Source organism: Caulobacter sp. SRI_014 (assembly GCF_057586315.1).
This window is the reverse complement of sequence record NZ_JBYCZQ010000010.1, coordinates 1-54,197: the sequence shown is the minus strand read 5'-3', so window position 1 is coordinate 54,197 and position 54,197 is coordinate 1. Positions and strand designations below refer to the sequence as shown.

Here is a 54,197-nt window from a genome sequence, read left to right as displayed (position 1 = left end):
CCGGCCTGCTCAACGCCTCGGCGGCCCGCCTGGTGCTCAACCCGTCGGACACCCGGGGCTTCGGCTATGTGCAGCTGGGGGGCGACGAGCTGCGCCAGGTCCTGCTGGCCGTGGTGTTGAACGTGATCTTCCTGGGCATCTGGATCGCCGTCGGCGCGCTGGTCGGTCTTGGCTATGTCGTCGGCGGGGCGGCGCTGTCGGCGCTTCTCGGCTTGCTGGCCTTCCTGGTCGCCATTTTCGCCAGCATCTTCCTGGCCGTCCGCCTGTCGCTGTCCAGCGCGGCCACCTACGCCGAGCGGCGCCTCGCGATCCGCGACTCCTGGCGGCTGACCAAGGGCCGGTTCTGGCCGCTGCTGGGGACCTACCTGCTGGCCGGCGTGCTCGGCATTCTGGTCGTCATCCTGGTGCTGGCGATCACCATGGTCGTCATCATGCTGGCCTTCGGCATGGCGGCGGCGGGCGGGGCGATGAACCCGACCTTCGAGAGCATCGGCATGCTGTTCAGCCCGGCCAGCCTGATCTATTTCGCCCTGCTGTCGTTCGGCTCGGCGCTCGGCTACCTGATCTTCCTGACCCCCGCGCCCGCCATCTACAGGCAGCTGACCGACCAGCCGAACGCCTTCGACTGATCGGGGGTCTGATCGGGCTCAGGCCCGCTTCTTGCGCCGCTCGGCCGCCCGGTCGCGGTGGCGCTTCAGCAGGACGTCGAGGTAGCGGCCGGTCCAGCTTTCCGGGATCGCCGCGACCTGTTCGGGGGTGCCGACGCCGACGATCTCGCCGCCGCCGTCGCCGCCCTCGGGGCCGAAGTCGACCAGCCAGTCGGCGGTCTTCACGACGTCCAGGTTGTGCTCGATGACGACCACGGTGTTGCCCTGGTCGACCAGCTCGTGGAGCACCTCCAGCAGCTTGCGCGTGTCCTCGAAATGCAGGCCCGTGGTCGGCTCGTCGAGGATATACAGCGTCCGCCCCGTCGCCCGCTTGCTGAGCTCCTTGGACAGCTTCACCCGCTGCGCCTCGCCGCCTGACAGCGTCGTCGCCGACTGGCCGACCTGCACATAGGTCAGGCCGACGCGCTTCAGCGTCTCCATCTTGTCGCGGACCGGCGGCACGGCCTTGAAGAACTCGGCCGCCTCCTCGACGGTCATGTCCAGGACGTCGCTGATCGACTTGCCCTTGAACAGGATCTCCAGGGTCTCGCGGTTGTAGCGTTTGCCCTTGCAGACATCGCAGGTGACATAGACGTCGGGCAGGAAGTGCATCTCGATCTTGATCAGCCCGTCGCCCTGACAGGCCTCGCAGCGGCCGCCCTTGACGTTGAAGCTGAACCGCCCCGGCCCATAGCCGCGCGCTTTGCTCTCGGGCAGGTTGGCGAACCAGTCGCGGATCGGCTGGAAGGCGCCGGTGTAGGTGGCCGGGTTCGACCGGGGCGTGCGGCCGATCGGGCTCTGGTCGATGTCGATGACCTTGTCGAAGTTCTCCAGCCCCTCGATCCGCTCGTGCGGCGCGGGCGCGTCCGAGGCGTTGTTCAGCCGCCGGGCGGCCGCCTTGTAGAGGGTCTCGATCGTGAAGGTCGACTTGCCGCCGCCCGACACCCCGGTGATGCAGGTGAAGGTGCCGACCGGGATCTCCGCCGTCACGCCCTTGAGGTTGTTGCCGGTCGCCCCGACGACGCGCAGCACCTTCTTCTTGCTGATCGGCCGGCGCTGTTCGGGAACCTCGATCTCGCGCGTGCCGACCAGATATTGCCCCGTAATGCTCCTGGGGCTGTTCATGATGTCCTGCGGCGTGCCCTCGGCGCAGATCTCGCCGCCGTGGATGCCGGCCGCCGGGCCCATGTCGATGACGTAGTCGGCGGTCATGATCGCCTCCTCGTCGTGCTCGACCACGAGGACCGAGTTGCCGAGGTCGCGCAGGCCCTGCAGCGACTGCAGCAGGCGGGTGTTGTCGCGCTGGTGCAGGCCGATGGACGGCTCGTCGAGCACGTACAGCACGCCCGTGAGCCCCGAGCCGATCTGGCTGGCCAGCCGGATACGCTGGCTCTCGCCGCCCGACAGGGTGCCGCTGGCGCGGGACATGTTGAGGTAGTCGAGCCCGACATCGACCAGGAACCGCAGGCGGTCGTTGATCTCCTTCAGGATCCGCCGGGCGATCTCCATCTGCTTTTCGGTCAGCTGGCCCTCGAGGCCGGCGAACCACTCCTTGGCCGGCCGGATGGCCAGGCCGGAGACTTCAGAGATGTTCTTGCCGGCGATCTTCACGGCCAGGGCTTCGGGCCGCAGACGGGCGCCGCCACAGGCCTCGCAGGGGGTGTCGGACTGGTAGCGGCCCAACTCCTCGCGCACCCAGCTCGAGTCGGTCTCGCGCCAGCGGCGCTCGAGGTTGGGCAGCACGCCTTCGAACGGCTTCACCACCTCGTACTTGCGGGCGTTGTCGTCGTAGACGAACTTGATCTTCTCCGTGCCCGTTCCGTAGAGCACGACCTCATGGGCCTTCTCCGGCAGGTCGTGCCAGGGCTTGTCCATCGAGAAGCCGTAGTGCAGCGCCAGGGCCTGCAGCGTCTGGGTGTAGAGCGGCGAGGGCCCCTTGGCCCAGGGCGACACCGCCCCCTTGTGCAGGCTCTTGTCCTTGTCCGGAATGATCATGTCGGCGTCGAACGCCAGCTTGGCCCCCAGGCCGTCACAGACCGGGCAGGCGCCCGCCGGATTGTTGAACGAGAACAGCCGCGGCTCGATCTCGGCGATGGTGAAGCCGCTGACCGGACAGGCGAACTTCTCGGAGAACAGCAGCCGCTGCGGCTCCTTCTCGCCCTCCTTGGCCTCCGCCCATTCGGCCACGGCCAGGCCGTCGGCCAGGCGCAGGGCCTGCTCCAGGCTGTCGGCGTAGCGCTGCTCCAGGCCTTCCTTGGTGACCAGCCGGTCCACAACGACGTCGATGTCGTGCTTGAACTTCTTGTCGAGCTCGGGCGCGTCCTCGATCGGATACAGCGTCCCGTCGATCTTCAGCCGCTGATAGCCCTGCTTGCGCCACTCGGCGATCTCCTTGCGGAACTCGCCCTTGCGGTCGCGGACCACGGGGGCCAGCAGGTAGATACGCTCGCCCTCGGGCAGGGCGGTCAGCTTGTCGACCATCTGGCTGACGGTCTGGCTCTCGATGGGCAGGCCGGTGGCCGGCGAATAGGGAATGCCGACCCGCGCCCACAGCAGGCGCATGTAGTCGTGGATCTCGGTCACCGTGCCGACGGTGGAGCGCGGATTGCGGCTGGTGGTCTTCTGCTCGATGGAGATGGCCGGCGAAAGGCCCTCGATCAGGTCGACGTCCGGCTTGCTCATCAGCTCCAGGAACTGGCGGGCATAGGCCGACAGGCTCTCGACATAGCGGCGCTGGCCCTCGGCATAGATCGTATCGAACGCCAGCGAGCTCTTGCCCGACCCGGACAGGCCGGTGATGACCACCAGCTCGCCGCGCGGGATATCGACGCTGACGTCTTTCAGATTGTGCTCCCGCGCGCCGCGCACGCGGATGAAGTTCAGCTGTTCGGCCATGATGTCCCGAGAACGCAGAAGCCGGCCCGAAGGTCGCGGCGCAACGGCAATATGTAGTGCTCAGGACCGGCATTAACACAAGAACAAGATGCGAACAAACGTCGCGGACGGGACTTGTTGCCAACCTGTGGCAACAAGGGTCGCCCGGATCAGGCGGCGCGGACCACCGAGAAGGTGGCATTGGCCCGCGCGCAGGGCTTGCCGTCGGCGGTGACGAAGCACTGGGCGAAGCAGATCGACTTGCCGACCTTCACGAAGCTGGTCGTGAACTCCAGCCACTGGCCCTGCCTGGCCACCCCGACATAGTCGGTGGTCATGCTGGCGGTCAGCAGGCCCGACAGGGCCTCGCGCCCGGCCTGTTCGACGCAGGACAGGCCCATGGCGTTGTCGGCCAGGGCCGCGATCAGGCCGCCGTGCGCCAGGCCGCGGCTGTTCACATGCGCCTCGCTGACCCTAAGGCCCAGGATCACCGCCTCGCCCGGGACGACCTTGCTGAAGATCGGCTCCCAGGGATCGGTCAGGCCGCTCTTGCGGAAATGGGGTTCAAAGCCTTCGGGCGTTTGCATCGGTTCAGCTTTCATTTAGACCGGTCTATATAGTTTCTGAGAACGCCCGGGACCGCAAGTCATGTCCGCCAAGCCCAAGCATCGCCAGGCCATCGTCTCCGCCGCCGTGCGCCTGTTCCGGCGGCAGGGCTACGCCGCCACGGGCCTGGCCCAGATCGTCGAGGCCAGCGGGGCGCCGAAGGGGTCGGTCTACCACTACTTCCCGGCCGGCAAGTCGGCCATCGGGGCGGCCGCCGTGACGGCGGCCGGGGAGACGGTGCGGGCGACCATCGCCGCCCTGCCGGCGGGGACGCGGCCCGGCGACTTCCTGCGCGAGTACGCCCGGCTGATGGGCGGCTGGCTGCGGGCCTCGGGCTTCCGGGACGGCTCGCCCATCGCCTCGGTGGTGCTGGAACAGGCGGCGCAGGACGACGAGATCGCCGCCGCCGCGCGGCAGGTCTACGCCGCCTGGCGGGGAGCGATGGCCGCACGGCTGCTGGCCAGCGGGCTTGGTGAAGCGGCGGCGGACCGGGTCGCCCTGCTGGCGATCACCAATCTGGAAGGCTCGCTGATCCTGGCCCGCGCCGAGCGCTCGGAGGCGCCGATCCTGGCCGCCGCCGAGGCGCTGGCGGACCTGGCCGACGTCAGCTGAGCAACAGCCGCCGGATCTCGTTGAACATCATGTGGTTGAGCCCGATGGCCCGGCCGTCGATGGCGTCGTGCAGCGACGAGACCTTGGCCACGACGATGTCGTTGGCGCGGTCGAGGAACAGGTTCTGCCCGTGGATGCCCATGGCGAACAGCACCTGCGGCGCGTCGTCGATGACGTACCAGCCGCTGCGGTAGCGCATGGTCATGCCGCCGAAGGCCCTGGCGAACTCGCCCTTGCGCCAGGCCTCGGCGTCGCCGCCCGTGGCGATGTCGAGGATCCAGGCGGTGGGGATCATCGGGTCGTCCTCGACGATGCGCTGGCCCAGCCGGGCGAAGTCCCGCACCGTCGCGCAGACGCCGCCGGTCGTGCGCGGCGAGCCGGCGACGTCCAGGGTGACGGCCGCGTCGTCCTCGGCCCCGGCCGGCGTCCACAACAGCTCGCTGGCCAGCTCCGAAAAGGCCCGCCCCGACGCCCGCTCGATGACCCAGCCCATCAGGTCGGTATTGGCCGAGACATAGGCGAACGGCCCGCCATGCACGGCCGGCGGACCCTCCAGCCCGGCCAGGAAGGCATGCAGCCCGCCGGTCGTCTCGCCCGGCCCCAGCGGCTCCCAGCCGCTCGCCAGGCCGTAGGCGTGCTGCTGCCCGACGGTCAGCTGCACCCCGGCCCGCATGTCGAGAAGCTGGCGCAGGGTCGCCCCGGCATAGGGCCCATTGGCCATCTCCGGCACATAGGTGGTGACCGGCGCCGCCGCATCCAGCACCCCCTGGTCCGCCAGCACCCCGACCAGCAGCCCGACCACCGACTTGGTCGCCGACATCAGGATATGCCGGTCATGCGGGCCCAGGCCGTTGGCGTAGGTCTCGAACACCACCCGGCCGCCCTTCAGCACCACCATCCCGTCGGTCGCCGTCGCCGCCAGCACCGCCTCCAGCGACAGGCTCTGCCCACCGGCCCTCAGCGCAAAGCCGTCCAAGGCCCCGGCCGGGCCCTGCGGCAGCGCCCAGGCCGACCCGGCCCAGATCGGCGCCGTCGGCATCAGCGCGTCGATGTTGCGGAATGCCCAGCGATTGAACGGGCTGCTGCGCCAGTTGGAGAGATCGGCGCCGATGTCGGAGGGCGAGGTCATCGGGCGCTCCATACGCCTCGCCACCGCCCCTGTCAGCGCCGGGCCCGAAAAACCCCGGCCGGCCGGGGCCTGCATGAATATGTCTAGACATATTCATCGGCCGCACGAGCCTCCGGACCCCGGAGCCGCGCCTTCGGATGGAAACGCACGCCCGTCCGGCTGTTCGCAGGGTGGTTCCCGGCCGCGCCCAGGGTGGTCGCTCAGCGGTCGCAATGACCTCTTGGGCCGCCGACCGGACGGGTCCAGGTTGGTCTTTTCGCACTGATTTATTTACACTTTTCGCCAGGCCGAGATGCTGACAATCGGCATTCGAGGTATAATGGTCGCCGCTTCGATAGGTCAGAGTTCGGCTGGTCGCCTGTCGATCCGCGCCGCGAAGCAACCCCGCCTCGCGTAGTGGGCGTGCAGGTAGGCGACCCGGTGGTCTGCCAGCCAGGCCTCGATAAGTGGCGCTGCCTCGCGGCCCTCGATCACCTCGGCCTCGACCATCATGTCGTTGCGGTCGAAGGCGCGCAGGGCGAGCAGCCGGCGCTCCATGGCCAGGGGCAGGGCGTCCATGATCACCGCCGTCTGTTCGGCGGCCTCGCGGACGTAGATGGCGTGGCGGCTGCGGTAGGGGCTGTCGACAGGGAGGTGCTCGTGGTTCAGCAACAGCACGGTTTCGCCGGGCTCGGCGTCCTCGAGGGTGATGCGGCAGGGGGCGCCGGCCGGGGCGTCGACGCGGACGCGGATCGCGCCCTGTTCGGCCAGGGCGGCATCGCTGAGGCCAAACAGCGGGCGGAAGGGTTCGGCCGGCAGGCCGGTGACGGTGAAGGGCATGGGGGTCTCCTTTTCGGCCCCGTTCTGGCGGACCGGCGCGTCAACCACACTCCGCTGCTTGCTCGACAATCGGCAGGGTCGTCCCTATATCGGCCGCCAAGCCGGCAATCGGGCCGCACAGCTAGGAGAGCGCTTTGATCATCGCGACGGACCCCCGTTTCGCCCTGAACGCCTCTCCCGCCGTGAGCTCCCATGTCCGCCCTGATCACCCTGGATTCCGTTTCCGCCGCCGCGCCTGACGGCCGCGTCCTCTTCGAAAACCTGACCCTGGCCATCGGCCGCGAGCGCACCGGGCTCGTCGGCCGCAATGGCGTCGGCAAGACCACCCTGCTTCGGATCCTCACCGGCGAGGCGCCCGCGCGCGCCGGCGCGGTGAGCGTAGAGGGCCGCGTGGCCGTGCTGCGCCAGGCGCTGCAGCCCGCGCCCGGCGCGACCCTCGCCGGGCTTCTCGGAGTCGAGGACGCCCTGGCCCGGCTGGCCCGCATCGAGGCGGGAGAGGGCAGCGACGATGATTTCGCCGACGCCGACTGGACTCTGCCCGCGCGCCTCGACCAGGCGCTGGCCGAAGTCGGGCTGGACGGGCTCGAACCCGGCCGTCCCGCCACCGCCCTGAGCGGCGGCCAGGCCACCCGCGCGGCGCTGGCCGCCGTGCTGCTGGCCGAACCGGACGTCATCCTGCTCGACGAGCCGACCAACAACCTCGACCGCGAGGCCCGCAAGCTGGTCGCCGACGTCTTGCGAAGCTGGCGCGGCGGGGCCCTGGTGGTCAGCCATGACCGCGCCCTGCTGGAAGGCATGGACCGCATCGTCGAGCTCTCGCCGCTCGGGGCCAGGGTCTACGGCGGCGGCTACAGCCTCTATCGGGCCCGCAAGGATGAGGAGGCCGCCGCCGCCGAGCGTGACCTGGAGGTCGCCGCCCGCGACGCCGCCCGGGTCAAACGCGAGGCCCAGGCCGCCCGGGAACGCCAGGACCAGCGCGACGCCGGCGGCCGCAAGTTCGCCGCCAGGGCCAGTGAACCCAAGATCCTGCTTGGGGCCCAGAAGCGCCGGGCCGAGGCCACCGCCGGCCGTGTCGACCGCCTGGCCGAACGCAAGCAGGACGAGGCCCGCGAAGCCCTGGACGCCGCCGGCGCCCGGGTCGAGCGGACCCGCGCCCTGACCTTCGACCTGCCGCCGAGCGGCTTGCCTGCCGGTCGGACGGTGCTCGCGCTCGAGGACGCCGCCTTTGCGTGGCCGGGCGGGGCGCCGCTGTTCGAATACCTCGACCTGACCATCACCGGTCCGGAGCGGATCGCTATCAGCGGCGCCAACGGCCGGGGTAAGACCACCCTGATCCGCATCGCCGCCGGCCAGCTCGAGCCGACGGCGGGGACGGTCCGCCGGCCGGTCCCGGCCCTGATGCTGGACCAGCGCACCGATCTGCTGGGCGAGACGGAGACCATTCTGGAAGCCTTCCGCCGCCTCAACCCCGGCGCCGACCGCAACGCCGCCCAGGCCGCCCTGGCCCGGTTCCTGTTCCGCAACACCGCCGCCGACCAGATCGTCGGCTCCCTGAGCGGCGGCGAGCGGCTGCGGGCGGCCCTGGCCTGTGTGCTGGCCGGCGAGGCCCCGCCTCAGTTGCTGATCCTCGACGAGCCGACCAACCACCTGGATCTCGACTCGATGCGGGCGGTCGAGCGGGCCCTGTCGGCGTTCGACGGCGCCCTGCTGGTCGTCAGCCACGACCCGGCCTTCCTGACGGCCGTCGGAATTGAGCGTGAACTCGATATCGGGGCGCTCATTCCCAGCGGCTGAACCCCAGGCCCAGATTGTGCCGCTGTTGCATGCTCGGATAGTCGTGTTACGGGAACGCCCCGGGGGTAGACCTTGTCCAAGAGAGTCGTCACGTCCGGCCTTGAAGCGGCGCGCGTCCTGAGCGCCGGCGCGGCGCGTCCTTGAGGACGCTCGCCGTCCTTTCCCGCAAGGGCGGCACCGGCAAGACCACGGTCTCGCTGCACCTGGCCATGGCCGCCTGGCTGTCGGGCAAGGGTGTGCTGCTGGCCGATTGTGACCGCCAGGGTTCGGCCCAGGAGTGGCGGCGCGAGCGCCAGATCGGCGGCCCGGTGGTCTTCTCGACCAAGACCCCGGCGCTGTTCGCCACCCAGCAGGCGGCCCAGCGGGCCGGCCGCGACCTGATGGTCATCGACACCAGCCCCTCCGCCAGCGAGGACCTGGCCGAGGCTGTACGCTGCGCCGATTTCTGCCTGATGGTCCTGCGCCCGAGCTTCCTGGACGTTCGGGCGGTGCGCGAGACGGCCGAACTGGTCAGCCGCTTCGGCAAGCCGGGCGGTTTCGTCATCAACCAGGCGCCGCCGCGCCGCAATGGCCGCGAGATGGCCTGCGTCGGCGACACCGTGGCCCAGCTGGCCGCCATGGGCCGGCCGGTCCTGCCCATCGGCTTGCGCGCCCGCATCGCCTATCAGTCGGCGGTGGCCGAGGGCCGCTCGGTGCAGGAAACCGCGCCGCAGAGCGCCGCCGCTCTCGAGATCGGCGGCCTGTGGCGCGAGGTCGAGGCCCAGCTGTGGCCGGCCGCCCTGCCGGCCGTAGCGGAGTAGGCCAGACTTAATTTCGGCGGCGGCCGGAACAACCGGCCGGGTCATCCACTTCCTCACCTGGCGCGTAACTATGCCGAGGGGTGGTCATGACCGATCTGAAATCGAACATCGCCAAGGGCCTGATCGCGGCGCTCTGCTCCGTTCTGGCCGTGGCCGCCGGCGCCGCTTCGGCGCGGCAGGAAGCCCAGACCGCGCACCAACACGCCGCCGTGGAGCGCTCGCTCTAGGCCGAGCGGTTCAGGGTTATGGCGCGCGCATCGGCGCCAACGGTGGTCGCGCCGGGGCCATAGCCCGGGCCGGCGCTGCGCTGGGCGACCACTTCATCGGCGATGGCCTTGACCAGCCCTTCGGTGACGGTGCGGGCGGCTTCCAGGGCGCGACCTTGGCGGGCCAAGACCGCGTCGAAGGCTTCGGTCGCCCGCATAAGAGCAATGCGCTGGTCCATCGGCGCCCCGGCGATCAGGGCGGGTTGGCTGCGAACCCTGGCCGACTCGTGACGGTAGAGGTTGGCCAGGCGCGAGGTCTCTTCCAGCTGGGCGGCGGCGGCCTGCGGCCGGCGCTGCTCGAAGGCAAGGGCCTGGTCGGCGATCAGGCCGGTCAGGCGCTCGGTCAGGATGATCAGCTGGCCAACGCGGTCGGTGGCGTCACGGGCATCAAGCGCCATGGGAAACCTCTACTTCCTGCAAACCTTGCATCTTCAGCATTTCGCGCTCGACGGTGGCCGCCAGGCCGATGCCGCCCGACCGCGAGACCTGCTTGGCCACCGCGTCGGAGAAGAACGACTTGAACATCTCTTCGCCCTGGCCGCCGCCGAACGGGGCCTCGGTTTCGACGCCCTTGAACATCTGGGCGAGCATCACGGAGAGAAAGCTGGACTCGAAATCCTGGGCCGACTGCTTGATCTTCGAGCGGGTCATGTCGAGCGCGGGCGTCTGACCCAGCAGCACGTCGACGGGGGCGGCGATGGGTCCGCTCATCAGATCACCTCGATGTCGGCTTGCAGGGCGCCCGCGGCCTTGATGGCCTGCAGGATGGAAATCATGTCGCGCGGCGTGACGCCCAGGGCGTTGAGGCCGGACACCAGGCTGGACAGCGAGGCGCCGCTCTTGAGGGTGAGCAACTGACGGCCCTTTTCCTCGTCCACTCCGACGGCTGACTGGGGAACGACGGTGGTCTGACCTCGGCTGAAGGGCGCCGGCTGGCTGACCGCCGGGCTTTCCTGGACCGTGATGGTGAGGTTGCCCTGGGCGATAGCGACCGTGCTGACCCGGACATTCTCGCCCATGACGATGACGCCGGCCACTTCGTCGATGATCACCTTGGCCCCGGTGTCGGGCTCGACGACCATGTTCTCGATGGCCGTCACGAACGGCACGATGCCGGCCCCCATCGGCGGGCGCAGGGTGACGGTGCCGGGGTTATCGGCGTTGGCCGTGCCCGGGTATTTGGCGTTGATGACGTCGGCGATGCGGCGGGCGGTGGTGAAGTCGGGATTGCGCAGGGTCAGGCGAACCTGACCCATGTTGGCCATCTGGAAGCCCAGCTCCCGTTCGACGACGGCCCCCCCGGCGATCCGGCCGGAGGTCGGCACGCCCTTGGTGATGGAAGAGCCCGAGGCCCCGCCGGCCGAGACCGAACCGGTCTGCACCGTACCCTGGGCCAGGGCATAGGCCTGGCCGTCGGCGCCGAGCAGGGTGGTGACCACCAGGGTGCCGCCCAGCAGGCTCTTGGCGTCGCCGATCGAGCTGACGGTTACGTCAATGGGGGTCCCCGGCGCGGCGAAGGCCGGCAGCTTGGCGGTGACCATGACGGCGGCGACGTTCTTGGAATTGAGGTTGGCGTCGCGGATGTTGACGCCCAGCCTCTCCAGCATCGCCTCCTGGCTCTGCTTGGCCTGGGGCGTGTTACGCAGGTTGTCGCCGGTGCCGTTGAGGCCGACGACCAGGCCGTAGCCGACCAGGGCGTTCTCGCGGACGCCCTCGACCTCGACGATGTCCTTGATCCGCGACGCGGCGAACGCCTCACCCGAAAAGGCGAGACTGAGGACCAGAAGGGCCGTGGAAAGAAGACGCTGCATGAAACTCCACCCCGTGCGCACGAGTGGGGAGGGGAGTGCCAGAACCGGGCCAGACGGTTTATTTAACAAATTCAATGAAAAGAGAGTCGGCAAGCTCGGCTGGCGGCAGAATTTGCCCGGCATTAACCATACCGCAAGCGGTCGGACCCAGATTCGCATCCATGCGTTGGGGAGTATCATGAAGGTCGGTCGAACCAGTGGACCAGCGGCAAGCGGCGGCCCGTCGGGCGCCAGGGCTCCTGCCGGCGGTTCTTCCTTTAATCTGCCGGCGACGGGCGGCGCCTCGGCGGCCGCGCCGACGGCCCGGGCGGCCGGTGTTACCGGCGTTGCTTCCCTCGATGCGCTGTTGGCCTTGCAGGAAATGGGCGGACCGCTGGAGCGCCGCCGCAAAGCCGTCGGCCGGGCCGGCCGCATCCTCGACGTGCTCGACGACCTGCGCATCGCGGTCATCGACGGCGAGGTGTCGGGCGCTCACCTCAATCACCTGATGCGCGCGGTCCGGGACCAGCGCGAAAACACCGAGGATCCGGCCCTGGAGGGGATTCTCGACGAGATCGAAATGCGGGCCGCGGTGGAGTTGGCTAAACTCCAACGCGCGAAAATTGCGGCATGAACGCACGCCCAACGTGACGTTCATTGTGCGCTGTAACCGTTTTGCTATAAGGCCCCGCTCGCTGTGAGCGGGGTAGTGGGGCGTGAGGCGTCAATGACGACGGCTACGGTTCTTAAAGTGCCAGATGACTATCGTCCTTCCGAGGACGAGGAGTTCATGAACGAGCGTCAGCTCGAGTATTTCCGAAACAAGTTGCTCGCCTGGAAAGAGGACATCCTTCGCGAATCTCGCGAAACGGTGGCCATTCTCCAGAAAGAAACCGAGAACCATCCTGACCTGGCCGATCGCGCCACGTCGGAGACGGATCGGGCTCTTGAGCTGCGGACCCGGGACCGCCAACGGAAACTGATTTCCAAGATCGACGAAGCTCTTCGTCGCATCGAGGAGCAGTCCTACGGCTACTGCGAGGAAACGGGGGAACCCATCGGTCTGGCGCGTCTCGACGCGCGGCCCGTGGCCACCCTCAGCCTCGAGGCCCAGGAGCGGCATGAACGCCGCGAACGGGTTCACCGGGACGACTGATCATCCTTACCCGCCGGGTCATTGACCCGGCGGTGTTGTTTTTCCACGTTCCCTGATGCGAAGGGGATCCTGGATGACTGACGAAGACCGCCGTCTGGCGAACATCTCCGTGCTTGAGCGCTATCGCGACGCCTGGACCGGTGGCGACATCGTCACGATGTTCGGCCTGTATGCCGACGACTTCATTCTGCACTGGAACGGGTCCAACCCGTTCGCCGGCACGCATCACGGCAAGGACGCCGCGATCAAGGCCCTGACGGTGTTCACGCAGAAGACCGGCCGAAAGCTGATCGCCGTCACCAACATCATGGCCGACGCCGACAAGGCCATCATGATCGCCCGCGAGAACCTGGCCGGCCGCGAAGTCGACCGCACGCTGGTCTACCGCACCGATGGCCAGAAAGTCGTGGAATGCTGGGTGCTTGACGCCGATCAAGCCTGGATCGACAGCCTGCTCAATACTTGACTTCGGGCCTGCGAAGGACGACCTACCCCGCCTTCGCAAGTCAACAGGTTTCAAATGACCGTCAAGGTCCGCTTCGCCCCGTCGCCGACGGGCCGCCTCCACGTCGGAAACATCCGCGCCGCCATCGTCAACTGGGTGTTCGCCCGGGGGCAGGGTGGTCAATTCGTGCTGCGCATCGACGATACGGACCTGGCCCGCTCGACGCAGGAATATGAGGACGGCATCGAAGCCGACCTGACCTGGCTCGGCCTGACCTGGGACGAGCGCTACAACCAGTCCAAGCGGTTCGACCTCTACCATCGCGCCATGGAGACGCTGAAGGCCGCGGGCCGCCTCTACCCCTGCTACGAAACCTCCGAAGAACTCGACCGCCGCCGCAAGGTGCAATTGTCGCGCGGCCAGCCGCCGATCTACGACCGCGCCGCCCTGAAGCTGACGCCCGAAGAGATCGCCGCCTACGAGGCCGAGGGCCGCAAGCCCCACTGGCGCTTCAAGCTCGATGGCCGCCGGGTGAAGTGGCACGACCTGGTGCGCGGCGAATGCGATGTCGACACCACCTCGATGTCGGACCCGGTGCTGATCCGCGAGGACGGCGCCTTCCTCTACACCCTGCCATCGGTCGCCGATGACATCGACATGGGCATCACCCACGTCATCCGGGGCGAGGACCACGTCGCCAACACCGGCACACAGATCGAACTGTTCGAGGCCCTGGGCGGCAAGGCCCCCATCTTCGGCCACTTCAGCCTGCTGGTCGGCGCCGACGGCAGCGCGCTCTCCAAGCGTCTTGGCTCCCTGTCGATCTTGCAACTGCGCGAGGCGGGCATCGAGCCGCTGGCCATCACCTCGCACATCGGCAAGCTGGGAACGTCCGACGCTCTCGAAGCGGCGCCCAGCCTCGACGACCTCGGCCGCAACTTCGACTTCGCCAAGATGGGTCGCGCCCCGGCCCGGTTCGACGAGGCGGACCTGCACCGCATCAACGCCGGCGTCCTGCACGCCATGGACTATGCCGCCGCCAAGCCGCGCCTGGCCGCGCTGAACGCTGACCTGGGCGAAGACTTCTGGCTGGCGGTCCGCCCGAACCTCAAGCTGTTCGGCGATGTCGTTGATCTGGCCCGGATCGTCGGCGGCGAGGTGACCCCGGTCGTCGAGGACCCCGCCTTCCTGGCCCAGGCCCTCGAGCTTCTGCCGGCCACGGTCGACGCCACCACCTGGAGCACCTGGTCTTCGGCCATCAAGGAAGCCACCGGCGCCAAGGGGCGAGCCCTGTTCATGCCCCTGCGCCAGGCCCTCACCGGCATGGACCACGGCCCGGAAATGGGCCCGTTGTTGGCGCTGATCGGGCGCGAGAAGGCGGCGAAGCGTCTGGCAGGCCAGACGGCCTGATCCAACAGGGCGATTGTCGCGCGAGCCCGCTTGCGGCCCATCCCCCCATCGCGCAAGCTGAGCGGCCAGTACGCGTCACTCCCCGGGGGATATCCATGCGGTCGTTGTTTGCCGGTCTTGTCGGCGCTGTCAGCCTGTTTGCGTGCGCCTTCGCAACCGGGGCTCTCGCCGCGCCCGAGCCGGTGCTCGACGCCGCCCCCGCCTGGGTGAAACCCCTGCCGCCCTTGAAGACCGACAGCCCGGTCACCGGCGCGCCCTATCGCCAGCTGCGCCTCGACGAACAGGTCCACTTCGGCCCTGAAGGCGACAGCATGTACATCGAGAGCGTCATCCGCATCCAGACGGCCCAGGGGCTGTCGGCGATGGGCACCATTGCCCTGCCGTGGAACCCGGACTCCACCACGCTCACCGTCCACAAGCTGGAGATCAAGCGCGGGACCCAGGTCATCGACGTCCTGGCCGACCAGACCTTCACCGTGCTGCGCCGTGAGAACCGCCTCGAGTACGCCATGCTCGACGGGGTGCTGACCGCCACCATGCAGCCTGAGGGCCTGGAGGTCGGCGACATCGTCACCCTGGCCTTCACCCTGACCCGCAAGGATTCGGTCGTCGGCGACTTCAGCGAAAACTACCTGCCCGTCCCGCCGTCCGAACAGGTGGACCAGATCCAGCTGCGCGTCCTCTGGGACCCCAAGACCAAGCCCATTCGCTATCGCCTCGACCAGGGCATGAACCCGCCCAAGGTCGGCCGCACGGCGTCGGGCGAGACCGAGCTGATCTTCGACCTCAAGGGCCAGAAGCCCTACAAGCCGCCGGCCGGCGCCCCGTCGCGATACCTGCGGGGCAGGGGGGTGGAGTTCACCCAGTTCAAGGATTGGGCCCAGGTCTCGACCCTGCTGTCGCCGCTCTACGACACTGCCGCCACCCTGAAGGACAATTCGCGCCTCAAGCCCGAGATCGAGAAGATCCGCGCCGCCTCCAGCGATCCCAAGGTCCAGGCCGGCCTGGCCCTGGCCCTGGTCCAGGAACGCACCCGTTACGTCTTCCTCGGCATGGACGCCGGCAACCTGACTCCGGCCCAGGCCGACATCACCTGGTCGCGGCGCTATGGCGACTGCAAGGGCAAGACCGCCCTGCTGCTGGCCATCCTGCGCGAGCTGGGCATCAAGGCCGAACCGGCGGTCGTCCATTCCACGCTTGGCGACGGGCTGGACGCGCGCCTGCCGATGGTCGGGCTGTTCGACCACGTCATCGTGCGGGCCGAGATCGGCGGCAAGGTCTACTGGCTGGACGGCACCCGCAACGGCGACCGCAAGCTCGACGAGGTGGCCACGCCGGAGTTCGGCTGGGCCCTGCCGCTGCGCGCCAAGGGCTCGGCTCTGGAGCCCCTGCGGGTCGAACCCAGCCCCCTGCCGACCACCTCCCTGACCCTCGACGTCGACGCCTCCGGCGGCCTCTACACCCTGGCCCCGATGAAGGCCGAGCAGCGGTTCCGCGGCGACTACGCCGTCTCCGCCAAGGCCGCCGCCGACGCCGCCCCGCCCGAGGAGCTGGAGAAGGCCTACAAGAAGTACTGGGGCACGATCTTCGACTTCGCCGACGTCGAGACGGTGACCAGCCGCTATGACGAGGCGACCGGCGAATACATCCTCGGCATGGAGGGCAAGGCCACCCTGTTCTGGATCGAGACTAACGAATCCTCGGCCCCCCGGCACCTGACGTACGGGCACAAGCTGGGCGGCCCTTCGAGCTGGAAGCGCGAGGATGAGGTCGACAACAAGGACGCGCCCTTCTCCGTCACCCATCCGCTGCATGTCTGGTACCGCGAGACCATCAAGCTGCCCGACGGCGGCAAGGGCTATGTCAGCGAAGGCAAGGACATCGACCAGGTCACCGCCGGCTACAGCTTCTGGCGCAAGGCCGGCATCAAGGACGGCGTCTTCACCCTGGAGACCCGGACCCGCAGCCTGCAGACCGAAATCCCCGCCAAGGATGCCGAGGCCAGCGAGAAGGCCCTCGAGGAGATGGGCAAGATCGAGGTCTATGTCGTCGGACCGCCCGGCTACCGCCGCTCGAAAGCCGACCGCGACAGCAGCATCACGCGGCTGGACAAGACCATCAAGGAAAACCCCAAGGCCAACCTGGCCCTGATGGTCCGCGCCAACCTGCACCGCGAGAACAAGGACTTCGCCAAGGCCGAGGCCGACTACAATGCCGCCATCCTGATCGATGACGACAACGCCTCGCTCTACACCGGCCGGGCCGGGACCCTGCTGCAGATGGGCAGGAAGGAGGCGGCGATGGCCGACTTCGCCACCGCCCGCAAGTACGGCTCCAAGGACGCCGGCGAGCTCAACAACCTCTGCTGGGAACAGGCAACGGGCGGGGTCGCGCTGGAAGCGGCGCTCAGCGATTGCGACAAGGCCTTGCAGATGGAGCCGCGCAACGCCGCCACCCTCGACTCGCGGGGCTTTGTGCTGATGCGCCTTGGCCGCTGGAGCGACTCCATCGCCGACTACAACAAGGCCTCCGGCATCCGCCCCGATAGCGCCGAGTCCCTGTTCGGCCGCGCCCTGGCCAAGGCCGGGGCCGGCGACAAGGCGGGCGCCGCGGCCGACCTGGCCGAAGCGCGCAAGCTCGATGCAGGTATCGACGAGGAGTTCGCCGGCTACGGCCTCAAGCCCCCGGCGCTCTGATACGAAAAAGGGCGGCGCGGCCAGTGGCCGTCGCCGCCCTCATCCAACCCCCGAAGGGGACGCCCTTCAGGCGTTGCAGGCCGCCAGTTCGTCGGTCGTGAACTTGGCGCCGCGGTAGCCGAAGCCGGTGACTTCACCCAGCTGACCCTTCAGCTTCTTGCACTGCTGGTCGGCCGGCAGGGCCTTGACCTTGGGGGCGCGGCAAACGTCGACCTTGCAGCTCCAGACGGCGCCGTCGACGATGACGTTGCCGCGGCTCGTCTTGGTCTTCAGGGTCAGCCAGCCATCGGTCCGTTGGGCGTCAGCGGCATTGGCGGCGCCGACACAGGCGGTCAGGGCCAGCGCCCCGATCAGGAACACACGCATAGAAGTTCTCCATATCCCCGCGGCCGGTAGGAGTCCGGTCGCTGAGACATGGGTACGTTTTCTTTGGATACGGTGTCAATCCTCAATTGGACGCCAGCGTCTAAACTTTGTCCTCGATGGCGGGGTCGGCCACCGCCAGCCCCTGCGCCATCTCGCCGATCAGCCGGGTAATCTCGTTGATGTCGTCGGTCGCCCGCCAGGCATGGGCGAACTCCGGCGGGCTCAGCCGCTCGGTGATGGTATGATAGAGCAGCTCGAACAGCGGCTTCCAGAAGTCGCGCGGGTTGTAGAAGACCAGCGGCTTCCTGTGCAGATCGAGGCGCTGCCAGCTGAGCAGTTCGACCACTTCTTCCAGAGTGCCGATGCCGCCGGGCAGCACGACGAAGGCGTCCGACCGCTCGAACATCATCATCTTGCGCTCATGCATGTTCTGCACGACCACGGTCTCGACGTCGTCGAACGGCTGCTCGCGGCCCATCAGGAAGGTCGGGATGATGCCCAGCACCCGGCCCCCGGCGTCGTGCGCCCCGCGCGCGCAGGCGCCCATAAGGCCAACGCCGCCGCCGCCGTAGACCAGCTTCAAGTCCTCGGCCGCCAGCACCCGGCCAAAGTCCTCGGCCGATTGCAGAAAGGCGGGGTCGGCGTCGTTGGACGAGCCGCAATAGACACAAACGCTGTCGATCGAGGCCCCGGCGGGGCCTGTGGTTTTGGACATGCCGTCCCCAGATAGAAAAGGCGCGCTTGCGGGCGCGCCGGAAAATCACGAAATGACATGTTCGACCTATCCGTCTGGGGTTTCAAGCATCGTGTCGCGACAACTGGTCTTCCTGAGCCTGCTGCTGCCGCTCCTCGTCGCCGCCTGCGGACCGAGCGAGCGGGACGCTTCCTGGCGCGGCGACGCCCCCAAGGCCCCGACCGACCCGGCCGCCGACGCCGGCTATCTGAAACCCCCGACCGTCACCGCCAGCCGGCCCGAGGCGGGCGGCGTCGTGCTGATCACGGGCCAGGCGGCCCCGGGAGCCGGCATCCTGCTGGGCGCGCCCAGGGAGGAGCCGCTGAGGGCCACGGCCAATGCAGCCGGGGTCTGGACGATCCGCCTGCCGGCCTCGCCGGAGGTGCGCCTCTACGGCCTGTCGATGTCGGCCGAAGCCAATCGCAAGGTGCAGTCCCAGGGCTATCTGGCCGTCCTGCCCGATGGCCGCGCCGCCCAGCTGCGCTCGGGCGCCAGCGCCTTTGTCTACGGCGGGGCCAGCGATGCGCCGAAGTTGCTGACGGTCGACTTCGACCGCGACGGGACGGCCTCGGTCTCGGGCCTGGCCCGGGCCGGCAGCGGCCTCAACCTGCGCATCGACCGCACCGCCCAGAGCGTCGGCAAGGCCGACAGCCAGGGCCGCTTCCATCTGGCGGTCGGACGGGCGCTCAACGCCGGGGCCCTGACTTTCGAAGTCGCCGGCGACAGCGGCGAGCAGAGCCGCGTCATCCAGGTCAGCGCCGCCCAGGACCTGGCCGCGCCGTTCCGCGCGACCCGCGCCGACGGCGCCTGGCGCATCGACTGGATGACCCCCGGCGGCGGGGTGCAGAGCACGCTGATCCTGGACCCGGCCAGTTGAGACCTGTCCCCGAACGCCAGCGACCCAAGGACGCCGCCGACCCCGCCCCCGTGAAGGTCTCGGCCTGGGCCGCCCTGGCCGACCTCTTCCGCCTGGTGCTGTCCAGCCGGGCCCCCGGCCTGACCTGGCGGCTGAGCGCGGCGCTGGTCTTCACCCTCGGCGGCAAGGTGCTGGGCGTTCTCGCGCCGCTGCTGCTGGGCGCCGCCGTCAACCGCCTGGCCGAGGGCCAGTCGCCGGCCGTGCAGGTCGGGACCGCCTTCGCCGGGCTGATCCTCGGCTGGACCGCCATCCGCTTCCTCTCCGCCGCCGCGCCCCAGCTGCGCGATGTGGTCTTCACCCCGGTCGCCCAGGCCGCCCAGCGCCGGGCCGCCGCCGACGCCTTCGGCCATGCGCTCAGCCTGTCCATCGAGTTCCACCAGACCAAGCGCACCGGGTCCCTGAGCCGCATCATCGACCGCGGCGCCCGGTCGATGGACTTCCTGCTTCGGGCCCTGGTCTTCAACCTGGGCCCCACCTTCATCGAGCTGATCATTGCCGCGGCGGTGCTGGCCAAGGCCTACGACTGGCGTTTCGCCCTGGCCGCTGTCGGCACCGTCGTCGTCTACGGTGTCCTGACCTTCGCCATTTCCGACTGGCGCATCGCCCACCGCCGGGCGCTCAACGACGCCGACAGCGAGGCCGCCGGCCGGGCCGTCGACGCCCTGATCAACTATGAGACGGTCAAGGCCTTCGGGGCCGAAACCCGCGCCGCCGCTACCTATGAGACGGCCCTGGCCACCTATTCCAACGCACAAATTCTCGCCACCAACTCCCTGAGTTTGCTCAATATCGCCCAGTCGGCGATCATGGCTGTGGGCTTGGCGGTCATGGCCCTGCTGGCCGGTTTTGAGGCCCAGGCCGGGCGGCTGGGGGTCGGTGATGTGACGGCTGCCATCCTGATCCTGATCAACCTCTATGGCCCGCTGAACATCCTCGGCTTCGCCTACCGCGAAATCCGCCAGAGCTTCATCGACCTGGAGGCCATGAGCGACCTGCGACGTCAGGCCCCCGATGTTGCGCAGGCCCCGGACGCCGTCGATCCGCCCCCCGCCGATGGCCGCGGCGGCGCCGTGGTCTTCACCGGCGTGTCGTTCAAACACGGCGCCCGCAGTCAGGGTCTGGAAGAGGTCAGCTTCGCCGCCGCCCCCGGCCAGACCATCGCCCTGGTCGGCCCGTCCGGGGCCGGCAAGACCACCCTGGTGCGGCTGGCCCTGCGGATGATCGATCCGCAATCGGGGACCATCACCCTCGACGGCGTCGATCTCAAACAGCTGAAGATGGCCGCCCTGCGACGCACCGTCGCCCTGGTGCCTCAGGACGTGGCCCTGTTCAACGACACCCTGGCCGCCAACATCGCCTTCGCCCGGCCGGACGCCTCCGAGGACCAGATCCGCGCCGCCGCCGACGCCGCCGAACTGACCGAATTCATCGCCGGCCTGCCCGAGGGCCTCGACACCAAGGTCGGCGAACGCGGCCTCAAGCTCTCCGGCGGCGAGCGTCAGCGGGTCGGCATCGCCCGCGCCCTGCTGGCCGATCCCCGCGTCCTGATCCTCGACGAGGCGACCAGCGCCCTCGACAGCCGCACCGAGGCCGCCATCCAGGACACCCTGCGCAAGGCCCGCCAGGGCCGCACCACTCTGGTCGTCGCCCACCGCCTCAGCACCATCGCCGACGCCGACCGCATCATCGTCCTGCGCCGGGGCAGGGTGGTCGAGGAAGGCCGCCACGAGGCGCTGCTCGAGCGGGCAGGGGAATACGCCGCCCTCTGGCGTCGGCAGACGCGCGGTCGCTAGAGCGCGTTCGGACAAGTGGGAACCGGTTCTCGGATCTAACGCCCGACCAGGTAAATCTAGTCGAACGTGTCGGCCAGCAGGTCCGGATTGCGTGTGGCCTCGACCTGGGCCAGGCGTCGACCGACCGCCGCCAGGATCAGCAGGGTGAGCACGTACCAAAGGATGTAGATCGCCTGGCTGACCCCGTCGTGCAGCACGGGCCGGTGGGTCCCGACCATCAGGCTGGTCAGCCAGTTGCCGAGGTCGCTTATGACGTTGTCAGCCAGCCACGTCAGGAAGGCCAGCAGCCCGAGCTTCCACCGCGCCCGCCGCGCCAGCGCCCAGGCCCGGCCAAAGGCCGTTCTGAACGGGCTGCCGGTCAGGGCCGCGAAGGTCGCCTGGCCCCAGGTGACGGCGATGAGGATCGACACGATCAGAGCGATCAGTTCGACCAGGGGATAGGCGGCATAGGACAGCGGCGACTCGCCGGTGATCGGCTGGAAGATGAACAGAACCGCGTAGTGCCAGACGGCGGTCCCCAGCACGCTCATCGGCACGACCACGGGCAGGGCGAGGCGGGACCTGCGAACGATCTCTCGCCAGTCGATTACTGTCCTGTCGAGCGCCGCCAGAGCGACCAGGACCACGGCCGACCCGATGGTGACATCGATGCCGACGAAGAAGGCCCGGTTGGTCAGCCGGCCCAACCAGGGCATCAGGCCGGGCCCTGAGGCGTAGAGCGCCTCCACCGCCGCCGCCACGCCGGTAATCAGCATCATCGGAAGGACCAGCAGGGCCAGGGCCACGGGCTCGCGCCAAAGGGGACGCACCGCATCCCCCAGCGAACCGAACAGACTGAATCGAAGGCCCCCCGCCATGCGCACAGGCTAGCCCGGGACCGCGCCGGTTGGCAGCCCCCGTCAGCCCTTGGCGGGAACTTTCGCGATCAGCTGCACCTCGACGATGCCGCCTGGCTGCAGCAGGCCGGTCGTACCGACGGCTGTCCAGGCCGGATGGGGCGCCTTGGTGAACTCCGCGCGCACCCTGTTCATCACCTCGATCTGGACCAGCCGTTCGCCTTTGAAGTCCGGCCCCTCCCAGACGTGGAAGCTGTTGACCATCACCACATCGTCCCAGCTGGCGCCGGACGCCTTCAGGGTGAAGTCGAGGGCCTTGAAGGTGCGTCGGGTCTGGGCCTCGAAGGCGGCCGCGTCGGTCCCCTCGGCCGGCAGGCGGAAGATGATCGCGCCCGAGACATAGAGGGTGTCGCCGACCAGCCGGGCCGGGGCATAGCCGTACTGCTCATAGACCTGGCGATGGCGCGGCGAGGGGATGACCACCGCCCCGCCCGGGGCCGGAATAAGCTCGACCTTCGGCGGGGCTTTCGGATCGACCTTGATGGCGTCCTGGGCCGAGGCGGCGCCGGCGGCCATGGAGCCAGGAATCAGGGCAAGAAGGACAAGGGCGAGGGCGGCGTGGCGCATGCGAGGTCTCCGGTTGCCCGGCAGAGAGACCGCAACCCTCGGCTCGCCTCAACTTAAGCTTTGGTCACCTTCAGTCGAAGGTCTCGGAGATGCCCTCCGGCTCCCCGGCCCGCTGGATGCGCCGCAGTTCCAGATAGACGCCCGTCAGCAACACGACCGACAGCACCCCGAACAGGCACTGCGCGGCGTTGATCCACAACACCTGTCCGTTGGTGATCCCATCGTACGGCATGAGTTGATAGATGCCCCAGCTCACGACCGCGCCAAGAACGGCGAGCAGGAAGACGACCACCGTCAAGGCGATGCGGTTGCCTCGGCTCAGGCGGATGCTGGCCATCAGAGCCCGGACCGGGCCGATGCGACGGGTCAGCGCTTCACCGAGCGCGAACCCGAGCAGTACGATCGCGGCCAGGCTGACAACCGACCCGATCAGGTTGATGACGGCTATGAGGGAAAAATTGCCGGTGTTGAGAATGCGGACAAGGACCGCCATGCCGACCATGGCCGGCGCCTGGCTCAACAGGTTGGATAGAAAGGACGCCGCCCAGCCCCGGGGGATCAACCGCCAGGGAGCCGCCCCGTTCAATGCCGCCGGCTGAACCTTCCGGATCATCGAGGCGACCAGCCAGGATGTGACCACGGCCGTCACCGCGATCTGACCGATCGTCCGCACCAGATAGGAGCCGAAGAAGAAGCCCCAGGTCGGCTCGACCGGCCGGCGCAGATAGTAGGCGGCGACGTTGATCACCGTCAGCAGCAGCCAGGCGGCCAGCAGCGCCGGCCAGGCCCGCCGCAGGCCCTGCCAGGTCAGCCGCAGGACGCCCGGCGGCCACAGGCGCTCGCTGGTCATGCGAAGGTCTCCGCCACGGCGCCGGTCCCTTCCTGGTCGCGAAAGGTCACATAGAGCGCCGGCCAGAACAGCATCCAGGCCACCGACAGCACCTGGACCGGGACCTGCCAGAGATAGGTGTCCGTCATCCAGGACGGCGGTTTGCCGTCGACCGTGACGCTCGCCATGTAGGAGGGAATGAGGGCCAGAACGATGACCAACAAGCCGGCGCCGGCCAGGAAGAACACCAGCAGCATGGACCTCCAGCGCCGCCGGCCATAGCCCGCCGAGGCTTTCATCGTCTCGATGAGCGACAGGTCCTTGTCCAGGCGGACCGGAACAGCCAAGGCCAGAAGCCAGAAGGCGACCATGTCGAGGATGGCGAACGGCAGGGACAGAAAGCCGATCCACTGGGCCGCAACGCCGATCTGCCCTGTCGTCGCCAGATGTGTCCGCCACAGGCTGAGCGGCAGGGACGTGACATCGGTGATCAGCACCATCACCGCGACCATCGGCAAGGCGCTGGCGCAGGCGCGCAGCAGCGAGCCCGGGTCGGCCCGCCGCCCGTCGGTCGTCGCCAGGGTCAGCTGGGCCAGAAACGCCCCCATCAGGCCCCAGGCCACGGCCCAGATCAGGATCTGTCCGCCGTTCAGCCCGATTTCCACCCAGCCGGTCGCCACCGGCATGGCCTTCCAGGCCAGGGTGGCGCCCCAGTTGATCAGCGGATAGGCGATGGTCAGGGCCAGCAGCACCGGCCATTGGGCCTTCAGCACCCGGCCATAGACGCCCAGGGCGGGTCGGAGGGCGCCGGGATACCTCATGCCTCGACCGCTGGCGGCGCGGCGTGCAGTCTGCGCAGCTCCAGGTACAGGACGCCCCAGCCGAAGGCGCTCACCATGGTTCCGAGAAGCGTCAGGACGAACACCAGATCCCGTTGGCCGGTGACGACCAGGTTCAGGGCGTGAAGCGGTACGGTCATGGCCGACGTCCAGACGAAGGAGATCAGCGCCAGCCAGATCCGCCGGTTCCGGCTGAGCCGCAGCCCGACCGACAGGGCCCTGAACGGCCCAACGGGCCTCTCCAGCGCCGCAGGCAGCATCATGCCGAGGTATCCGAAGGCCGCGAGCTGCAGCATCATCGGGAAGAAGGCCAGGGGCCAGGCCAGCCAGCTCTCCTGCTCCGCCGAGGCCCGCGCCACGCTGTTCAGCAGGGCGCTCCCGCCGCCGAACACCGCGCCGACCAACAGCACGGTGACAGCCGCCAGCGCCGCATGCACGCCGATGGCCCCTGGCGTGCGCGGCGGCAGGCCGGTCCGCACCACGATGCTCATCATGACCGGCATGGCGATGAGGCCGGGCAACCCGGCCAGCATGGCCACAAGTCCCATCGACCAGTCCTCGTAGCCGACGACGTCGCTCAGGCTCATCAAGGTCTCGCCACGGATCATGAACCGGGCGACCAGGGCCCACAGCACGGCAACGATGGCCAATCCCAGCCCACGCGCCCGGAGTACTGCGCCGGCCTGCGCCCGGAGGCCCTCGAAGGATAGTCGCTGTTCCACGCCGCCCCGCTAGTCGAAAACCGCGCCGAGGCCGGGAACGTCCTCGGCTTCCATGCGGCGCAGTTCGAGGTAGACGGCCACGCCGAGTGGAACGGTGACGATGTTGAACAGGCCGCACACCACCTCGGTCACCGGCTCCCCCGGCAATGTCCAGAGGCCCTGGGCCCGCAGCCACTCATGAATCGGACCGCCAGACCACTGAACGGCGACGAACAGGGCCTCCATCGCGACGTACAGCCAGAACAGCCAGGCGCGGTGGCCGAAGGTCAGGGCGGCGCTGGCGCGGAAGGCTTCCGCCGGGGCCAGGCCCTTGGCGATGGCCTCGAGCGTCGTGAAGCCGATGATGGTCGCCAGGGCCACCGACGCCAGGCTGCCGCTGGCATAGGCGTACCACCAGCCGGCGTAATCGACGTTCGAATAGGTAATGATGGACGACAGCAGGTAGGGCAGGGTCGCGACGACGGAGGCCAGCACCGCCGTTGGAAAATACCCCAGCGCCCGCCGCACCATCGCGCCCCGTCCGATGGGCTGCTCCGACAACCCGTTCAGGACCAGGGCCGCGGCGACGACATAGCCGGCGGTCAGAGGCAGCATGTCCCATGCGACCAGCTTCAGGTAGCCGACGTAGCCGGCCACGCCGGGCTCGTCGGTATTGGCCGTGCCCAGCAGCATGCTGCCGGCCAGCGAAATCGCCGGCTCGATGACGACGAACAACAATGCCATCACCGGCCAGAAGCGCATCACGCCCCGCCGGGTATCGGCGCGAATCTGCCCCCAGTCGGGGCCACCGACCTTCATGCCCGGCGCTCCCCCCGCGCGGTCGGACGCGGCCCGGCCGTTCCGTCAGTTCGAATGTCCGCAGCCCCCATGGCCGCAATAGGCCACGTTCGCCGACTCGCCACAACGCTTGACCCGCTCCGCGATCCGCCTAGTCTCCGGCCGTTCTCCGGGGGGCCGCCTTGCGTGGCTGAGATTGGGGTTGAGGACCCCTGACCCGCCGAACCTGATCCGGGTCATGCCGGCGAAGGGAGAGGGACGCGGCCGCTACAGTTCCAGGCCGTCAAACCGCCTTTGGCGCGAACCGGGTCTCCAACAGTTAAGGAGGAGATCCACAATGAACATCCACGTCGCCGGCAACGGCTCCGCCCCGAGCAACGAAACCATCCCGACGGGCGAGCGCCCCGGCAGCCGCAAGGTCTATGTCGCGGGCGAACTGTTCCCCGACCTGCGCGTGCCGTTCCGCGAGGTGGCCGTCCACCCCAGCGCCAATGAACCGCCTGTCACCCTCTACGACCCCAGCGGCCCCTACACGGATCCCGACTTCAAGGTCGACATCGAACAGGGCCTGCCGCGTCCGCGCGAGGCCTGGGTCCTGGCCCGCGGCGATGTCGAGACGGTCGAGAACCCCCGCGAGGTCAAGCCTGAGGACAACGGCTTCGCGGCCGGCAAACACCTGGCCCCGCAGTTCACCGCCAGGCGCCCGATCTACAAGGCCCGCTCCGGCGCGCTGGTCACCCAGCTGGAATACGCCAGGGCCGGGATCATCACGGCGGAGATGGAATACGTCGCCATCCGCGAGAACCTGCGCCGCGAGCAGTCCGCCCCCTGCGTCCGCGACGGCGAAAGCTTCGGCGCCGAACTCCCCGACTTCGTCACGCCCGAGTTCGTCCGCCAGGAGGTCGCCCGGGGCCGCGCCATCATCCCGGCCAACATCAACCACGGCGAGCTGGAGCCGATGGCCATCGGCCGCAACTTCCTGGTCAAGATCAACGCCAACATCGGCAACAGCGCGGTGCTGAGCTCGGTCGCCGACGAGGTCGACAAGATGGTCTGGTCGACCCGCTGGGGCGCCGACACGGTCATGGACCTCTCCACGGGCCGCAACATCCACAACATCCGCGACTGGATCGTCCGCAACAGCCCGGTGCCCATCGGCACGGTGCCGATCTACCAGGCCCTGGAAAAGGTCGGCGGCGTCGCCGAGGACCTGAACTGGGAGGTCTTCCGCGACACCCTGATCGAACAGGCCGAGCAGGGCGTGGACTACTTCACCATCCACGCCGGCGTCCGCCTGCCCTTCGTGCCGCTGACCGCCAAGCGCGTCACCGGCATCGTCTCCCGGGGTGGCTCGATCATGGCCAAGTGGTGCCTGGCCCACCACCGCGAGAGCTTCCTCTACGAGCACTTCGAGGACATCTGCGAGATCATGCGGGCCTACGACGTGTCGTTCAGCCTCGGCGACGGCCTGCGCCCTGGCTCCACCGCCGACGCCAACGACGAGGCCCAGTTCGCCGAGCTGCGCACGCTTGGCGAGCTGACCAAGGTCGCCTGGAAACACGGCTGCCAGGTGATGATCGAGGGCCCGGGCCACGTGGCCATGCACAAGATCAAGGCCAACATGGAAGAGCAGCTCAAGCACTGCCACGAGGCCCCCTTCTACACCTTGGGCCCGCTCACCACCGACATCGCCCCGGGCTACGACCACATCACCAGCGCCATCGGCGCGGCCATGATCGGCTGGTTCGGCACGGCCATGCTCTGCTACGTCACGCCCAAGGAGCACCTGGGCCTTCCCGACCGCGAGGACGTCAAACAGGGCGTCATCGCCTACAAGATCGCCGCCCACGCCGCCGACCTCGCCAAGGGCCACCCCGCCGCCCGCCTGCGCGACGACGCCCTCAGCCGCGCCCGCTTCGAGTTCCGCTGGGAAGACCAGTTCAACCTCGGCCTCGACCCCGAAACGGCGCGTGAGTACCACGACGAGACCCTGCCCAAGGAGGCGCACAAGACGGCCCACTTCTGCTCGATGTGCGGCCCGAAGTTCTGCTCGATGAAAATCAGTCAGGAGGTGCGGGAGTTCGCATCCGGGATGGCGCCGAACGAAATTGAACTGGGCATGAGCCAGATGAGCGACAAGTTCCGGGAGATGGGGAGCGAGATCGACGTGGCGGTGAAAGGGTAAGAATATCTTCGCCGCACGGTCTGCGACGGCTGCGTCAGATTGCGTTCCAGATCGGCGTCAATTTGCGCCAAGGTTTAAGTGCCTCAACGGCAAGAACGGCTAAGAATGGAACGAACACAAAAATCAACATAGCAGGAATTTGCATTTCTGAATCTGGAAAGAAGTCGGCATAAATACTTGCTGCAGGCAGCGAATTTGCCGCCTGATTTACCATAATCACCAGTGCTATGGTAAAGGTAATCTCGCTGGGTTTCGTGACTTTCGAGTTGATCATAAGATTGCTTATTCGTTCCGAGTGCTGTGGATGATACGGTAAATCATCCAATGTTCCGGCTTTTAGTAGTGAGATATATCCGTCCGAATTCAACAGTACATTGGCTGCTCTCGCGTCTGCAAAGAATTCACGACGTTTTATTATTTCCTTTAGGCCAATTCGGCTAAACCGATAAACGATTACAGCTGATGCAAGTCCATGAAAACTCGGATTGGCGGCAAATATAAATGCATATATTAGAAACATTAAGTATTTCCAGTTGGCAAAAGCCATCTCAAGCGTGAGGTACAGTTCGTCACGATTGGAAATATGTGAAAGCTCGTGAGCTATAGCCGCCAATGCGCGGGGAGATCTGCGACCAAGTTCTGCAATTAATCCGCTAGATAGAAGTATGATCGGTTGCTTTCCATACCGAACTGTCGCGGAAAATCGCGATTCCTTCAAGTCGATGAAGTAATGAGGAGAGTCTTTTAGACCGCATCGGATAGGGAGGGTCGAAAGATCAGGAAACAGTTGCAAATCAGAATCTGAAATTCTTTTATATGTAGCGTCATTGTCGAAGTCGTATTCGATTTTATTCAGGTAGTGAAGAATCGCCAGAACTACTAGCCCCACTACCCAGGTGAGCGGTGGTAGTAACCCTATGGCTCCAACGCTTGACGCGGATATGAACAGCACCGGAAAATAGTCAGTATGCGGATTTATGCTCACCACCTTTCCGGATTTGTCTTGAAATAGTATCCCTTTCATTCAACCGCCTTCTTCAGGAGGGCGGGGTTCTCTGCGCAGAACGCCACAAACCTCAATCGCAGATTTCTGGCCTCGGCACCGTCAAACCCTGCTTGCAGGCACGTAGCTTCAAATTTGTCCCCTAGGGTGGTGAGTGGCGAGGACGGATCGCTCTTGGGCTTTGAAGCGGATTTGTCCCCAATTAACTGTGCGACATAGCTTTTGACGCGTGCCTTTAATGGTTCCTGAGACGCATCCAGAAGCCATTTTCCCACGGTTAGTAGTATGGGTGTCAGCCAGAGCGCGGCCTCTGCCACCCCGAACTTCAATGCACCTTCAGCTCGGCTGTCTGGGGCGCGGGTTTCACGCGGCAATTCCAGCACTGTGTCAACTAATAGTAGGGCTTCACCCGGACTGAGTTGAGTTAGCGCGGCCCTCAAGAAGTCATCCATTCTGCTGGAATCGACCATAGCTGCAAATTCTCACTCTGGTGGCCGGATGGCTTTGCAGTTCAATTGCACGTCAACTGGCCACCTTTTTCAAGGGCCAACAAAACGCTTGGTTGAGGTGCCAATGTCCACCACCATCAACCGCCTCCAGCCCGGCGAAGGCTCTCTGTTCCGAACGAAATCGAACTGGGCATGAGCCAGATGAGCGATAAGTTCAGGGCGTTGGGGTCGGAAATCGACGTGACGGTGAAGGGATAGGGACGATGGCGGGCCGGATCACCTGGGGCATCCTCGCGCTGGCGATGCTGGCATCGGGCACCCTGGCCTCGCCGGCCTCGGCGGAGGCCTGCATCGATCCGAACCCTTCGGTGAAGCAGGAGTTCGCCAAGGCGCTCTTCGTGGCCGAGGTCACCCTCGTCGACTTCGGCCCCTATGTGAACCGGCGTTTCCTCTACAAGGGCAAACCCGAATACGAGGATGCGCGGAAGGCCCGCTTCAAGGTCCACCGCGCCTTCAAGGGCAAGCCTGGCCCCGAATTCACCATCTGGGACTCCAATACCTCGGCGCGGCTGCCCTACAACGTCGGTGACCGTATTCTGGTGTTCGTCGGCTCACACGGCCCCGACTTTCACTATGTGACCAGCTGCGGCAACTCGGGGATGATGAGCGAACTCCCCGCCGGCGTCCTGTCCGCCGTCGAGGCGGAGGCGGCAGGGAAATGACGAGCACGACCCACAGGACCTATGGTGAGGCCGAAGGGGCGGTGAAAACATGAGTCTGTTGTTGGCGATGGCGGCCTCGGCCCTGATGCAGTCGGCCTGTCCGGAGGGGCGCATGCCGCCTCCACCGGCAGCGGCGCCGGCCCCGCCGCCGCCCGGCGCGCCACGTTCGCCGCTCTACAAGCTGGTCGAGGAAGGCATCCCGGCCATGGAGGCCAAGGCCGCCAAGGGCGACGCCGACGCCATGTTCCGGCTGGGCGTCGCCTACCAGAACGGCCTCGACGTCCAGCGCAGCCGCGCGACCGCCATGGCCTGGTATCGCAAGGCCGCGGAGGCCGGTCACGCGGGCGCTATGAACAACCTGGGGCTGGACCTGGCCAACAGCCCCGACACGCCGACCTGCCTGGAGGGCGTGGCCCTGTTGGAGCGGGCGGCCCTGGCCGGCGACGCCAACGCCATGAACAACATCTCTTCGATGTACGGGACGGGGTCCGCCCTCCCGCTCGACCGGATCGAGCAGCAACGTTGGCTGCTCAAGGCAGGTGAGGCCGGCAATCCCTACGCCATGCTCTATCTGGGACTGGCGTTCGAGACGGGCCGGGACGGCGTCGTCAAGGACCGCGAAAAGGCGATCTATTGGTATCGACTGGCCGCCAAGCACAACGACGGCTGGCAGCGAGAGGCGGCTCTCGACGCCCTAAGGGACCTGGGTCAGTAGCCGATGACCAGCACCACCATCCGCCGCCTCCAGCCCGGGGAGGGCCCGCTGTTCCAGTCGATCCGCCTGACGGCGATGCGTCTCGACGAGTCCACCTTCGGCTCCACCCTCGCCGAGGAGGAGGCCAAGCCCGACAGCTGGTTCGAGGAGCGGGTCGTCGCCGACGGGGTGTTCGTCGCCGAGGCCGAGGGCCGGATCCTCGGCATGGTCGCCGTCGGGCCCAAGGCCCCCGCGAAGGAGCGCCACAAGGGTGTCGTCTACAGCATGTTCGTCCTGCCGGAGGGCCGGGGCAGGGGGCTGGGCGCGGCGCTGATGGCCGCCTGTCTCGACTACGCCCGCGATGTGGTCGAGATCGTCCAGCTGGTCGTCGTCTCGACCAACTCCGTCGCCGTCTCCCTCTATGAAGGGGCCGGCTTCGAACGCTATGGTTTCGAACCGCGCGCCCTCCTGCAGACGGACGGCCGCTACACCGACGATCTTCACATGTGGAAGCGCCTGAAATGACCGACCCGATCCACGGCTGGCACGCCTATATCGTCAGCCGCGAGCCCGCCGACCTCAGCGCCCTCATTGCCGAGGACTGCGTCTTCGAAAGCCCGGTCGTCCACACGCCCCAGGTCGGCAAGGCGATCACCGAGAAATACCTGCTCTCGGCGCTGCAGGTGCTGAACAACGACAGCTTCGAATACCTCGGCGAATGGCGGGCGGAGCGCTCGGCCGTGCTGGAGTTCGCCTGCACCATCGACGGCATCCGCATCAACGGCGTCGACATGATCTGGTGGAACGAAGAGGGCCGGATCACCCGCTTCAAGGTCATGGTCCGGCCGCTGAAGGCCATCAACCTGCTGCACCAAAAGATGGGCGAGATGCTCATGAAACTGGCCGGATAGTTTTACCCGGAAGAAATCAAAACGGCCGGCCGGCGGGCGAACCCTGTCGCCGGCCGCACGGTGGCGCTTGTAGGCGTTCAGACCTCAACATTCCCCGCGCCGGCGCCCACGCGGCGCCTACGCCGATGTCAACGTTCCCCGCCGCTACCGCTACGAAAACCCCAACGGGGCGGGCGTTTTGCCCGGCCGGTCCGGACGCACGCATTTCTGTTGGTGCGTCGGGCGGTCGAGGTATCATGGGTCAGCCGCTTCGATAGGACCCGCCGATGCTCCCGCGCCTGCTGCCCGCCCTGGCCCTCGCCGCCCTCGTCACCGCTTGCGGCCAGTCGGCCGAGAACAGCGCGCCCGCCAAGCCGGCTGAAGCCGCGCCGCCCGCCGAGGCCGCCAAGCCCACTGAACCGGCCACGCCCGCCACCCCCGCCGGGGGCGTCGCCCTCGATCAGGAAGGCCTGCGCCTGGTCAGCGACAGCGGCTCGACGCGCCTGGTCGCCTACGGCACGGCGACCGCCGACACCGTGGCGGCGCTGAGCTCCGTGCTGGGCAACCCCGAGGACCGCTCGACCAACAGCGAATGCGGCGCCGGCCCGACCGAGTTCGTCAGCTGGTCCAATGACCTCGACGCCCTGTTCATGGACGGCAAGTTCGTCGGCTGGAGCGCGGGGAACAAGAGCGGCGGCAAGGCCACGACCATGGACGGCATCGGCGTCGGCTCGACCCGCCAGCAGCTGACGGCCGCCTTCGGCAACCTGAAGGTCGAGGAAACCACGCTGGGCATCGAATTCAGCGCCGGCGAAATCTCCGGCATCCTCGACAGGGACGGCCCGGCGGGGAAGGTCGCCACCATCTGGGGCGGGACCAGCTGCGTCTTCAGATAATTTTACCCGGGTATAATTGACGGGGTTTTTTACCCGGTCTAAATGGGCGGTCATGAAACCTGACCGCAAACAGCTCGTCCGCGACTTCAAGGAACGCAAGGTTGCCTCCGGCGCCTTCGCGGTCCGTTGCGCGCCTTCCGGCCAGATCTGGGTGGAAGTCTCTCCCAACCTGCACAATCGCCAGAACGGCCTGTGGTTCTCCCTGCGCCTGGGCAGCCACCCGAACAAAGCGCTGGTGCAGGCCTGGAAGACCCATGGGGAGGACGCCTTCACCTACGAGGTGGTCGAGGAACTGCCCGACGCCGAACGCTCCCAATGGGAGCTGACCAATGCCCTGAAAGAGCTGTCCGCCAAATGGCGAGAGGCCCTGAACGCGGAGAAACTGACCGGATGACCGACGCCCGCTACAGCCTGTTCGAAGGCCACCACCGCCTGGCCCAGGGCGAGATGTCGGCCCTGGCCGCCGTCGCCCGCGCCTCCCTGGCCCGCGACCCCAACACCAGCTTCCGGGTGTTCGACGACGTCACCGGCGAGCGGGTCAGCCTCGAGCTGACCCCGTCGCCGAAGGCGGCCGGCCGCCCCAGGCTCGGCGTCGTCGCCAGGGAGGTCAGCCTCTTGCCCCGCCACTGGGAATGGCTCAGCCAGCAGTCGGGCGGCCCGTCCGCCGCCCTGCGCCGTCTGGTCGAGACCGCGCGCCGCGACCCGGTCACCGTGCGCAAGGACGAGCTCAACGCCGCCTACCGCTTCGTCGGCGACATGGCCGGCGACCTCGAGGGTTTCGAGGAGGCCAGCCGCTGCCTGTTCAACGACGACCGCGAGGGCTTCCTGCTCAACACGACGATCTGGCCCACCGACGTGCGCGGCCAGGCCCTCAGGATGCTGGGCTGGAGCTGATCCAGGCCAGCGCCGCGGCCATCTCGAGGTCCTCGCCCCCGGCCAGGGCGGCGGCGATTGAACGGACCCTGGGTCAGAAGGACGGCATGAACCAGCGCCTGCAGGCCGAAGCCCGGCAGCAGGCAACTCATCCACCCCAGACGGATTGGCCCGATCTCCGCGCCCCTTGATCTTTGTCGCGGCGGAGAAGGTCCAGTGTTGATGTCACCCGGGTTCGCCCTAGCTGGCTTTCCAGCCCCGGAGTTCAATCATGAAGCGTCTCGCCCTCATCGCCGTCGCCCTCGCCCTGCTGGCCTCGCCTGCCATCGCCCAGGCCCCGCAACCGGCCAAACCCGTCGACGTCGAGCGCTTCTACACCGGCCAATGGCTTGAAATCGGCCGCCTGCCGATGAAGCTGACCGACGGCTGCGTCGCCGGCGCGACCGCCTATTCGAAGGCCGACAAGGGCCGCATCGCCGTGCGCGACACCTGCCGCGACAAGACCCCTGCCGGCAAGGAAAAGGCCATCGAGGGCAAGGGCCGGATCGTCGACCCCGGGACCAACGCCAAGCTGAAGGTCAGCTATCCCTTCTTCATCACCTGGGAATACTGGGTCCTCGACCGCGCCGACGACTACAGCTGGTTCATCAGCGCCGACCCGAAGTTCGAGAAGCTGTGGATCTACACCCGCAAGGCGCCGACCAAGGCCGAACTCGACATGCTGATCGGCCGCGCCAAGGCGCTGGGCTACGACACTGGAAAGCTGGAGTACCCCGAACCGCTGGTACAATAGTCCGCCGCTTCGACAGGCGTCAGAACGGCTTGTCGGTCCCGGCCACCGTCACCCGCACGTCGGGTCCGCAGGCTGCGGCGCAAACAAAAGCCCCGCCGTCACGGGGACGGCGGGGCCAATGTTTTCAGCGTCGCTGAACCTTACGCGCCGGCGCGAGCCGTCGTGTTCGGGCCACGGCCGCCGCCGGGACGAAAACGCTTACGCTTCTTCGGCTTCTCGGCGCTGTTGCCGGCGGGCGGGGACGCGGTGGGGCCCTCGACCATCGGGTCATAGCCGCCCGGGCGATGGGCGCGCGGGGCGTTGGCGAAGTGCTTGCCGGCCGAGTGCTCATGACGCTTGGCGGCCGGGCTGCGGCCACGGGTGTCGCGGGGGTCACGCTCGCGCGGGGCTTCCGGCGGCTGGGTCGCCTTGAAGGCAGCCTCGGCGGAACCGAGGTTGCGGTCGTTGCGGCGGTCCCAGCTGGGGATGGTCTGACGGGTGACCTTCTGGATGTCCTTCAGGAGGTTACGCTCGTCGTCGGCCACGAGGCTGATGGCCGAGCCGTTGGCGCCGGCGCGGGCGGTGCGCCCGATGCGGTGGACATAGGCTTCCGGCACGTTGGGCAGTTCGTACTGGATGACGTGCGATACGCCGTCCACGTCGATGCCGCGGGCGGCGATGTCGGTCGCCACCAGGGCGCGGACGTCGCCGGCCTTGAAGGAGGCCAGGCTGCGTTCCCGCTGGCCTTGCGACTTGTCGCCGTGGATGGCGGCGGCCTCGACACCGATGGTGCCCAGCTGCTTGGCCACGCGGTCGGCGCCGCGCTTGGTGCGGGTGAAGATCAGGACGCGCTTCATGGCGCCGTCGTCCATCAGTTCGGCCAGCAGGGCGCGCTTGCGGCCCGCCTCGATGAACAGGATCTTCTGGTCGATCTTCTCGACGGTGGTGGCCTGCGGGGTCACCGACACCTTGGCCGGGTTCTTCAGCAGTTCACCGGCCAGCTTGCCGATCTCGGTCGGCATGGTGGCCGAGAAGAACAGGTTCTGGCGCTGTTGCGGCAGGGTCTTGGCGATGCGGCGGATCGGCACCACGAAGCCCATGTCGAGCATCTGGTCGGCCTCGTCGAGCACGAAGACTTCGGTCTCCGACAGGTTGGCGACCTTCTCGTTGATGTGGTCGATCAGCCGGCCCGGGGTGGCGACCAGGATGTCGACGCCGGCGGCCAGGGCGCGGACCTGGGGTCCGTACTTCACGCCGCCGAAGACGACGGCGACGCTGAGGCCCATGTTCTTGCCGTAGGTGCGGAAGCTCTCGGCGATCTGGGTGGCCAGTTCGCGGGTCGGGGAGAGGACCAGGGCGCGGCAGCCGCGGCGCGGGGCCGGCTTACGGTCTTCGGCCAGGCGTTGCAGGATCGGCAGGGCGAAGGCGGCGGTCTTGCCGGTACCCGTCTGGGCGATGCCCAGGATGTCGCGTCCTTCGAGGACAAGCGGAATCGCCTGGCTCTGAATCGGGGTGGGGGTGGTGTAGCCCTCGGCCAGAAGGGCCGAGAGGATGGGCTTGCAGAGGCCCAGGGTAGCAAAAGCGGTCAAAGCCGTTGGTCTTTCAAAATGCGACCGTATCCGCGCGGGCTCTATGGCCGGCGCGGTGGATCGCGGGGGTCGTTGGAAAACGCCCCGCGTATGGCGTCCTTATGGGGAAGTTCAGTCTCGCGCCTGGGCGAAGCGAATGAACGCTCCTCACGCGGCCGGGCGCGGCCGAAGGCGCAGATAAGCTGCGCAGAACCGCTATATCGCGGTGCAGCATGAGAAAGTCAAGGAAATCCGGGGATTGGGGGTGCGCGCATCCGCACAGCGGGCGAATGCCACAGCGCTTTCGACCCAAAGCGAGGATATGACGCCGCCCTCGTCAGTGGCGTCAGGGTGTTTCCTAGCTTGCTTACACGTCGTTCGTTCATCGCCTCGGCCAGCGCCGGCGCGGCGCTCTCGATCGCGGCCCCGGCCTTTGCCGAGACGCCCGCCGCCACCGCCAGGTTGCTGGCCCGGGCCCGGGCCGAGCTTCAGCGCCTGGGGACGGCCATTCCGCATCACGACCTGGTGGCGGTCGCCGACTTCGCCACGGCCAGCAAGACCCCCCGTTTCCACCTGCTGGACATGGCCGGCGGCAAGGTCTCCAGTCTGCTGGTCGCCCACGGCCGGGGCAGCGATCCGGGCAACAGCGGCTGGGTGAAGGCCTTCTCGAACGCCTTCGGGTCGAACGCCAGCTCGGAGGGCGCCTTCCGCACCGCCGAAAACTACAGCGGCAAGCACGGCCGCTCGATGCGGCTGGACGGCCTCGACGCCGGCAACAGCAACGCTCGCGATCGCGCGATCGTCATCCACAGCGCCTGGTATGTCAGCACCGCCATGGCGGCGACCGCCGGCCGGATCGGCCGCAGCGAAGGCTGCTTCGCCTTCTCCGACACCGACCTGCCCAGGGTGCTCGACCGGTTGGGACCAGGGCGGCTGCTGCTCTCGACGAAGCTTTAGCGCGTCAGACCCGCCAGCATCTCCACCGCCTCTTCGTGGCCGGCCAGGCTGATGAACGGCTGGTCGACGTCGATCTCGCCGTCTTCCTCACCATCATCGACGGGCAGGGCGAGGGCCTTTTCCAGGTACCCCCGGGCCTTGGCCTCGTCCACCGGCACGCCCAGGCCCTCGACATTGATCTTGGCCAGTTCGACCAGGGCGTCGCCGTCGCCCAGCTCGGCCGCCTTGGCAAACCAGTCGGCGGCGCCGGTCAGGTCGTTCTTCTCGCGGCAGAGGATGGCGATGTTGTTGGCGGCGCTGGCGTCGCCCAGGTCATAGGCCTTGCGGTACCAGTCGAGGGCGGCGGCCTTGTCGGCCTTCACGCCCAGGCCCTCGTCGAGGAAGTAGCCGACATTCAGCATGGCGGCGATGTCGCCGAGCTCGGCGGCCTGCTTGAACAGGCCGAAGGCCTTGGCCTCGTCACCGTCTTCCCAGGCCTCGTCGCCGGCGTTGAACAGGCGGTCGATGGTCTCGTCATTGTCGGCCATGGTGAGCCTCCTGAAATTCGAAAGCCCGTGGTCACGGGGCGATGGGGCGGTATGGAGGCGCAGGGAGCGGGAATCAACCATGACCAAGTCCATGATCGTCTTCGCCGTCGTCGCCAGTATTGTCGGTGGCATGCTGACGGCAGCGCAGGGGCCGACCAACGCCATGCTGGCCCGTCCACTCAATTCGCCGGTCAACGCGGCCTTCGTGTCGTTCGCCATAGGCACGGCAGTGCTGCTGGTGCTGATACTGGCCCTGCGCATCAAGCCGGACCTGCAAGGGGCGGCAGCCTTGCCCTGGTATGCCTGGATGGGCGGGGTCTACGGCGTCGGCTTCGTCTGCGCGGCGGCCTTTTCGGCGCCCCGGCTGGGGGTGGCGACCACCATCACCCTTATGGTCAGCGGCCAGCTGTTGATCGGCATCATCCTCGACCACTTCGGGGCGTTCGGGGTCGAGCCCCGGCCGGTGAGCCTTGGCCGCGTCGCCGGGCTGGCGCTGGTCGTGCTTGGCGTGCTGCTGGTCAGACGAACCTAGGGATCGGCCCGTCCTGCGGGGTCTGGTCCGGCAGCTCGACGAATTCCTCATCGACGTAGCACCAGCCCCAACCTTCTGGCGGGTCATAACCCTCGATGATCGGGTGCTTCGTGGCGTGGAAGTGCTTGGTCGCATGGGTGTTGGGGCTGTCGTCGCAGCAGCCGACGTGGCCGCAGGTGCGGCACAGGCGCAGATGAACCCACCAGTCTCCGGTCTTCAGACACTCCTCACAGCCCTTCGAGCCGGGGTGGACGATGGCAACGCTTTCGACGTGACGGCAGCTCATGCGGTGACCCCTTCCTGGGCGGCGAGATACTGGTGGATGGCGGCGACGACCTGGGCCCCTTCGCCGATGGCGCCCCCGACCCTTTTGACCGAGCCCGAGCGGGCGTCGCCGACCGCGAAGACGCCGGTGACCGAAGATTCCAGATGGGCGCAGTCGGCCCCGCCGGTGGTGACAAAGCCGGCCGCGTCGCGGCTGACCCCGCAGTCGGCCAGCCAGTGGGTGGCCGGGTCGGCGCCGACGAACAGGAAGACGTTGCGGATGTCGCTCTCGCCCGGGCCATGCTCGCGGCAGGACCAGGCGACCCGCGCCAGGCCGCCATCTTCGCCGGCGTGCAAAGCGGTGATCTGGGTGAAGGGCATCAACTCGATGTTGGCCGTGCCGGTGATGCGGTCGATGAGGTAGCGGCTCATCGTCTCCTTCAGGCCTGGTCCGCGCACCATGATCCGCACCTTGCTGGCGTGGCCTGAGAGATACACGGCCGCCTGGCCGGCCGAGTTGCCGCCGCCGACGACAATGACCTCCTGGCCGCTGCACAGCTCGGCCTCCAGGGGCGAGGCCCAGTACCAGACGCCCCGGCCCTCGAAGTCGGAGAAGTTCTCCAGCTCCAGCCGGCGATAGGCGGCGCCGCTGGCCACCACCACGGTGCGGGCGGTCAGGGTCGCGCCGTCCTCCAGGGCCAGGGCGCGCAGGCCGTCCTCGCGCTGGCAATCGAGGTCGACCACGCAGGCGGGAATCAGCAGCTCGGCTCCGAACTTCTGGGCCTGCAACACGCCGCGGCTAGTCAGGGCATGGCCGGTGATGCCGGTCGGGAAGCCGAAATAGTTCTCGATCCGGGCGCTGGCCCCGGCCTGGCCGCCATAGGCCCGGCGGTCGATAATGGCGACGCTGAGCCCTTCAGAGGCCGCGTAGACGGCGGTGGACAGTCCCGCCGGCCCGGCCCCGACGATGGCCACGTCGTAGATGCGGTCCGGATCCGGCCGGGTGTTCATGCCCAGGGCCTCGCCGATTTCCTGGTCGCTGGGCCGGCGCAGGATCTGGCCGTTTGGACAGGCGGCGAGGGGGAGGTCGGATTCGGTCAGATTGAGCCGGGCCATTAGTTCGGCGGCCTCGGCGTCGTCGCGCGGGTCGATCAGGTGGTGCGGCTGGCCGTTGCGGGTCAGGAAACCCTGGAGGCGGACGACGTCCTTCTGGCCGGCGTGGCCGATCAGGACCGCCCCGCTGGCCCCCGCCTCGATCAGGGCGACGCGGCGCAGAATCAGGGCGCGGGTGATCCGCTCGCCGAGCTCCGCCTCGGCGACCAGCAGGCTGCGCAGGCCGGCCGGCTCGATGACCAGGGCGGTGAGGGCGGTCTCGGCCACGGCGTCCACAAGCGCGGCACTGGCGCCGAGCTGGCTGACTTCGGCGAGGAACTGGCCGGGGCCCTGTTCGACGATGGGGGTCTGGTGGCCCAGGCCGTCGCGCTGGCTGATGGCGACGCAGCCGTCGATGACGACAAACATCCCCGGCGCCCGCTGGCCTGAACGGAACAGCACTGAGCCGGGCGGAAACTGCCGGACCTCGCCGAACCGCTTCATCCGCTCGATCTCGCCGGCGGTCAGGATCGGAAAGGTCTGGTCGAAGCGCGCGAAACCGGCGCCCGGCGCGATGGTGACGGACTCTTCGCCCATGGGTCCTCCTGCACCGCCAGAAGGCCCGCGTCAGCCCAAGGCGTCAACTGAACCAAAGGATGACGTGGCGGAGGGACTTGCCCAAATGTGACGCCGGCGTCACTGTCGACTGAACAACGATAATCTACCGGGAGAGGCGCCAGATGGCCGACCGTTACGACTACATCATCATCGGCGCCGGTTCGGCCGGTTGCGTTCTGGCCGGTCGCCTGACCGAGGACCCGAACATCAAGGTGCTGCTGCTCGAAGCGGGCGGCAAGGACACCTCGATCCTGGTCAACATGCCGGCGGGCGTCGGCAACCTGATCAAGGACAAGGGCGACTACAATTGGGGCTTCTGGACCGAGGAAGAACCGCACCTCAATAACCGCAAGCTCTGGTGGCCGCGCGGCAAGGGCTGGGGTGGCTCCTCGTCGATCAACGGCATGATCTATATCCGCGGCCATGCGCGGGACTATGACCAGTGGCGCCAGATGGGCCTGGGCGGCTGGGGCTATGCCGACGTGCTGCCCTACTTCAAGCGTTCGGAAAGCCTGGAAGGCGGCGGTGACGAATGGCACGGCGGCGACGGCCCGCTGCACGTTTCCAAGGCCAGCTCGCCCAACCCGATCTATTCGGCCGCCATCGAGGCGGGGCGTCAGGCCGGCCACCCGGTGACCAAGGATTTCAACGGCTTCCAGCAGGAAGGCTGGGGCCCCTATCAGATGACCATCCGCGACGGGAAGCGGTGGAGCGCGGCCAAGGCCTACCTCTACCCGGCCCTGAACCGGCCCAACCTCACCTGTCTGACCGGCGCGCGGACGACGAAGATCGTCATCGAGAACGGCAAGGCCATCGGCGTCGAATACGCCGTGAAGGGCGGCGAGCGGACCATCGCCCACGCCGACGCCGAGGTGCTGCTCAGCGCCGGGGCCGTGCAGTCGCCGCATATCCTGCAGCTGTCGGGGATCGGCGTGGCCGACGACCTGGCCAAACAGGGGATCAAGACCGTCCATGAGAGCAAGGGGGTCGGCGCCAACCTGCAGGACCACCTGGACGTGACGCTGAGCTGGCTGACCCAGGGCGTCGAGACCGCCTACAGCTACAACAAGGGCCTCAAACGCCTGGCCACCGGCCTCAACTACATGCTGTTCAACAAGGGCCCGGGCCGCCAGAACTTCCTGGAATCGGGGGCCTTCCTGCGCTCGCGGCCGGATCTGGACCGTCCGGACCTGCAGATCCACACCGTGCTGGCCATCATGCAGGACCACGGCAAGACAGTGATCGAGAAGGACGGCTTCACCTTCCACGTCTGCCAGCTGCGTCCCGAGAGCCGGGGCTCGGTGGGCCTGCGCTCGGCTGATCCGTTCGACGATCCGACCATCTTCGCCAACTACCTGGCGGCCGAGGAAGACCGCCGGGCCATGCGCGAGGGCGTCAAGATCGCCCGCGAGGCGGCCCACCAGGCGGCGCTCGACCCCTATCGCGGCGAGGAGTTCGCGCCGGGCAAGGATATCCAGTCCGACGCCGACATCGACGCCTGGATCCGCCGCACCGGCGAGACCATCTACCACCCGGTCGGCACCTGCCGCATGGGCGCGGCGGGCGATCCGCTGGCCGTGGTCGATGGCGAGCTGAAGGTGCAGGGGATCAGCGGCCTGCGGGTCATCGACGCCTCGGTCATGCCGACGCTGGTGGGCGGCAACACCAACGCCCCGACCATCATGGTGGCCGAGAAGGCCAGCGACATGATCCGCGGCAAGGCGGCCCTCGCGCCGCTCGACGCGCCGGTCTACGACCCGTCGTCCGTTAAGGCGGCATAGTCATGCAAAAGCGCCCCCTCGGCCGGTCTCACATCGCCATCGCCCCGCTGGTTCTGGGCGGCAACGTCTTCGGCTGGACGGCGGATGAGGCGACCTCGCACAGTGTGCTGGACGCCTTCGTGGCGGGCGGTTTCGACTGCATCGACAGCGCCGATGTCTATTCGGCCTGGGTTCCGGGTCACACCGGCGGCGAGAGCGAGACGGTGCTGGGCGCCTGGCTGAAGAAGCGGGGCAGGCGGGACGATGTCGTCATCGCCACCAAGGTCGGCATGTGGCCGGCCCGGCCGGGGCTGTCGGCGAAGAACATCGTCGAGGCCTGCGAGGACAGCCTGCGCCGGCTGCAGACCGACTACATCGACCTCTACCAGTCGCACCGCGACGACGCCGAGACCCCGCAGGACGAGACGGCCGAGGCCTTCGACAAGCTGCTGAAGGCCGGCAAGGTTCGGGCCTTGGGGGCTTCGAACTTCGACGCGGGCCGGCTTGGCTCGGCGCTGGATATCTCCGCCCACAAGGGCGCGGGGCGCTACGACAGCCTGCAGCCGGCCTACAATCTGATGGACCGGGGCATCGAAGGGCCGCTGCTCGATCTCTGTATCGAACGTGAGGTCGGGATCATCAGCTACTACGGCCTGGCCAGCGGCTTTCTGACCGGCAAGTACCGGACCGCCGAGGACTACGGCAAAAGCCCGCGCGGCGGCGGCATGAAGAAGTATCTCGAGAGCGAGAAGGGGCCCCGGGTCCTGGCCGCGCTGGATGCCGTGGCCGCCGAGACCGGGGCGACGCAGGCGCAGGTCTCGCTGGCCTGGATCATGGCCAGGCCTGGCCTGACCGCGCCGATCGCCAGTGCGACCAGTGTTGCTCAGCTCGAAGAGCTGATGGGCGCGGCACGGCTGACCCTGTCTGACGCCCAGATGACCCGGTTGAACGAGGCGAGCGCTTAGATAATCGCTCCCCCTCTGGGGGAGCTGGCGGCGCCGATAGGCGACGACTGAGGGGGCAGCGCCGACGCCTGAACTGTCTTGGCGCAGATCACCGACCGCCGGTGCTGCCCCCACCACCACCGCCTTCGGCGGCGGTCCCCCTCCCCCAAAGGGGGAGGAACTGGGGTCTAGACCCTTTCAGGTTTTGATGTACGCATCAAAACCTGATCAAAAGGGTCTAGAATCAAACATTTAGAGCATGTCCGGGCGGGCGAACCGCATACACTTCGCCCTGACATGCTCTAAGCGATCTGGCGCCCATCGAGCGCGGCAAGCCGCAGGCGAGGGCCTTCCTCGCCGCTGCGCGACAGGCTGTGCAGCTTGAGTTCGCTGACCGTCCTGCCCATCAGCCGGGCGGTCATGCCCAGCGGCTGATAGAGGCCGATGAAGCGGTCGATCTCGCCGTCGGCGCCGATCAGCGGGGCCAGCATCATCTCCAGGCCAACGGCGCCGCCAACGGCGTCCGAGCGGATCTCGCCGGTGATCTGCAGCGGCTCGGGCCGGCGGCGGATCTGTTCGACGGCCAGGCGCAGGGCGGCCCGATCGGCGGGGTTGAACAGGGTCAGCAGATTGACGCCGCGCAGGTCGCGCTGGTGCAGCTGGGCGATCAGGCCGCCCACCAGGCGGAAGGGCAGGTCGCCGGCTTCGCGGCGGCCGACGATCAGCACCTGGGGCAGGATGTCGACGAAATCCATCGGATCGATGTCGGCGCGCCGAGGCGCGACAAAGGCCCCGGCGCGGGCACGCCAATACTCCGTCAATCTGTCCATGTTTGGATGGGCCATCGCTCCACCCTGCCTCCTGACGGTCCAAAGCGACCGCACAAGGGTTGCAGGGAAGGATCGCGCCACGGGTTTTGTGTTTCGGAATGACACAGATCGGCGCGGTTCTTGCATGGGAGGCGAGGACGTATTTGGCGGGAGCGACCCCATGGGTTTGCGCAATACATTTCTCGGACTGGCGGCGGGGTTCGTCCTGCTGCTGATCGGTTCGGCCACACCGGACGAGGCGGCCGCGCAGTGCTGCGCCCCACCGCCGCCACCGTGCTGCACGCCGCCCAGCCCGCCGCCCTGCTGCACCCCGCCGACACCGCCGCCGCGGCCGCCCAGCCCGCCCAGCTGCTGTGACAGCGGCGGCGGACGGGTCAACGTCACGGTCAACGCCAACGTCACGGCCGTGGCCGTCTCCGGCGCGGGCAGCCGCGCCGGCGCGGTCGTCTACGGCGGCGGCGGCGGTGGGGGCGGCGGCTACGTCGGTCCCGGCACGGTCGGCGTCATCCAGGGCCTGAACGTCGAAGGCGCCCTGAAGAAGAAACAGGTCGCCTACGAGGCCAAGCGCACCCGCACCCGCCGCGTCGTCATCCGCGCCTACTGCGTCGACGACCGCGACACGCCCCACCCGGCCAGCCAGGTGTTCGCCGGCGAAGACGTGGCCGACGGCTACGAGGGCGAACTCTATCGCTGCATCGCCGGCACCCGCATGCAGTGGACCGTCATCGAGTGGGAGATGCGGGCCAGCAATCAGGGCGGCAAGAGCTACTTCTGCAACAAGAACGAAAGCCTCTATTACGAGCAGGAGCTGGCCGGCGGCCCGAACGGCGGCGCCAGCGTCGAAGGCGGACACCGCGCCGGCCGCGTGGCCTGCCGTCCGCAACGTCCGGCCCGTGACTGCAACGAACGCTCGCTGCTGCGCCGCTTCGGCGCCGGGGTGAAGGTGATCACCATCACCGAGGTCGAGACCTACACCGCCTACCGCGAAGAAACGGTCCGCGAGGAGTCCTCGTCGAGCTTCAGCATGAGCCTCGACGGCGGCGTCGGCGGCTCGGTCTACTAAGCAATCAGGTTACCGGCAGTCCCGGAACCGGCAGGACCGTTGCCTCCTTGAGGCAGCGGTCCATTGTTTTTCCCCAGGTCGCCAGCAGGAAGCCGTCGCGGTCCTCGGTTTCGCCCCACAGGGTGATGTCGCTGTCGTAGTCCTTGAGGATCCGGTCGCGCACCGCATTGGCGCGTTCGTCCCCCAGCTTTTCGGCCAGGGCGTTGGTGTGAGCCTCCATCTGCGGCTCGAAGTTATGGAAGGCGGTGTTGGCCGAGGTGATGCGCGGGTCGCTGCTGCCGATGTCGACGGCGGCCTCGAACAGCGAACCGACCGCAGCGCATTCGCCCCAGTGATAAAGCTCATCCTCCTCAGGGCCGGCCGCGAAGGCCGGACCCGCGAGCAGGGTCAGGGCGAAGGCGGTGGCGAGCGCTTTCATTTCTTCTCCTTCGGGACCACGACCAGGCGCCAGGCCTTGTCCTTGCCCAGGTACTCGCGGGCGGCGGCCTGGACGTCGGCGGCCGAGACCCGCTCGACCCCGGCCAGCTGCGAGCGCACCGCGTCGAGGCGGCGGCTGTCGGTCTGGGCGCCGGCCAGCTGGCCGGCCCAGAACTCGTTGGTCTGCTGGTTCTTGGACAGGCGCTCGAGATAGGGCTTCTTGGCCCGGGTCATCTCGTCGGCGGTCGGCGGGTTGGCGGCCAGGTCGGCGGCGATCTTGTCGACATCGCGGAAGAAGCCGTCCGCCAGAGCCGGCGGCACCTCGACACTGGCCATGACATAGCCCCAGTCGGTCCAGACGGCGCTGGCGTTGGCCGAGGCGTTGGGGCTGTAGGTCGCCCCCTGTTTCTCGCGCAGCTCGTCGGTCAGGCGCAGGCTGAGGACCTCGGCCATGACGTTGATGTTGCGGGCCTTCTGGACGTTGGAGAAGAAGTCGTCGGTGCGCCAGACCACCAGGGCGGCCGACTGGTCGGCGCGGCCGTTGTGGAAGAGCTTCAGCGGCGCGGCGTTGGGGGCGGGGAAGCCGACCATTCGGGCGCCGGCCGGCAGGGCGACGGGCTCGGCCCGCTTGGGCAGGGCGCCGAAGGTGGCGGCGGTGATCTCGATCGCCTTGTCGATGGTGATGTCGCCGACGATGATCACCTCGATCGGAGCGTTGGCCAGCGCCGGGGCGACGTTGGCCTTAACCTGGGCCAGTTCGGTCGCCTTGATCTCGGCGGGGGTCGGCCAGGTCCAGCGGCGGTCGCCGCTGTGCAGCAGGCCGGCGAGGTCGCGGGACAGCATGCCGCCGGTGGTCGCCTGGTACTGCTCGTCATAGGTGCCGGCGACAGTGCGGATGCGCTGGAAGCCGGCCGGGCGCCAGGCGGCGTCGGTGGCGTAGGCGGCCAGGACCTGCATCTGCAGCTCGGCGTCATCGGGTCGGGTCGAGCCGGCCAGCAGGAAGGCGTCGTCCTCGACCCCGAAGCTGGCGCCGTAGACCCGCGAGGCCAGCACCCGCTCCATGTCCTCGGCGGTGATCTTGCCCAGACCCCCTTCGATGATGGCCGGGGCGGCCCAGGTGGTGCTCTGCTTGTCGGCGGGCAGGCCGAGGGTGCCGTTGCCCATGCGGACGCGCACCAGGATCTGGTCGTCGCGGAACTTGGTCGGCTTGACGGTCAGGCGGACGCCGTTTTCGAACCGCACCATGACGGCGTCGAGATCGGTGATGTCCTTCTGCTCGACGACCTTGCTGGGCGTGCCGAAGCTCTCGTAGGGCCAGGATTGCTGGCCGGCGGCGGTCGGGGGTGAAACATCGCCCTTCAGCGAGGCCTGGTAGGCATCCATGACCGCCACTTCCGCGCCGTTCACGGCCGTCGGGGTGGCCAGGAAGATCAGCGGGCCCTGGCCGTTGAAGGCGGTCTTCAGGCTGGCCGAGACCGTCTCGGCCTTCAGGTCCTTCACGATGCTTTCGAACAGTTCGAGGTCCTGGGCCGGGCTGGTGACCACCTCGGCGTCGTTGATGCTGCCGACCAGTTCGGCGGCCAGGCCCGGGGTGCGGCGGGTCGCGGCGCCGGCGACGCGGGATTTGAAGAAGGTGCGGAACTCCTCGATCTCGCGGTCGAGCTCGGGCTGCAGCACGCCGTACTGCACGGCGCGGCGCTGTTCGGTCATGGCCGCGGTCAAGGCCAGGCGCCATTCGCCGGGACGGCTGGTGACCGCGATGGAGGTGACCTCGGCGGCATGCAGCTGGTCACCCTTGAAGGCGCCGGCGCTGATGAAGGGCGGCTCGGCGCCGCGCATCAGGGTGTTGAAGCGGCGGTTGAGAACGGCGAAGCCGAGCTGCTCGATGACGTCGGCCTTGCGCTTGGCCAGGCTGTCTTTCTGAAGCTGCGGGGGCGCCATCCAGGTGATCTGCAGAGCGGTCGGGGAGCCGGGCTGGACCGCGACCAGCGCCTCGGGCTTGCGCGGGGCGACGGGGCCGAGGTCCGGCTCGCCGCCGTCGGGGCCACGACCTTCCCAGTCGCTGAAGCGGGCCTTGATCCTGGCTTCCATGGCGTCGAGGTCGAAGTCGCCGACCATCACCAGGGTGGCCCGTTCGGGGCGGTAGAAGCCGTCATAGAAGGCGGCGATGCGGTCGCGGCTGGCGGTCTGGAGAATCTCGACCTGGCCGATGGCGTAGCGTTTGGGCGGCAGTTGGCCCTTCATCTGGAATTCGAGGCGCTTCTTGTAGGTCTGCCAACCGGGGGTGTCGCGGGCCCGCTCTTCGGAGAGGACGACGCCGCGTTCGCGATCGACAGCGTCGGCGGCGATCAGCAGGTTCCCGGCGGTTTCGCGCATCATCTGCAGCGAGACATCGACGGTCTCGTCGTCGGTCTTCGGCAGGTTGAGCTGGTAGATGGTCTCGTCGAAGCCGGTCGATGCGTTGGTGTCGGCCCCAAAGGCCAGGCCGTGGCGTTCGAGGATCTTGACCAGTTCGCCTTCCGGAATAGCCTTGGAGCCGTTGAAGGCCATGTGCTCGAGGAAGTGGGCCAGACCCTGCTGGTCGTCGCTCTCGTTCAGCGAGCCGGCACGGAAGTGCAGGCGCAGGGCCGCTTCACCGGGCGGGGTGGCGTTCTTCATCAGCGCATAGCGCATGCCGTTGGGCAGGGCGCCGAAGCGGATTTGCGGGTCGGGGGCGACGTCGCTCGAGGCCTGGGGCCAGGCGCCGGCCGGCAGGATCAGCGGGTTGACGGCGGGCGCCGCCGCCGGGGCCCTGGACTCTTTGGGCGGTTTGGCCGGGGCGGTGGCGACCGCTTCGGGCTTGGGTCCGGGGAGGAAGCTCTTGACCTGGGCGCAGGCGGCAAGGGCGGCAACCAGCGCGGCGACAGCAGCCGCGCGGGCGAAACGGTTCAGATGGGGCAAGTCCAGAGCACTCGGATTTCTTGTTTGAGGGCCACCTTCGCCGCGCCTCGCGGCCATGGCAAGGCGCAGGTGTGGCGGGGGTTGGCCTTGGCGGACCGCGGGTCGCCGTGGCCCGGGGGCGGAGGGCATTGGGGAGGTGGTTAGGCGCGACTGTCGAAGCGACAGGTCATTATACATCGGATGGACTGCGGGCAGCAGAAATAGTCGATTTAAATCAGAATCTTGGGTCCACCCTCAGGGCTGCATTCAGCCGCCTTGGGGTGGGCTTTCGACCCCCGGGGAGGCCATATGGGACCACCCCCGGACCACCCCGTTTCGACCGGCCAGCGGGTGCGGTGCCACCGCGGCCCGGTTGGCGTGGCGAAAGGGCGATGAATATGTCTAGACATATTCATGTGTGGGCCTCGGTCAGGCCCGTCGGGTCGCCACAAGGGCGCCGGTCAGGGCGGCGAGCAGCTTGGTCGGATAGGAGACCAGCTCCCAAAGCCAGTCCCTGGCGTCGACCTGGGCGGCCAGCACCATGGCGGTGTCGGCGATGATGTAGACCAGGGCCACGGCGCCGGCGGCGATCAGGCCGTTGCGGCGGTCACGCTTGCGGGCGATCAGCCAGCCGGCGCCGAACATCAGCGGGATGCCGGCGACGATGCTGCTGACCGGGGCGGCCTTGAGGGCAAAGGCTTCGTAGTAGGCCTGGGGGTGGCCGGGCTCGAAGAAGGTCCCCCAGACCCAGACGGCGCCGAAGGCGATCAGGACGTTGAGGACCATGACCGCCAGGGCGAAGCCCGGAATGATGAGCAGGTCTCGCAGGCGCATATGAGGGTCCCCCGACCGTGGCGTCCGACGGAGAGGGTGCTGACGACGGGGCGGTCAAGTCAAGGATTGGGCGAACACCGGATTGTCTACTGTCTGAGTAGAGGTTAGAGTCACCTCATCCGGGGTGAGCGGTCCCCCGGTCAGGCGGAGGCCCAAGCACCGAGCCTAGAGCCGTGCGGAGACCGTCCCTTGAGTGAAGTTCAATCTGCCGTCCCGAGCTTCCGGGAGTTTGTCCTTTCCAGCCTGAAGGTCGGTTGCCTGGGGTTCGGCGGTCCGGCGGGGCAGATCGCCCTGATGCACCGCGAGTGGATCGATGAGAAGAAGTGGATCGACGAGCCGCGCTATCTGCATGCGTTGAGCTACTGCACCCTGTTGCCGGGGCCCGAGGCCCAGCAACTGGCCACCTATGTCGGCTGGCTGTTGCACGGCATTCGCGGCGGGCTGGCGGCGGGGCTGCTGTTCGTGCTGCCCGGGGCGGTGCTGGTGACGGCTCTGGCCTGGCTCTACGCGGCGCATGGCGACCAGCCGTGGCTGGCGGCGGCCTTCTGGGGGGTGAAGGCGGCGGTGCTGGCGCTGGTCGCCGAGGCGCTACAGCGGGTCGGCAAGCGGGCGCTGAAGGGGCGGATCGACCTGGTCATCGCCATTCTGGCCTTCGTGGCCCTGGCGGTGTTCAGCGCGCCGTTCCCGGTGGTGATCCTGGCGGCGGCGGTGACCGGGCTGATCGCCAGCCGTGGGGCGGCGAAGCCGGCAGCGGTGGCGCAGGCGCGCGTGCCGGTCCGGCGGACCCTGGGGGTGACCGCCCTGTGGCTGGTCATCTGGCTGACGCCGCTGGTCGCCGTCGTGCTCGTGTTCGGGCCGGACCACTGGCTGAGCCGGGTGGGAGAGGTGTTCGCGGCCCTGGCGGCGGTCACCTTCGGCGGGGCCTACGCCATGCTGGCCTGGCTGCAGCAGCAGGCGGTCGAGGTGCAGGGCTGGCTGACCACGGCCCAGATGATCGACGGGCTGGGCCTGGCCGAGACGACGCCGGGGCCGCTGGTGCTGGTCAACGGGTTTGTCGGGTTCATGGCCGGCTGGAACAACGGCGGGCCGTGGTGGGCCCTGGCCGGGGCGGGGATGGCCCTGTGGCAGACCTTCGCGCCGAGCTTCCTCTACATCTTCGCGGGAGCGCCCTATGCCGAGCGGCTGCGCCAGAGCCCGGCGGCGACCGGGCTGCTGCGGGCGGTGACAGCGGCGGTGCTGGGGGTGATCGCCAGCCTGGCGCTGTGGTTCGCCCTGCATGTGGTGTTCACCCAGTCGGCGATGCTGGCGACGCCCTGGGGAGGGCGGCTGAGCGTGCCGGTGTGGGGGAGTTTCGACCTCTGGGCGCTGGTGCTCGCCGTGGCGGCGGGCGTGGCGCTGATCAGGTTCCACGTCAACGTGATGCTGGTGATCGTCGGCTGCGCGGTGGTGGGGTTGGCGAAGTGGATAGTGGGGTTCTGAGGGGTCGCTCCGGCCTCACGCCCCCACCCACCGTCACCCCAAGACTTGTTCTTGGGGTCCACCGTTCATCCGCCGCTAGCGGGAGCGGTGGAGGCGCAGCCGCGCTTCCAAAGTGCTGATCGTCGACACATCAACCGTGGGCCCCAAGAACAAGTCTTGGGGTGACGGTGGAAAATTGGAAGCAGGAGTTGGGGGTTTTGACGCCCCTCAGTTCCCAGGCCGCGTCACGTAGAAGCTGGCGTTGTTGCCGGTCGCTGTCGATACGCCGACGACGCTGCGGGCGCCCTGGTTGCCGACCGAGTTGGTCGCCGTGCTGGAGACGTCGCCCATGTTGGTCTGGCTGTTGTTGACGCTCATCGTGCCGGTACAGTCGCTGCAGGCGTAGCCGGTCACATCGTTCCCCACCGCAACCGCCTGGGTGTAGCTGTCGTAGCCGTCCGTGCCGGTGAAGGTGGCGAGCACCTCGACGCCGCCGACGCCGCTCCACTGGGTGTTGTCGAGCACCAGGGTCTCGCCGCTGTTGCCGGCCACGGCGGTGTTGCCGGCCCCGTAGGCGTTCACGGAAGCGGAGCCAAACTGATAGGCAGAACTTTCCGCCTGGCTGCGCACATAGGCATTGTTGACCTGCTGGCTGGTCACATCCAGCAGCGGGCCCTGGTTGAAGACATTGGCGCTGTTGCCGGCGGCGGTGGTGCTGGTCAGGGCCGACTGGACGTTGCCATAGGCGGTGAACTTGCTGGCCTGGACCAGGGCGCCGTCGTTGGTCTGGCCAAGGGCCAGGCGCTGGGCCGAGGTGGTGTCGCCGACCGAGCTGATGTTGTTACCGACCGCAACGCCGGAGATGGCGCTGGTCCCGCTGACGTACTGCATGACGGCGCCGCCGTCGGCCAGGACGTCGGCCGCGCTGGTCTGGTTGACCCGCACCCCGGCCGATCCGTTGGTCAGGCCCAGCGTGGCGTTGTTGGAGATGGCCGTGGTGGCGGCGGTGATGTCGCCGGCCTGGGCCAGATCGCCCTCGATCTGGGTGCGAGCGGTGATCTCGTCGGCGAAGGTGGCGGTCTGGGTGATGACGCCGGTCATCGTGGCTTCGTTGATGCCGATGTCGGCCGTGTTGCCGAGCGCCATGGTGCTGACAGCCGTGTCGGCGCCGAGGTTGGTATCGACGTTGATCACGGTCTGGGCGATCACCGAGCCGACCATGGTCTGGTTGGAGGTGACGGCCATGTCGGTGCGGTCGCCGTAGGCCTGGACCTGGTTGCCGGTCGCGGTCGTGGACTGCTGGGCGCCTTCCTCGACGGTGACGATGTTCAGCGTGCCTTGGGAGAAGACATCGCCGTTCTGGACCTGGTTGTTGACGACCGGGCTCTGGGCCAGCGCCGCCGTCGCGAGGGCGCTAGTAGCGACCCCGCAGAGCGCGACCAGCATCACCATCGCGCTTTTCGTTCCAGCGATTGGGGTCTTCGCGGGTTTGCGCATTGTTGGTCCTCAGGTTGTCGTAGGCGGGGGTAAAGCCGCCGGTCATGCCGGTCGTGCCGCCCGCCAGGGGGTCGGCGGTCAGGCAGGATTGCGGGCCGGGCATGCCGTAGAGGTTGGCGGTCATCTCGACCGTGGCCCGTTCGATCAGCGAGCGGACGGCCAGCTGCAGGGGCTCCTGCGCGCCGGCGCCGGCCGAGACGTCGAAGATGTTGCCGTTCAGGAAGTCGAACAGGCCGATGCCGACCTCGCGGCCGACGATCTGCTTCTGGTAGCTGATGACGTCCACCACCTCGGTGGTGCGGACGTTGACCAGCCGCAGGTCGATGGCGACGTTCATCACATAGATGCTGTTGCGGGCGTTGCCCTTCAGGCCGGTGGTGTTCTTGTCGCCGGCGTACAGGTCGGCGCCGACCGAATAGATGTTGTAGTTCAGCTCGGTGATGCCGCCGACCAGGTAGAAGTCGACGCCGGCCATCTGGCCTTCGTAGATCTTGCGGCTGTCGACCGGACCCGCGCCGCCGCCCGGACCCCGGGGGCTGTCGCTGATCAGCTTGTTGTTGCTGTACTTCAGGTCCAGCTCGCTGATCGAGGTGTCGAAGCGCTCGACCAGCGGCATGCCGGCCTTGGCGAAGGCGGTCATGGCCATCAGCGAGGCGCCTTGCGTCACCTTGCGGCCGGACCCGTCGGCCTCGCTCTTGCCGGTGTAGTCGCTGATGCGGCCGACCGCGATGCGCGGGGCGCCCAGCTTGTTCTGTCGGGCGTACTGGCCGATGCAGACCAGGGCCGCCGAATAGGGGCTGGGGTTGGCGGTGACCGGGGCGGTGCCGATCGGCTTGGCGTAGAGGCCATTGGGGCCGGCGACCGGAGTCACACAGCCCGAAAGCCCGAGGGCGGCGATGGAGAGGAGGGCGCCGACGCGCGCCACGGGCTTAATCATCATCGCCGGTCCCCGAGGTGGCGGTCACATCGCCATTGTTGATCTGGGTGCTGTCGACGATCACCACGTTGTAGGAGCCCTGGGTGATCACCACGAGATTGTTGCCGATGGCCGTCGAACTGCCCGCCCCGCTGTAGCTGTCGAGCGAGCCGCCCGAGCGGGTGAAGGTCGACTGGTCGTCGTCGGTCAGCATGACGCCATCGACGATGACCCGGTTGCCGTTCGCGTCGCGGGTCGAATAGTCGACCATGCGGTTTTCCTGGCCCGACACGCGGCCATAGCCGGCGTTGTAGTTGGCCGAGCCGGTGTTGCTCTGGGCCAGGGCGGGCAGCGCCACCAGGCTTGCCGCCGTTCCCAGAAGAATGATCGAAACCTTGGCCATCGGTGTTGCTCCACGCCTCCCCGCATACGTCGCCGTTAACCATGCAATCGGCGTGCCAGAACGGGACGGTCCCCATGTTGGGCAGGAGGTCTGGCGATTTGGTTAAGTGAATGCGGCAAAGCGCGTCGGGAACCCGACCTCTACACACTGGCGTCAGCGCGGTTGATCTGCCCGTCCATTTGAGCGACCCTCATTATGTCTAGAGATAACCGAGGGAGGACGACCCGGTGCTGGTATCCCAGATTCTCAAGGACAAGGGCGACATGGTGTTCACGGCCTCGCCGTCGGACACCGTCGGCTCGGTCGCTGCGCTGCTGCACAGCCGCCGGGTGGGCGCGATGATCCTTGTCAACGAAGACGGGGGCGTGGCGGGCATCGTTTCCGAACGCGACGTCGTCACCGTGGTGGCGCGGGAGGGCGCGGGGGGGCTGTTGAAGCCCGTCTCTATATGCATGACCGCCGATGTGGTGTTCGCCGACCCGAAAGAGACGGTGGACCAGTTGCTCGAGCGGATGACCGACCGGCGGATCCGGCACCTGCCGGTGCTGCGCGACGGGCGGCTGGCCGGGATTGTCTCGATCGGCGACCTGGTGAAGCACAAGATTTCGGAAGTGACCGCCGAGGCGGATGGGCTGAGAGCCTATATCGCGGCGGGGTAGGGGGTCTTAGCGATCCCCACCTCTACCGCTCATCCCGACGAAAGTCGGGACCCAGTGCCCACCCACGTGAACGCGTACGGCTGTGATCAGCGCCAGCCTGTCTTCTGGTTTGCCAGCTGGGTCCCGACTTCCGTCGGGATGAGCGGATTTATTGGATCGCGCCCGGCTGCGCCGCAGCCTCGGCAAGCGTATAGCCCTCGAGCACCTCGGCCGTCGCATCGCGCGTGCGGCGCAGGCTCTCTCTCAGAGGGCAGGTCTCCAGGTCAGGGCAGTCATCACACTTGCGGAAGGCGGTGACGCTGACACAGGGCGCGAGGGCGAGCGGTCCGTCGATGGCGCGGATGACCTCGGCGAAGGTGATGTCCGCGGCGGGCCGCGACAGCACATAGCCGCCGAACTTGCCTCGCCGGCTGGTGACGATGTGACGCCGCGCCAGCTCCAGCAGAATGGCCTCGAGGAACTTGCGCGGGGCGTCGGCGCGCAGGGCCAGCTCGCCGGCCGTCACCTGGCCCGGATCACGGGCCAGTTCGACGAGGGCGCGGAGCGCGTAGCGGGCCTTGCTGGAGAGCATATGCAGGGAGACCTTTTGGGAAGCGTTTTTGAGGGCTGCGGCCCGGCGACGCAAGCCTGCGCGCGATTGCCTTGAAATTGCCCCTTGCGACTCGGACGGAGCCCCCCTAGATAGCCGCCTCCGCCGCAGACACACCGGCCGGAAACGCCAACCTCCCAAGGGATCGAGGCTTTCCAGAAGGTGAGGACACGGAGGATCAGCTGGATGTTCAGACCCGCATGGCGGGGGCGGCCGAAAGGCGGTTCCCAGACGGATCGGTTCGGCCTTCGAAACGGAAGCTTCGGTTTCCGAAAAAACTCGAAGGCAGACGAACAATCGGTTGACACTGACGAGGCCGGCAACTAGATACGCCGCTCTTCGCCGGGACCGGGCGCAAAACGGTCGGATCGCTGACGCGGTTCT

Annotated in this window: 57 protein-coding genes and 1 riboswitch (1 of these 58 running past the window's edge); of the genes, 28 read left to right on the top strand and 29 right to left on the bottom strand. The window is 67.8% G+C overall.

All coding sequences use genetic code 11. The features are described 5' to 3' along the window. Nucleotides 1-629: the 3' portion of a hypothetical protein gene (locus AC2YG9_RS18460; RefSeq protein ID WP_487299459.1), read on the top strand. 271 nt of this gene lie to the left of the window's left edge; the window shows 629 of its 900 coding nt (coding positions 272-900); its start codon lies off the left edge, out of view; the stop codon is at nt 627-629. Nucleotides 630-647: 18 nt separating this feature from the next. Here AC2YG9_RS18460 and uvrA read toward each other — a convergent pair whose 3' ends face one another. Beyond that, nucleotides 648-3,542: an excinuclease ABC subunit UvrA gene (gene uvrA, locus AC2YG9_RS18455; RefSeq protein ID WP_487299458.1), complete on the bottom strand. Its 2,895-nt coding sequence runs from the start codon at nt 3,540-3,542 to the stop codon at nt 648-650. 149 nt (nt 3,543-3,691) lie between these two features. Next, a complete protein-coding gene (locus AC2YG9_RS18450) occupies nt 3,692-4,108 on the bottom strand; it encodes a PaaI family thioesterase (RefSeq protein ID WP_487299457.1) in 417 nt (138 codons plus the stop codon). Between the two features lie 61 nt (nt 4,109-4,169). On the opposite strand from AC2YG9_RS18450, the gene AC2YG9_RS18445 reads away from it, so the two are divergent. Further along, nucleotides 4,170-4,739, top strand: coding sequence for a TetR/AcrR family transcriptional regulator (locus AC2YG9_RS18445; RefSeq protein ID WP_487299456.1), 570 nt, complete (start codon nt 4,170-4,172; stop codon nt 4,737-4,739). Here AC2YG9_RS18445 and AC2YG9_RS18440 read toward each other — a convergent pair. Both AC2YG9_RS18440 and AC2YG9_RS18435 read right to left on the bottom strand, forming a co-directional pair. Then, complete coding sequence (locus tag AC2YG9_RS18440; RefSeq protein ID WP_487299455.1) at nt 4,732-5,868, bottom strand: serine hydrolase domain-containing protein; 1,137 nt, start codon at nt 5,866-5,868, stop codon at nt 4,732-4,734. The two genes, AC2YG9_RS18445 and AC2YG9_RS18440, sit on opposite strands and share 8 nt — an antisense overlap. Nucleotides 5,869-6,207: 339 nt before the next feature. Further along, nucleotides 6,208-6,687, bottom strand: a complete 480-nt coding sequence (locus AC2YG9_RS18435; protein ID WP_487299454.1) for a DUF1203 domain-containing protein — start codon at nt 6,685-6,687, stop codon at nt 6,208-6,210. A 192-nt stretch (nt 6,688-6,879) separates the two neighbouring features. On the opposite strand from AC2YG9_RS18435, the gene AC2YG9_RS18430 reads away from it, so the two are divergent. The 3 genes from AC2YG9_RS18430 (at nt 6,880) to AC2YG9_RS18420 (ending at nt 9,508) form a co-directional block, all read left to right on the top strand. Continuing rightward, nucleotides 6,880-8,481 (top strand): ABC-F family ATP-binding cassette domain-containing protein, encoded by a 1,602-nt coding sequence (locus tag AC2YG9_RS18430; RefSeq protein WP_487299453.1) that lies wholly within the window; start codon nt 6,880-6,882, stop codon nt 8,479-8,481. Nucleotides 8,482-8,621: 140 nt separating this feature from the next. After that, on the top strand, nt 8,622-9,281 hold the full coding sequence (locus AC2YG9_RS18425; RefSeq protein WP_487299452.1) for a nucleotide-binding protein: 660 nt from the start codon (nt 8,622-8,624) through the stop codon (nt 9,279-9,281). Nucleotides 9,282-9,367: 86 nt separating this feature from the next. Next, nucleotides 9,368-9,508, top strand: coding sequence for a hypothetical protein (locus AC2YG9_RS18420; RefSeq protein ID WP_487299451.1), 141 nt, complete (start codon nt 9,368-9,370; stop codon nt 9,506-9,508). Here AC2YG9_RS18420 and AC2YG9_RS18415 read toward each other — a convergent pair. The 3 genes from AC2YG9_RS18415 to AC2YG9_RS18405 are packed head-to-tail and all read right to left on the bottom strand — an operon-like array spanning nt 9,505 to nt 11,358. Next, the gene (locus AC2YG9_RS18415; RefSeq protein ID WP_487299450.1) at nt 9,505-9,945 is read right to left on the bottom strand and encodes a flagellar basal body protein; all 441 of its coding nucleotides are present in this window, start codon (nt 9,943-9,945) and stop codon (nt 9,505-9,507) included. The genes AC2YG9_RS18420 and AC2YG9_RS18415 overlap by 4 nt on opposite strands. Beyond that, nucleotides 9,935-10,258 (bottom strand): rod-binding protein, encoded by a 324-nt coding sequence (locus AC2YG9_RS18410; protein WP_487299449.1) that lies wholly within the window; start codon nt 10,256-10,258, stop codon nt 9,935-9,937. Before AC2YG9_RS18410 ends, AC2YG9_RS18415 begins: the two co-directional genes overlap by 11 nt. After that, nucleotides 10,258-11,358 carry a flagellar basal body P-ring protein FlgI gene (locus AC2YG9_RS18405; protein WP_487299448.1) on the bottom strand — a complete coding sequence of 367 codons (1,101 nt, stop codon included), beginning with the start codon at nt 11,356-11,358 and terminating at the stop codon, nt 10,258-10,260. Before AC2YG9_RS18405 ends, AC2YG9_RS18410 begins: the two co-directional genes overlap by 1 nt. A gap of 178 nt (nt 11,359-11,536) precedes the next feature. On the opposite strand from AC2YG9_RS18405, the gene fliX reads away from it, so the two are divergent. From fliX to AC2YG9_RS18380, 5 genes are all read left to right on the top strand, one after another. Further along, entirely contained in the window at nt 11,537-11,971 is a 435-nt protein-coding gene (gene fliX / locus AC2YG9_RS18400; protein WP_487299546.1) for a flagellar assembly regulator FliX, read from the top strand. 93 nt (nt 11,972-12,064) lie between these two features. Beyond that, nucleotides 12,065-12,493 carry an RNA polymerase-binding protein DksA gene (gene dksA / locus AC2YG9_RS18395; protein WP_487299447.1) on the top strand — a complete coding sequence of 143 codons (429 nt, stop codon included), beginning with the start codon at nt 12,065-12,067 and terminating at the stop codon, nt 12,491-12,493. Between the two features lie 73 nt (nt 12,494-12,566). Continuing rightward, nucleotides 12,567-12,959: a nuclear transport factor 2 family protein gene (locus AC2YG9_RS18390; RefSeq protein ID WP_487299446.1), complete on the top strand. Its 393-nt coding sequence runs from the start codon at nt 12,567-12,569 to the stop codon at nt 12,957-12,959. Between the two features lie 54 nt (nt 12,960-13,013). Next, entirely contained in the window at nt 13,014-14,348 is a 1,335-nt protein-coding gene (gltX, locus tag AC2YG9_RS18385; RefSeq protein ID WP_487299445.1) for a glutamate--tRNA ligase, read from the top strand. A 95-nt stretch (nt 14,349-14,443) separates the two neighbouring features. Then, on the top strand, nt 14,444-17,044 hold the full coding sequence (locus AC2YG9_RS18380) for a DUF3857 domain-containing protein (RefSeq protein ID WP_487299444.1): 2,601 nt from the start codon (nt 14,444-14,446) through the stop codon (nt 17,042-17,044). Nucleotides 17,045-17,110: 66 nt separating this feature from the next. On the opposite strand, the gene AC2YG9_RS18375 is transcribed toward AC2YG9_RS18380, so the two are convergent. Continuing rightward, on the bottom strand, nt 17,111-17,410 hold the full coding sequence (locus AC2YG9_RS18375; protein ID WP_487299443.1) for a DUF8200 family protein: 300 nt from the start codon (nt 17,408-17,410) through the stop codon (nt 17,111-17,113). A gap of 100 nt (nt 17,411-17,510) precedes the next feature. Further along, nucleotides 17,511-18,125 carry an LOG family protein gene (locus AC2YG9_RS18370; RefSeq protein ID WP_487299442.1) on the bottom strand — a complete coding sequence of 205 codons (615 nt, stop codon included), beginning with the start codon at nt 18,123-18,125 and terminating at the stop codon, nt 17,511-17,513. A gap of 91 nt (nt 18,126-18,216) precedes the next feature. Between AC2YG9_RS18370 and AC2YG9_RS18365 the strand changes: the two genes are divergently transcribed. Together AC2YG9_RS18365 and AC2YG9_RS18360 are read left to right on the top strand one after the other, a co-directional pair. Further along, nucleotides 18,217-19,020 (top strand): hypothetical protein, encoded by an 804-nt coding sequence (locus tag AC2YG9_RS18365; RefSeq protein ID WP_487299441.1) that lies wholly within the window; start codon nt 18,217-18,219, stop codon nt 19,018-19,020. Nucleotides 19,021-19,070: 50 nt separating this feature from the next. Further along, nucleotides 19,071-20,852, top strand: a complete 1,782-nt coding sequence (locus tag AC2YG9_RS18360) for an ABCB family ABC transporter ATP-binding protein/permease (protein WP_487299545.1) — start codon at nt 19,071-19,073, stop codon at nt 20,850-20,852. Between the two features lie 56 nt (nt 20,853-20,908). On the opposite strand, the gene AC2YG9_RS18355 is transcribed toward AC2YG9_RS18360, so the two are convergent. The 6 genes from AC2YG9_RS18355 to AC2YG9_RS18330 form a co-directional block, all read right to left on the bottom strand. Further along, on the bottom strand, nt 20,909-21,661 hold the full coding sequence (locus AC2YG9_RS18355; RefSeq protein WP_487299440.1) for a hypothetical protein: 753 nt from the start codon (nt 21,659-21,661) through the stop codon (nt 20,909-20,911). Nucleotides 21,662-21,751: 90 nt separating this feature from the next. Then, complete coding sequence (locus tag AC2YG9_RS18350) at nt 21,752-22,315, bottom strand: Rid family hydrolase (RefSeq protein WP_487299439.1); 564 nt, start codon at nt 22,313-22,315, stop codon at nt 21,752-21,754. Between the two features lie 70 nt (nt 22,316-22,385). Continuing rightward, nucleotides 22,386-23,165, bottom strand: a complete 780-nt coding sequence (locus AC2YG9_RS18345) for a hypothetical protein (protein ID WP_487299438.1) — start codon at nt 23,163-23,165, stop codon at nt 22,386-22,388. Continuing rightward, complete coding sequence (locus AC2YG9_RS18340) at nt 23,162-23,965, bottom strand: hypothetical protein (RefSeq protein ID WP_487299437.1); 804 nt, start codon at nt 23,963-23,965, stop codon at nt 23,162-23,164. Before AC2YG9_RS18340 ends, AC2YG9_RS18345 begins: the two co-directional genes overlap by 4 nt. After that, a complete protein-coding gene (locus AC2YG9_RS18335) occupies nt 23,962-24,633 on the bottom strand; it encodes a hypothetical protein (protein ID WP_487299436.1) in 672 nt (223 codons plus the stop codon). The genes AC2YG9_RS18340 and AC2YG9_RS18335 overlap by 4 nt, the downstream gene beginning before the upstream one ends. 81 nt (nt 24,634-24,714) lie before the next feature. Continuing rightward, a complete protein-coding gene (locus AC2YG9_RS18330) occupies nt 24,715-25,503 on the bottom strand; it encodes a hypothetical protein (RefSeq protein ID WP_487299435.1) in 789 nt (262 codons plus the stop codon). A gap of 139 nt (nt 25,504-25,642) precedes the next feature. Beyond that, a riboswitch (TPP riboswitch) is annotated at nt 25,643-25,752 on the top strand. 67 nt (nt 25,753-25,819) lie between these two features. Here AC2YG9_RS18330 and thiC point away from each other — a divergent pair. Continuing rightward, complete coding sequence (gene thiC / locus AC2YG9_RS18325; RefSeq protein WP_487299434.1) at nt 25,820-27,667, top strand: phosphomethylpyrimidine synthase ThiC; 1,848 nt, start codon at nt 25,820-25,822, stop codon at nt 27,665-27,667. A 34-nt stretch (nt 27,668-27,701) separates the two neighbouring features. Here the strand turns inward: thiC and AC2YG9_RS18320 are convergent, their stop codons facing one another. Together AC2YG9_RS18320 and AC2YG9_RS18315 are read right to left on the bottom strand one after the other, a co-directional pair. After that, entirely contained in the window at nt 27,702-28,691 is a 990-nt protein-coding gene (locus AC2YG9_RS18320) for a M48 family metallopeptidase (RefSeq protein WP_487299433.1), read from the bottom strand. Then, entirely contained in the window at nt 28,688-29,140 is a 453-nt protein-coding gene (locus AC2YG9_RS18315; RefSeq protein ID WP_487299432.1) for a hypothetical protein, read from the bottom strand. Before AC2YG9_RS18315 ends, AC2YG9_RS18320 begins: the two co-directional genes overlap by 4 nt. Nucleotides 29,141-29,382: 242 nt before the next feature. Between AC2YG9_RS18315 and AC2YG9_RS18310 the strand changes: the two genes are divergently transcribed. From AC2YG9_RS18310 to AC2YG9_RS18275, 8 genes are all read left to right on the top strand, one after another. Then, a complete protein-coding gene (locus AC2YG9_RS18310) occupies nt 29,383-29,841 on the top strand; it encodes a hypothetical protein (protein WP_487299431.1) in 459 nt (152 codons plus the stop codon). A gap of 49 nt (nt 29,842-29,890) precedes the next feature. Further along, entirely contained in the window at nt 29,891-30,556 is a 666-nt protein-coding gene (locus AC2YG9_RS18305; protein WP_487299430.1) for a tetratricopeptide repeat protein, read from the top strand. Nucleotides 30,557-30,559: 3 nt separating this feature from the next. Continuing rightward, nucleotides 30,560-31,060: an N-acetyltransferase family protein gene (locus AC2YG9_RS18300; RefSeq protein ID WP_487299429.1), complete on the top strand. Its 501-nt coding sequence runs from the start codon at nt 30,560-30,562 to the stop codon at nt 31,058-31,060. Beyond that, nucleotides 31,057-31,446, top strand: coding sequence for a nuclear transport factor 2 family protein (locus tag AC2YG9_RS18295; protein ID WP_487299428.1), 390 nt, complete (start codon nt 31,057-31,059; stop codon nt 31,444-31,446). The genes AC2YG9_RS18300 and AC2YG9_RS18295 overlap by 4 nt, the downstream gene beginning before the upstream one ends. A 266-nt stretch (nt 31,447-31,712) precedes the next feature. Then, nucleotides 31,713-32,321 (top strand): hypothetical protein, encoded by a 609-nt coding sequence (locus tag AC2YG9_RS18290; protein WP_487299427.1) that lies wholly within the window; start codon nt 31,713-31,715, stop codon nt 32,319-32,321. 52 nt (nt 32,322-32,373) lie between these two features. Continuing rightward, nucleotides 32,374-32,715 carry a GIY-YIG nuclease family protein gene (locus AC2YG9_RS18285; RefSeq protein ID WP_487299426.1) on the top strand — a complete coding sequence of 114 codons (342 nt, stop codon included), beginning with the start codon at nt 32,374-32,376 and terminating at the stop codon, nt 32,713-32,715. Beyond that, nucleotides 32,712-33,215, top strand: a complete 504-nt coding sequence (locus AC2YG9_RS18280; protein WP_487299425.1) for a DUF2239 family protein — start codon at nt 32,712-32,714, stop codon at nt 33,213-33,215. Before AC2YG9_RS18285 ends, AC2YG9_RS18280 begins: the two co-directional genes overlap by 4 nt. Before the next feature lie 250 nt (nt 33,216-33,465). Next, entirely contained in the window at nt 33,466-33,987 is a 522-nt protein-coding gene (locus AC2YG9_RS18275; RefSeq protein ID WP_487299424.1) for a lipocalin family protein, read from the top strand. Nucleotides 33,988-34,127: 140 nt separating this feature from the next. Here the strand turns inward: AC2YG9_RS18275 and AC2YG9_RS18270 are convergent, their stop codons facing one another. Further along, a complete protein-coding gene (locus tag AC2YG9_RS18270; RefSeq protein WP_487299423.1) occupies nt 34,128-35,555 on the bottom strand; it encodes a DEAD/DEAH box helicase in 1,428 nt (475 codons plus the stop codon). 342 nt (nt 35,556-35,897) lie between these two features. Between AC2YG9_RS18270 and AC2YG9_RS18265 the strand changes: the two genes are divergently transcribed. Then, the gene (locus AC2YG9_RS18265) at nt 35,898-36,491 is read left to right on the top strand and encodes a murein L,D-transpeptidase catalytic domain family protein (RefSeq protein WP_487299422.1); all 594 of its coding nucleotides are present in this window, start codon (nt 35,898-35,900) and stop codon (nt 36,489-36,491) included. On the opposite strand, the gene AC2YG9_RS18260 is transcribed toward AC2YG9_RS18265, so the two are convergent. After that, on the bottom strand, nt 36,488-37,018 hold the full coding sequence (locus AC2YG9_RS18260; protein ID WP_487299421.1) for a tetratricopeptide repeat protein: 531 nt from the start codon (nt 37,016-37,018) through the stop codon (nt 36,488-36,490). The two genes, AC2YG9_RS18265 and AC2YG9_RS18260, sit on opposite strands and share 4 nt — an antisense overlap. A gap of 79 nt (nt 37,019-37,097) precedes the next feature. On the opposite strand from AC2YG9_RS18260, the gene AC2YG9_RS18255 reads away from it, so the two are divergent. Then, entirely contained in the window at nt 37,098-37,550 is a 453-nt protein-coding gene (locus AC2YG9_RS18255; protein WP_487299420.1) for a DMT family transporter, read from the top strand. Here AC2YG9_RS18255 and AC2YG9_RS18250 read toward each other — a convergent pair. Together AC2YG9_RS18250 and AC2YG9_RS18245 are read right to left on the bottom strand one after the other, a co-directional pair. Next, on the bottom strand, nt 37,537-37,836 hold the full coding sequence (locus AC2YG9_RS18250) for a UBP-type zinc finger domain-containing protein (RefSeq protein ID WP_487299419.1): 300 nt from the start codon (nt 37,834-37,836) through the stop codon (nt 37,537-37,539). The two genes, AC2YG9_RS18255 and AC2YG9_RS18250, sit on opposite strands and share 14 nt — an antisense overlap. After that, a complete protein-coding gene (locus AC2YG9_RS18245; RefSeq protein ID WP_487299418.1) occupies nt 37,833-39,503 on the bottom strand; it encodes an FAD-dependent oxidoreductase in 1,671 nt (556 codons plus the stop codon). The genes AC2YG9_RS18250 and AC2YG9_RS18245 overlap by 4 nt, the downstream gene beginning before the upstream one ends. A 143-nt stretch (nt 39,504-39,646) precedes the next feature. On the opposite strand from AC2YG9_RS18245, the gene AC2YG9_RS18240 reads away from it, so the two are divergent. Next, nucleotides 39,647-41,305, top strand: coding sequence for a choline dehydrogenase (locus tag AC2YG9_RS18240; protein ID WP_487299417.1), 1,659 nt, complete (start codon nt 39,647-39,649; stop codon nt 41,303-41,305). Nucleotides 41,306-41,307: 2 nt separating this feature from the next. Beyond that, nucleotides 41,308-42,249, top strand: a complete 942-nt coding sequence (locus tag AC2YG9_RS18235) for an aldo/keto reductase (protein ID WP_487299416.1) — start codon at nt 41,308-41,310, stop codon at nt 42,247-42,249. Nucleotides 42,250-42,530: 281 nt separating this feature from the next. Here AC2YG9_RS18235 and AC2YG9_RS18230 read toward each other — a convergent pair whose 3' ends face one another. Further along, entirely contained in the window at nt 42,531-43,073 is a 543-nt protein-coding gene (locus AC2YG9_RS18230; protein WP_487299415.1) for a PAS domain-containing protein, read from the bottom strand. A 145-nt stretch (nt 43,074-43,218) separates the two neighbouring features. On the opposite strand from AC2YG9_RS18230, the gene AC2YG9_RS18225 reads away from it, so the two are divergent. After that, nucleotides 43,219-44,121 carry a hypothetical protein gene (locus AC2YG9_RS18225; protein WP_487299414.1) on the top strand — a complete coding sequence of 301 codons (903 nt, stop codon included), beginning with the start codon at nt 43,219-43,221 and terminating at the stop codon, nt 44,119-44,121. 4 nt (nt 44,122-44,125) lie between these two features. On the opposite strand, the gene AC2YG9_RS18220 is transcribed toward AC2YG9_RS18225, so the two are convergent. The 3 genes from AC2YG9_RS18220 to AC2YG9_RS18210 all read right to left on the bottom strand — a co-directional run bounded on the left by AC2YG9_RS18220 (nt 44,126) and on the right by AC2YG9_RS18210 (nt 48,291). Then, the gene (locus tag AC2YG9_RS18220; protein WP_487299413.1) at nt 44,126-44,539 is read right to left on the bottom strand and encodes a hypothetical protein; all 414 of its coding nucleotides are present in this window, start codon (nt 44,537-44,539) and stop codon (nt 44,126-44,128) included. Continuing rightward, on the bottom strand, nt 44,536-47,478 hold the full coding sequence (locus AC2YG9_RS18215; protein ID WP_487299412.1) for a M16 family metallopeptidase: 2,943 nt from the start codon (nt 47,476-47,478) through the stop codon (nt 44,536-44,538). The genes AC2YG9_RS18220 and AC2YG9_RS18215 overlap by 4 nt, the downstream gene beginning before the upstream one ends. 408 nt (nt 47,479-47,886) lie before the next feature. Continuing rightward, nucleotides 47,887-48,291, bottom strand: a complete 405-nt coding sequence (locus AC2YG9_RS18210) for a hypothetical protein (protein ID WP_487299411.1) — start codon at nt 48,289-48,291, stop codon at nt 47,887-47,889. A gap of 189 nt (nt 48,292-48,480) precedes the next feature. Here AC2YG9_RS18210 and chrA point away from each other — a divergent pair, with 189 nt between their 5' ends. Next, complete coding sequence (chrA, locus tag AC2YG9_RS18205; protein WP_487299410.1) at nt 48,481-49,770, top strand: chromate efflux transporter; 1,290 nt, start codon at nt 48,481-48,483, stop codon at nt 49,768-49,770. A 207-nt stretch (nt 49,771-49,977) separates the two neighbouring features. On the opposite strand, the gene hfaD is transcribed toward chrA, so the two are convergent. The 3 genes from hfaD to hfaA are packed head-to-tail and all read right to left on the bottom strand — an operon-like array spanning nt 49,978 to nt 52,565. Continuing rightward, nucleotides 49,978-51,201 carry a holdfast anchor protein HfaD gene (gene hfaD / locus AC2YG9_RS18200; protein WP_487299409.1) on the bottom strand — a complete coding sequence of 408 codons (1,224 nt, stop codon included), beginning with the start codon at nt 51,199-51,201 and terminating at the stop codon, nt 49,978-49,980. Next, the gene (hfaB, locus tag AC2YG9_RS18195; protein WP_487299408.1) at nt 51,164-52,186 is read right to left on the bottom strand and encodes a holdfast anchoring protein HfaB; all 1,023 of its coding nucleotides are present in this window, start codon (nt 52,184-52,186) and stop codon (nt 51,164-51,166) included. The genes hfaD and hfaB overlap by 38 nt, the downstream gene beginning before the upstream one ends. After that, nucleotides 52,176-52,565 carry a holdfast anchoring protein HfaA gene (hfaA, locus tag AC2YG9_RS18190; protein WP_487299407.1) on the bottom strand — a complete coding sequence of 130 codons (390 nt, stop codon included), beginning with the start codon at nt 52,563-52,565 and terminating at the stop codon, nt 52,176-52,178. The genes hfaB and hfaA overlap by 11 nt, the downstream gene beginning before the upstream one ends. A gap of 227 nt (nt 52,566-52,792) precedes the next feature. On the opposite strand from hfaA, the gene AC2YG9_RS18185 reads away from it, so the two are divergent. Continuing rightward, a complete protein-coding gene (locus tag AC2YG9_RS18185; RefSeq protein ID WP_487299406.1) occupies nt 52,793-53,224 on the top strand; it encodes a CBS domain-containing protein in 432 nt (143 codons plus the stop codon). Nucleotides 53,225-53,372: 148 nt separating this feature from the next. Here the strand turns inward: AC2YG9_RS18185 and AC2YG9_RS18180 are convergent, their stop codons facing one another. Next, complete coding sequence (locus tag AC2YG9_RS18180; RefSeq protein ID WP_487299405.1) at nt 53,373-53,795, bottom strand: RrF2 family transcriptional regulator; 423 nt, start codon at nt 53,793-53,795, stop codon at nt 53,373-53,375. Between the last annotated feature and the right edge of the window lie 402 nt (nt 53,796-54,197).

Coding starts and splice junctions, on each gene's coding strand:
- uvrA (WP_487299458.1), bottom strand. CDS start 3,542: ATGGCCGAACAGCTGAACTTCATCCGCGTGCGCGGCGCGCGGGAGCAC.
- AC2YG9_RS18450 (WP_487299457.1), bottom strand. CDS start 4,108: ATGCAAACGCCCGAAGGCTTTGAACCCCATTTCCGCAAGAGCGGCCTG.
- AC2YG9_RS18445 (WP_487299456.1), top strand. CDS start 4,170: ATGTCCGCCAAGCCCAAGCATCGCCAGGCCATCGTCTCCGCCGCCGTG.
- AC2YG9_RS18440 (WP_487299455.1), bottom strand. CDS start 5,868: ATGACCTCGCCCTCCGACATCGGCGCCGATCTCTCCAACTGGCGCAGC.
- AC2YG9_RS18435 (WP_487299454.1), bottom strand. CDS start 6,687: ATGCCCTTCACCGTCACCGGCCTGCCGGCCGAACCCTTCCGCCCGCTG.
- AC2YG9_RS18430 (WP_487299453.1), top strand. CDS start 6,880: ATGTCCGCCCTGATCACCCTGGATTCCGTTTCCGCCGCCGCGCCTGAC.
- AC2YG9_RS18420 (WP_487299451.1), top strand. CDS start 9,368: ATGACCGATCTGAAATCGAACATCGCCAAGGGCCTGATCGCGGCGCTC.
- AC2YG9_RS18415 (WP_487299450.1), bottom strand. CDS start 9,945: ATGGCGCTTGATGCCCGTGACGCCACCGACCGCGTTGGCCAGCTGATC.
- AC2YG9_RS18410 (WP_487299449.1), bottom strand. CDS start 10,258: ATGAGCGGACCCATCGCCGCCCCCGTCGACGTGCTGCTGGGTCAGACG.
- AC2YG9_RS18405 (WP_487299448.1), bottom strand. CDS start 11,358: ATGCAGCGTCTTCTTTCCACGGCCCTTCTGGTCCTCAGTCTCGCCTTT.
- fliX (WP_487299546.1), top strand. CDS start 11,537: ATGAAGGTCGGTCGAACCAGTGGACCAGCGGCAAGCGGCGGCCCGTCG.
- dksA (WP_487299447.1), top strand. CDS start 12,065: ATGACGACGGCTACGGTTCTTAAAGTGCCAGATGACTATCGTCCTTCC.
- AC2YG9_RS18390 (WP_487299446.1), top strand. CDS start 12,567: ATGACTGACGAAGACCGCCGTCTGGCGAACATCTCCGTGCTTGAGCGC.
- gltX (WP_487299445.1), top strand. CDS start 13,014: ATGACCGTCAAGGTCCGCTTCGCCCCGTCGCCGACGGGCCGCCTCCAC.
- AC2YG9_RS18380 (WP_487299444.1), top strand. CDS start 14,444: ATGCGGTCGTTGTTTGCCGGTCTTGTCGGCGCTGTCAGCCTGTTTGCG.
- AC2YG9_RS18375 (WP_487299443.1), bottom strand. CDS start 17,410: ATGCGTGTGTTCCTGATCGGGGCGCTGGCCCTGACCGCCTGTGTCGGC.
- AC2YG9_RS18370 (WP_487299442.1), bottom strand. CDS start 18,125: ATGTCCAAAACCACAGGCCCCGCCGGGGCCTCGATCGACAGCGTTTGT.
- AC2YG9_RS18350 (WP_487299439.1), bottom strand. CDS start 22,315: ATGCGCCACGCCGCCCTCGCCCTTGTCCTTCTTGCCCTGATTCCTGGC.
- AC2YG9_RS18345 (WP_487299438.1), bottom strand. CDS start 23,165: ATGACCAGCGAGCGCCTGTGGCCGCCGGGCGTCCTGCGGCTGACCTGG.
- AC2YG9_RS18340 (WP_487299437.1), bottom strand. CDS start 23,965: ATGAGGTATCCCGGCGCCCTCCGACCCGCCCTGGGCGTCTATGGCCGG.
- AC2YG9_RS18330 (WP_487299435.1), bottom strand. CDS start 25,503: ATGAAGGTCGGTGGCCCCGACTGGGGGCAGATTCGCGCCGATACCCGG.
- thiC (WP_487299434.1), top strand. CDS start 25,820: ATGAACATCCACGTCGCCGGCAACGGCTCCGCCCCGAGCAACGAAACC.
- AC2YG9_RS18320 (WP_487299433.1), bottom strand. CDS start 28,691: ATGAAAGGGATACTATTTCAAGACAAATCCGGAAAGGTGGTGAGCATA.
- AC2YG9_RS18315 (WP_487299432.1), bottom strand. CDS start 29,140: ATGGTCGATTCCAGCAGAATGGATGACTTCTTGAGGGCCGCGCTAACT.
- AC2YG9_RS18310 (WP_487299431.1), top strand. CDS start 29,383: ATGGCGGGCCGGATCACCTGGGGCATCCTCGCGCTGGCGATGCTGGCA.
- AC2YG9_RS18305 (WP_487299430.1), top strand. CDS start 29,891: ATGAGTCTGTTGTTGGCGATGGCGGCCTCGGCCCTGATGCAGTCGGCC.
- AC2YG9_RS18300 (WP_487299429.1), top strand. CDS start 30,560: ATGACCAGCACCACCATCCGCCGCCTCCAGCCCGGGGAGGGCCCGCTG.
- AC2YG9_RS18295 (WP_487299428.1), top strand. CDS start 31,057: ATGACCGACCCGATCCACGGCTGGCACGCCTATATCGTCAGCCGCGAG.
- AC2YG9_RS18290 (WP_487299427.1), top strand. CDS start 31,713: ATGCTCCCGCGCCTGCTGCCCGCCCTGGCCCTCGCCGCCCTCGTCACC.
- AC2YG9_RS18285 (WP_487299426.1), top strand. CDS start 32,374: ATGAAACCTGACCGCAAACAGCTCGTCCGCGACTTCAAGGAACGCAAG.
- AC2YG9_RS18280 (WP_487299425.1), top strand. CDS start 32,712: ATGACCGACGCCCGCTACAGCCTGTTCGAAGGCCACCACCGCCTGGCC.
- AC2YG9_RS18275 (WP_487299424.1), top strand. CDS start 33,466: ATGAAGCGTCTCGCCCTCATCGCCGTCGCCCTCGCCCTGCTGGCCTCG.
- AC2YG9_RS18260 (WP_487299421.1), bottom strand. CDS start 37,018: ATGGCCGACAATGACGAGACCATCGACCGCCTGTTCAACGCCGGCGAC.
- AC2YG9_RS18255 (WP_487299420.1), top strand. CDS start 37,098: ATGACCAAGTCCATGATCGTCTTCGCCGTCGTCGCCAGTATTGTCGGT.
- AC2YG9_RS18250 (WP_487299419.1), bottom strand. CDS start 37,836: ATGAGCTGCCGTCACGTCGAAAGCGTTGCCATCGTCCACCCCGGCTCG.
- AC2YG9_RS18245 (WP_487299418.1), bottom strand. CDS start 39,503: ATGGGCGAAGAGTCCGTCACCATCGCGCCGGGCGCCGGTTTCGCGCGC.
- AC2YG9_RS18240 (WP_487299417.1), top strand. CDS start 39,647: ATGGCCGACCGTTACGACTACATCATCATCGGCGCCGGTTCGGCCGGT.
- AC2YG9_RS18235 (WP_487299416.1), top strand. CDS start 41,308: ATGCAAAAGCGCCCCCTCGGCCGGTCTCACATCGCCATCGCCCCGCTG.
- AC2YG9_RS18230 (WP_487299415.1), bottom strand. CDS start 43,073: ATGGCCCATCCAAACATGGACAGATTGACGGAGTATTGGCGTGCCCGC.
- AC2YG9_RS18225 (WP_487299414.1), top strand. CDS start 43,219: ATGGGTTTGCGCAATACATTTCTCGGACTGGCGGCGGGGTTCGTCCTG.
- AC2YG9_RS18220 (WP_487299413.1), bottom strand. CDS start 44,539: ATGAAAGCGCTCGCCACCGCCTTCGCCCTGACCCTGCTCGCGGGTCCG.
- AC2YG9_RS18210 (WP_487299411.1), bottom strand. CDS start 48,291: ATGCGCCTGCGAGACCTGCTCATCATTCCGGGCTTCGCCCTGGCGGTC.
- hfaD (WP_487299409.1), bottom strand. CDS start 51,201: ATGGTGATGCTGGTCGCGCTCTGCGGGGTCGCTACTAGCGCCCTCGCG.
- hfaB (WP_487299408.1), bottom strand. CDS start 52,186: ATGATGATTAAGCCCGTGGCGCGCGTCGGCGCCCTCCTCTCCATCGCC.
- hfaA (WP_487299407.1), bottom strand. CDS start 52,565: ATGGCCAAGGTTTCGATCATTCTTCTGGGAACGGCGGCAAGCCTGGTG.
- AC2YG9_RS18180 (WP_487299405.1), bottom strand. CDS start 53,795: ATGCTCTCCAGCAAGGCCCGCTACGCGCTCCGCGCCCTCGTCGAACTG.